Source organism: Candidatus Margulisiibacteriota bacterium, from assembly GCA_028715625.1.
In the GTDB taxonomy this organism is placed as follows: domain Bacteria; phylum Margulisbacteria; class Riflemargulisbacteria; order GWF2-35-9; family GWF2-35-9; genus JAQURL01.
The window spans coordinates 1-49,144 of the sequence record JAQURL010000010.1; the positions used below are offsets into that span (position 1 = coordinate 1).

Sequence of the window (49,144 nt, forward strand, 5' to 3'; positions counted from 1 at the left end):
AACCTTTTGATCTCTGGGGTTTCATTTTTCTTTCCATTTTTCTGATATCTTTCCTGCTCGGCGTTTCCAAAGGGGAACAGGAAGGGTGGACCTCCACGTATATTGTAACCTGTGCCATACTATCAGTAGTAAGTTTCATCCTTTTTTTATGGGTAGAAAGTCTGGTAGAAAATAAAGTTTTTGATCTGGACCTGTTTCGCTATCGCAATTTCTCCATTTGCATGGTTATTTCGGCTATTCGATCTGTAGTATTGTTCGGAGGCATTTTTTTGCTGCCGTTATTTCTGCAACAATTGATGGGCCTGGATGAAATCCAGAGCGGATTAATATTGCTTCCGGGGTCGTTGGTAGTAGCCATGATGCTACCCATAGTCGGCAGACTGAGCGACAAATCCAGTCCCAAACTAATGTCCATATTCGGGCTGATCTGTCTGGTAATCTTTATGTATATGTACCGCAATATCAACGTCAGTATGAGCGCCTGGGACATTATATTACCCACACTTGTAAGAGGGGTCGGGATGAGCTTTTTAATGGCACCGATTATGGTTCTGGCTGTGAATTCAGTACCCAAGAATAAAACCAGTATGGCCTCAGCTATGCTAAATATCATACAACAAATCGGGGGTGCAGTAGGTATAGCAGCTCTTTCTACTATATTGAATAATCGACTGGCCTTTCACTTGAATGTTATTGGTAATGATATGAATCTGAATTCTCCGGCATTGACCGGTGCTATGAAAAACATAGCTGCACATGTTCATTCGTTAGGATACAACCAGTATCAGTCCATGTTAGCCTCAAAAACAATTTTTTCAAAACATATTTATCAATCAGCGGCTGTTTCCGGATTTCAGGATACTTTTTTTATTACAACCTTTGTTATAGCTATTTGTATACTTCCTGCGTTCCTGCTGCCAAACAGAACAGTACAAATTCATAAAAAACCCGAACACACTGTAATGGAATAATTACATAACCACACGGTTTATTACACCGTGAGACTTATCAGCAGGCAATGAATAAAACTCATCAAAAGTAGGTACTATGCGTTTTACCAGCGCGAACAGTTTCCAGATAAGGTTTTGTGTTACTATATGTTCAAGACCATAAAAAATAACCTTTTCATATATACCTGCGCTTTTTAAAACTTTTTCTATATCAATAATTTCCATATAGCCGGCCTGAACCTCAAAGACTCTAAGCCCGTCAGCCATTTTGTCCTGAAATGTTCCCTTGAGCCCGTTGGGTTGGTCCATCTTGGTTATCGATACAAAAATGTTGTCCTCATATATAATATTATTTATGAACATTGTATTGATAATATAAGGCGAAATTCTTCTCTGATTCATGGAAAAGAAAAGAGCAGTACCCTTGATTTTGTGTGACTTCTTATATAATTCTTCATATTTAAGTAAAAACTGAGATATTTTCATAGGATGCATATTTTTATATAATTGTCGCTGACCCCGGGTATATAAAAGTATTAATAAAAACGGTAACGATGCTATAACCAGCGACCAGAAACCGCCATGTGGTAATTTATATAAGTTGGCAACAAGATATAAAATGTCTACGAAAAATATCAAAGCTGATAATACCGTTTTTAAATAATTATTTCGGCGCCAGAATATCCAGGTCATCATAAAACCGGTAAAGGTCATTGTTCCGGTAACTGCCAAACCGTAGGCTCCAGCAAGATATTTTGACTCCTTAAATAATAATATAGCGAATACAACCGCTATAAATAAAAACCAGTTTACAAATCCTATATAGACCTGCGAACGCAGTTCCGTTGATGTATAGTCTATTTTAAACATAGGTATAATCCTGGTCATAATGCCTTGATAAACAATGGAAAACATTCCGCTGATCATAGCCTGAGAAGCTATGATTGTAGCTATAATGCTTAAAAGTAAAAAAGGTACATACAAAACAGGAATAAAGAACAGAACCATATCAAACAAGATATTATGAGCGCCAGTATTATGCAAAAGAAACGCTCCCTGTCCCATATAACTGGTTATAAGCACAACGAAAACTATGCTCCAGGCTTTAAGAATTGGTTTTCTGCCCAGATGTCCCATATCGGCGTAGAGAGCTTCACCGCCGGTTGCACAAAGAATTACCTCTGACAAAACAATAAAACTTGTAAGACCATTATGAAACAAAAAATTAAAAGCATAATAAGGGTTAATGGCTTTTAAAACAGAATAATCTATTAAAATACCGGTAAGGCCAATCAAAAATAATGATATGAACCAGACGACCATTACCGGTCCGAAATATTTGGCTACATGACTTGTACCTCTTTTCTGAAATGTAAAAAGCCCGAAAGTGATAAAAATAGCTATAAGCATAATTATCCATTGCCCGGTATTTTCAAGCCCGGGTATGAGTAAAATTCCCTCAACCGCGCTCAAAATACTTATAGCCGGAGTTATTACACCGTCTCCTATTAGTAATGAAATTCCCAAAAAGGTGATGAAGGTTACAAAGGCAATGTTTCTGCCTGATTTTAGCAAAGGTACAAGTATTTCACGTAATACAATTGTACCGCCTTCCCCTTTGTGGCCCAGACTCATAGCCAGCCAGGAATATTCGATTGTAACCAGTGTTATCATTGTCCAAACTATCAGTGACAAAACACCGTTGATGTTATAAGCGGTTGGTTTTAGCGTTAAAAAAATTACTGTTATGGTATATATAGGGCTGGTACCGATATCACCGAAAACTATCCCAAGTGATTTAACTGCTTCTTTAGCTTCCTTAATAAACCTGTATCGCATACACCTTCTAGTTTAACGGTTTAATTAAAGATTTACCAGTCATTTCAGGTGGTTGAGGTAAATCCAGCAACTGCAGAATTGTAGGAGAAATATCCGCAAGTATTCCGTCTTCCAACCGGATCCTGCCTTTTTGTAATTCGGTTCTTTTGCTTACCAGAATAATCGGCACCGGGCCGGTTGTATGAGCAGTCATCGGTTTTCCATCCGGTCCGGTCATTTGTTCGGCATTGCCATGGTCGGCTGTAACCAGCACAATTCCGTCATGTTCCAGAATTTTGGGAATTATCAGGCTCATATTATAATCAACTGTTTCCACGGCTTTAATGGCAGCTTTCATAAAACCGGTATGACCGACCATGTCACAATTGGCGAAATTCAGAATAATCAGGTCATACTTGCCGCTCTCTATGGCTTCTAACAATTTTTCAGTAACCTCATTCGCAGACATTTCCGGTTTCAAATCATAAGTAGCCACTTCCTTGGGTGAGGGTATAAGTATTCGGTCCTCATTGGGAAATGCCGCTTCTACTCCGCCATTAAAGAAAAAAGTTACATGAGCATATTTTTCTGTTTCAGCAATCCTCAGCTGGTTTAATCCGGCCCTGGAAACAACTTCTCCCAAAATATTGTTCAAAGATTGAGGCCCAAAGGCTACATGGGCAAAATCAAATTTAAGGTCATACTGGGTCATAGTGGTATAAAATATATTATTTAAAACCTTTTTGCGTTGAAAACCGGCAAAATCCTCCACATTTATTGCTTCGGACATTTCCCGGGCACGGTCTGCGCGATAATTAAAGAATATAACTGCGTCATTATCTTTGATTATTCCGTTCTTGTTGATAATAACAGGATTAATAAATTCATCGGTTTTCTGGTCCTTATAAGAATCTTCAACTGCCTGCAAAGGATCAACTGCAACCGGCGCGTCTCCAGCCACCAGCATATTATATGATTTTTCCACTCTGTCCCAGCGTTTATCACGGTCCATAGAGTAATACCTGCCGGAAACAGTCGCAACTTCACCTATACCGATCTCTTTCATCTTTTCCATTACCTGTTTCAGATAGCTTAATCCGCTGTCAGGCGGTGTATCACGACCATCCATAAATGCGTGAACGTAAACATTTCCCAACTTTTTCTTTTTGGCCAGTTCCAGAATTGCATATAAATGGTCCAGACTACTGTGAACTTTACCGTCGGAAATCAGCCCCATCACATGTAAAGATGAATTATTTACCTGGCAGTGGTCCATTGCTGCTGTTATAGCCTCATTGGAAAAAAAACTGCCGTTTTCAACGGATTCATCTATACGAACAATATCCTGATAAACAATACGTCCGGCACCTATATTCAGATGCCCTACTTCAGAGTTGCCCATTATACCTTTGGGCAGTCCCACGCTGCGGCTGGATGCTGTAAGTTGGGCATGAGGATAATTTTGAAATAATGAGTAAAGGGTAGGGGCAAAAGCAGTAGCAATGGCATTACCTTCCTTTTCTTTGCGTAATCCCATCCCGTCATTGATCATGAGCAGTACAGGTCTTTTATCGTCTGATATTATTTTGTTTTTTATCGGCATTCTCTAACTCCTCCATCTTTTTATATCACGTCTATTTTAACCGAAAATCATTAGGGCTACTATGAATAATTTCAACCCTAAGCTCCAGTTAAAACAAACAATTTCAGCTAAGTCAAAATATTATCGAAAATAATAATAAAAAATTGCGCAAAATATTCAACCATTTTTCCTGGTACTTATCTGAAGTTTTTAAATTGCAGTACAATGCCAAGGTCTTTATTTTTCAAAAGCCCCATGGTTTCTTGCAGCGTATCGATTTTAGGTGACGATACCCTGACTTTGTCATCCATGATCTGAGTATTTACCTTAAGTTTTGATTCTTTAATAAAAGTTGTGATTTCCTTGGCTTTTTCCTTGCTCAGCCCTTGCTTGATAAGCACTTCCTGCTTAACATTGCCGCCAAGCGCGTGTTCTTCTTTTTGATAATCCAGAAATCTTAAACTGATATTACGCCTGGTAAGTTTGTTTTCCAGGATATCTTTTACATTCTTCAGCTTCATATCATCATCTGCCAGAAGTTCTATCTTTTTGTCTGCCCTGACGACCTTGCTGATACTGCCCTTAAAATCAAACCTGGTGGAAATTTCTTTCATGGCCATATTAACAGCATTATCAATTTCACTTAAATCTGCGCAAGATTCTATATCAAAGGTATGATTGTCTGCCATGTGAAAAATTATACCACAAACAAATTCTTTTAAAAATTAGTTAATTTCCCGAGTAATTTTTTTCGATATATTACTGAAGAAAAATTATGGTCAAACAAAAAATCATAGCCCAGCAGCATGGTCCCAATCCCTTTTTCAGGATGGAATATTTATCCAATTCCCTGATGTATGAGCTGCATAACTCTATTATTGTTCCGCTTGACTTACAGTCTTTAAATACCATACAAAGAATAGCGTTTGCCATCGAAAAAGAAATAAACAAGGACCCTGACAGAGAAATTGTAGAAATTTTGAAAAAGGTCAAATCCCCCTGTGTTACAGAGCTGCTTCAGGACTTATCAAAAAAACCTGTAGTTAATCTCAGACATAACCTTGCCTTCAAGGCGTTGGTCCTTGTGGTCAGAAACTGGCCGAAAAAAAATTATCACGTACATATCAGTGATCTTATTGACGGAGAGTTTGTTATGAAACAAACAGGCGCAAGGCCAGTGTTAAAATACAATTACCGTACCTCCAGGCTGCATAATAATGACGACTGGATACAAAATACAGATCAATTTATTGCTGCCTATAAGTATGTTTTAAAGCAGATGCAGGAAGACAATAACCTGTGGGCACAAAGTCGTATAAATCCATACAAAAAATTTAACGGCAAAAGTCATAAATCTCGTCTGATAAATATGCATCCTTTTTTGCATAAACTGCAGTTAACAGCTCAGGACTTTTCAGAACATCAATACAATGAAACCGGCCTGAAACCTGAATATAAATTCCTGGCCAGTTTGAATCGCCGCAAATATGCCCGCGAAAACCCGCAGCATTTTCTGGATATTATTGATCAGCTGGTAGATATAAAACAAAAACATAAAGGTTCTCAGCTTGATGATTATCTATATGGAATTGATATCTGCGGCGGAGAAATTATGGACTGGGAGTGGCAAAATAATCAAAGAACAGAATATGGCTGGAAGCTTTTTGAAGCTTTGAACCGGGCAGCAGATAGCGGCCTGCAGATTGTTACTCATCTTGGCGACATGAAAAATTATAATGAAAAATATCTGCAGGACTTTATAACAAATCCCGAACGGATCATTATCTCCATGCTGGATTACTTTAAGTCATACATTGAAAACCTTAACTGTTTGACCAGAATAGCTCATGCCACGGTTTTGCATGACCGATTTGGAGTTAAGGATTATATAAAAGAACGGCAAAAAGCTATCCTTAAAATTATCAAAGACAAAGGAATAATCCTGGAAAGATGTTACTACGATGACATCAGGACATTAAAAGATCTGCAGTTTAAAACCCCTGTATACAACTGGAAAAAACAAAGCATCAATTTTGTACTTGGAATAGATGGCTTTATCCATGATACCAAAGGGCATTACGATTTTAAGACTGCTCCGGATTATGACGCAATTTCCCTGTCGCAATGGCTGATACTGCTGATGCTTGCAGCTCCCAAAAATGAAGGCTGGACAGTAAATTATGTTAGATCGAAAACTTCGATGAAATAAAATGAATTGGAAAACGATGAATTTATGAGTATACCTATGTACAAACTAATTGCCCAAAAATTACCAGACACTTCAATTTTAGATACCGAAAGTATCATCCAGGCCATTGCTCAACGCGATAACCGGCAAAATAGTATCAGTCAGATAAGAGAAATAGTACAAAAAGCATGTAGAATGATTGCTCCCAAGGTAAAAGATATTAGGGTAAAACACCGTGGTAATCTTAAGGATTTTACAGTATTACAGACAGGTCTTGGACCTTTAAATACTTTGTACGGTGACTTCTGGTATTATACTTTTAAAATCAATGACAATTGGGGCAGGTATAATGTTCTGGTAAAAGCTAATCATTTGAATGATGATAATATGCCGGTATTAAATTATGCTAAAACTCTATTGAGGATTATTCCGGGCTCCAGGACCACTCAGCTTTACCAAAGCTTTCTGCAGGAACACCCTTTTTATTTGATGGAAGCCATGGCCCGTATTAAAAACCATGGTGAAGGGATACTAATCCATATACCGGCTCATGATGGCCTGGGATTGAAAGAAACTTTGAAGCTACCGGCTCTTACCCTGCAAGCTGACCTGGGAGTTAGTACACGCCAAGCAATGCGACTTTTATATCCCAATTTGAATGATAACAGAACATATAGCGGAGTGTCTGCCATACTGAATTTTTTCGGAATAAAATCCGGCTCCAGCCTGCAGCTGATATCAAGCAATATACATAAAGAACAGGAACTTATAGATAATGGTTATAAAGTAGAAAGGCTAAGTGACGGATTAAACGGACATACTGAAAATCTAAATGTAGACGTTATTAAACAACAAATCAAACAGCGTATTGGACTGTCGGACGAACAAATAGATGAAAGGGTGGAAGAGGCGAAAATCATGATGCGTCAGGAAGGTGAATTAATCTCAGTAATTCATCACGATAAACAAGTGGAACAACTGGTAACCAGAACTGCACTGGGTAAAATCCAAACCCCTTTTGGGGAATTCTGGCAATTTACTTTCATGGTTAATGATTTATGGCAGGATTATAGTGTTCTGGTAAAAACAAAAGATAATCAGTTATCGGGAAAATTAAAACCTGTCTTTTATAACCCCGTGGAAATTATGCTGCGTATAGATTCCGGATGTAAATCAGGCCAACTTTTTCACGACCTGCACTGCGACTGCGGTCAACAACTGCAAAAATCAATGGAAACAATCGCCACCCACGGTGAAGGTGTAATTATCCATATCCCCAATCAGGATGGCAGAGGAGTAGGCGAAAAATATAAATTAGCCTCCTTGTTTCTTGAAGATAATCTACATATTAATAATCTGGAAGCCACATCATTATTGAACCCGCCCAGCCTTGATGCCAGAACGTACGGCGGGGTTTCGGCGATTTTGAAATTCCTAGGTATAATGCCGGGAATAAAACTAAAATCCTTATCAAATAATCCTTTAAAAAAAGATAGTCTGCAAAAAAATGGTTTTATTGTGCAGACTGAACATATAGAAATAGAAGCCAATCGCTTTACCTTGGCAAATTTAACAGCGAAAAAAGAGATATTAGGCCATCAAATAAATCCAAAAGGAGATTAAAATGCATAAAAAAACCATAGCGATAAATCAGGTGCCAATACCAGAAGGAGGAAATTTCAGGCACGATACACCGACACAAATAATAGGTATGTTGAATATGCCCACGAACATCATTTTTCAAGGCCAACCGGACTGGTTAAATCATCTGGGCATTCCAGGTATGACTGCTAATGACTGGAAAACAGTTCAAAATATCCGCTCAATCTATAATGAATTATTAAATGAAAAATCTCCGTCAGATGTGGATTTCCAGACTTTTGATCAGGATTTTAACGGTATTCTGGCTTTCAAAAAGCTGGAGAGACTGGAATACAGGATACAAAAACTTAGTTTTTACAAATGGCTGGAAGACAGAATGCTGATGGAAGCCGCAGCCTACTTAAAGCATGGCGTCAACATCATGCAATTTGAAAACATCGCGGCGCCATATCAATTCAGAAATAATGTGCTGATTGAAGATAGATTGCTGATGCATACTTTAATAAACTCCTATCGAAAAGAATATCCCGCGGTACCGACCGGAATACAAATACTTTGTTTTGCGGAAAACATTGCTCTGGAATTGGCTATACGCCACAAACTGTTTTATGTTCGCGGCGAATCTTTACTATTCACCGGGCACAGACCGGAAGGTGATACGCCGAATAGCGGAAATCAGGCAAAATTTTATTACATACGCAACCTGTTCAACGGACTTCAGGAAAAACCCAATATTTATCCGAAACTGTATGTAGACTTGTTAAAAAAACATACTTCCTTCCCTCAGGAATTACAGGATTTACAGCTGTGGCTGGACCAGGTGGAATTTACCAAACTGGAAGGTATTATCATCACCGGCTCGGAAACAGGACAGCCGGTTAATGAAAAAGATCTGGAGCAGGCCAGAAAACATCTGAACAAAGTTTATGAGAAAACCAATCAGCGCGTGCCGGGCAAAGGCATCAGCGTTCCCTTAATAACAGGCTCTGGTGCTAATAATGATAACATAGCCATGTATACAAAATTCGCCAACGCCATTATTGTCGGTTCCTATCATAAACAGTTCGGTTATTGGGAATTTGCCATAGATGAAAACCGTCTGGCCAAATTTATGAATGCTTTCCGCCAGTCATTAAAATAATATGTATACTAAAACCATTGCCTTGAATAGTAACTTTCCTGAATTCAAGGTCACGGGTTCAAACTATCTGAATAGCAAAACCATGATCAAGACGGCGCTGGTCAGCTGGCCGCTGGTCAGTTCGGCACTGCAACTTGGTACAATAGGCTGTTTTCAGTCTCATTTTTTTGAAACCCCCGGCCTGAACGGCTTTATTCAGGAATTGGGAGCTCATTCAGCTATTTTAAGTGTTCTGGCAGTGCAGGGCATAGGTTCATTTTTGATTGCAGATAAGTACGCGCAGACATTAAACAATAACGATGAAAATATCAGCTTGAGCAAAGGCCGAATCGCCTATAACACCGTTAAAGGGACCCTGGCTTTCTGGAATATTCTGTTTTTACCACCGTTAATAAATATGATCCCTTATATAAAGGATGTAATAGCCTGCATACCTACCTTTATGAAATTCAATTTTTATTACTTTTTATACGCTCCGGTCTGGGGCTTAATCTGTGTAGCTTTAGAAAAAGCCTGTAAAACTACTGCTCAGCCTTTTCTGGCACGATGGGAAAAAAACACCAGGGACATTCTCTTATTTAATAACAGTTTTTTAAAACTGCCTTCGCAGTTGCTAAAGTTAATCCGGGCTAATAAACATTCTTCTGCAGAACAAATCAGTACCGGTATAACAAAAAAAATAGTAAGTGATATGGCGAAAGATGTTTTTGTTACCTTTACCTACGCCAATATTTTGCTGTCAATGCTCTGGGAATATGGCGCGATATGGCTGATACCAATTATTGTCTGTTTTTTGAATACTGCTCTCGGTGTGGCCAGTAACAGAGAAAAATCAAATGAATAAAAAAATTATAGCTTTCAGCTCTGTATGGTGGTCTGGGAAAAACTATATCGGCATTTCCGCGATCAGCATAAATGATGTTGATAGTTGTGTTCGAACAATTCAGAAGCATACACAATCAACTCAATATCTATATGACAGATATGTTGTCCTGGCAGGTCTGGCGGTTTATAAGTCAGCGGAGAACAAACCTCTGCTAACCGGTAGTAATATGCCTAAACTTTCCAGATATTCCAATTTTATAGAGGCTGAAAACGTTTTAACAACTTTAAAAAGGGGTGGGGTATTAACCGCAGTACATTTCAGTGGGAAGCAAGGATATAAGGAAGCTTTTAAATATTTAGAACCTTTTTCAGAACTTATAAATGCCATACAGATTAACGATATGCCTGAAGATTCAGATATTTTATCCTTAGCGGCAAAAAATTTCCCTCGGGCAATGTGTATTTACGCTATTAATAACGGTATGTTATCAAAAGACAATATTTTTCAGATTATCAGTCATAAAGAAATGTTGATAGACGGTTTGTTGCTTGATGCCAGTGGTGGCAAAGGTACATCTTTACACTCAAATACCGCTGAACTCATAAAAAGTATCCAAAAATTTTATCCGAACTTACATCTGGTGATTGCCGGCGGACTGGGTGGGAATAATATCTGCAATATTCTCCAACAATTTAATTCTTTGCAGAATGGTCTTCATGTCAGCACCGACGCTGAAAGCCTGCTTAGAAAAGTTAATCCCCAAACAAATCAGGAAGAAATAGATCAGGAATTACTTGGCAGTTATTTGAATGAAGCTCGCAGAGCTCTGGTTTAATAATATTTCCTAGAACCTGCTATTTGTTGAGAAAAAATCTAATTAGATTCGATAATTTATATAGGTTATAAAAGGGGAAATCTGTGATTAAAAATAAAATACTGGCAATAACTGATAATACGACCGGTAATATCAAAAAATTATTGAGCAGCCTAAAAGATATTACTGCGCAGCAAAATAGTATAAAGAAAGAATTACTCGTACTACGGCACCATCATTACAAAGCAAATCACGGATCATCGATCTTGTTTCCAATACTAATGTCACCGGTTTCCACACTGGATACCAAATACGGTCCCTTTTTCTGGAGAACTTTTCTGGATCCCATTACCAATGACGAATTCATGGCTGTGTATCTGGGAAAAAACCTGGATGCGGTAGGCAGATTTATTAAAGGAGAAAATATTCCTGTCCGCCCCCATAGCGCCTGTCTGACAGGTGACGTTTTTCACTCGCTTTGGTGTGAGTGCGGCCCTCAGAAAGATGAAGCTCTGGAAATAATTGTGCGAGAACATCAGGGAGTACTTATCTATCTACCTCAGGAAGGACGCGGAATAGGGCTGTATAAAAAAGGGATAGCCTACTGGCTTCAGCGAAACAGAGGGTTAGACACTATCGAAGCTGATAGACGACTTGGATTTTCCAAAGATTTAAGGCATTATGAAGTAGCCGCCCAAATACTATATAAACTGGGAATAAAAAACATCCGGATCATTTCCAACAGCGCTGATAAAGCCCGCAAACTGGCTAAATATGGAATTTCCGTTACCGATCATATACCGCTGGTAAGTGAATTAGGGCCCGGTAACTTCCAATATTTACTGGCCAGGGCTTTGAAATCCGATTATTTGATATTTAAAAATCTGCGCAGGTTCCAAATCGCCCATATTCAAAATGAAGTTATCAAAAATTTAAACGATTTCCAAAGGAAACTGATAATAGATTTATTAGGCGAAAATAATATAGGAGACAATATAGATCCCAAACTTATTGAAGTTTTCAAAACGGAAAAACTTATGGAATGATGGTTATGCTTAGGAAAATAATTGCCTGTGATGAAAATATATTAGCATTGCCCTATGACAAACCTCTTTCCCCATATGCATTTGACAGCGCTGGCGCCTACCGACTGCTGCAGGAACCTTCTTTTGTGAACAATTCTCTGGAACGAGTGCGACCAGGCCTGTATCCGTCGCTGGGAGATCCTTTTATGGACGATCTGTTTAGAATACGCCTCAGTTCCTCATATATCAAATTGCGTGGAAAAAGCATGTCTCTAAGCGCTCTCGCTGATATTCCCAAAGATTACATTTCTTATCGCTCCGATCATGTATCGGACGCGGCCCTTATCGGCAGGATAATCGGCACCCATCTAAAATTAAATATAGCGCTTATCGAAGCTATTATTGCCGGCCATGATATAGGGCATACACCATTTGGACATGGAGGCGAAAGGGCAATCCAAAAAATTCTTGATGAGTTTGAGGTATATGATTCAACTTTACGCGAAAAAAGAATAAAATTCTTCAATCATCCGGCCCAAAGCGTAAGAATTCTGAACGAACTTAAAAACAAAAATGAGGGAATAAATCCGACATTTCAGACCCTGGACGGCATAATGTGCCACAATAAAAAAAATTTTCAACAGATAATGACCTATAAAAAAGATAAAACTATGGGGGAATTTCTGGCTCAATACAAAAATTCGCTTTATATCAAAGGGGTATTAGACAATCCGGAACCTATGACCCTGGAAGGTGTTGTAGCCAAGGTAGCTGATTTGATTTCCTATATAGGTAAAGATATTATTGATGCTATACGTATAAACAGGATAACCAGACAAGATATCAAAGAAGAAACCATACGTTATCTTATAAAATTAAGGAAAAACGAAAAAATTGAAGAGATCCCGCTGGACCTGATCAATTCCAGGATTATTCAGAATGTCCTGACTGATGTTATCAAGAACAGTAAGGGTAAGGACCATCTGGAGTTCAGTCCTGAAATTTATAACGCGTTGAAAGTAACCAGAGAGTTTATTTTGAGCTTTGATCCGGACATGGAATCGGGACTGCAACGTAAAATTGATAATATAATACGAACATTGTTTATTAAGTATACTGATGATCTGAAAAACAATAATACCGAATCAACGATATTTACCAAATTTTTAAAGTACAAGTCCATCCCATATCAAAAATTCACTGATCCGGGGAGGATGGCTATAGACCACATTGCCGGAATGACTAATGATTACCTGTTAAAGGAATTTGAAGAGTACACATTACCTTAATTTAACATAATGTATATTATGCGACGTTTCATAAATATCAATAACCAAGCCTAATAAACGATAAATAGGGCTACAGCGCCTATTCTGACTGAAACGTCCTCCTATATTACGATTTGTTCTATTAATACATGATTTAGTATTATTGGTTTGCCTTGAATTGAAATTTAAGCCATACAAGTTAGCCCCTGTTCAGTTTGTGGATATCTTTCTTTTTTGTGTATATGTGGATTAATTAGTCTGAATCCGATAATTCCGCCTCTTCTCAGGCCTTCGGCCAGCTCTTCTCCGCCAGCGGAGAAAAGCCTCAAGTAGACTATTACGTAGTCTAATACGAAACTTAATGTAATATATAAAGAAAGAATTAATGGAATTTTCTTTCAGGCTGTGTGAAGTGCTTCTGTTGTTTTCGGACAGCCTGAGAGATGCCACGCTTGCCCTGAGCCTAGTCGAAAGGAAGTGACAGAGGGAGGCGGCGAATAAAAGGATTATTTGGTCGAATTCAGATTAATTAGTCATAACAAGGCAAATATACTGTAAATGTCGTGCCTTTGCCTTCGATGCTTGTAACTTGAATACCACCGCCTGCTTCATCAATAATCTTCTTTACGATGGCCAGACCCAGTCCTGTTCCCTGCAGATTCTTGCGGTTGGTATAAAACGGCTTAAATATCTTTTGCAGACCATCTGATGAGATTCCTATCCCTGAATCAATAATTTCCAACCTTAGCATCTGATTTTTACTGGGTTCATCATATTCTTCAGACAGATTAACCCTGATTTCACGTAATCCATCGCCGGCAGCTTCCTTTTCCAGAATTGCTTTAATAGCATTATCAAATAAATTGCCGAATATCTTCAGAATTTGATGCTCAAACATTACAACTTTTTTAGAAGAATCCAAATGACTTATAATTATAATTTGCTGTTCAGCGCATTCGCCGGTATATGCATCGATCTTTTTTTGTAGTATACCTTTAACCTCAATTTTCTCTGTAGGCACTTCTTTGGAAACCTTGGAATATTCCAGGAAATCATTGGCGATGTCTCTTAAACGACTATTAATATTATGTATCTCCCCCAGAGTGTCCTTAATTTCCAGGTTGTTGGACAATAAAAATTTAAGATAATCAAGCAATTTATTTCTTTCATCACCGTCAGGAAGCGTATTTTTTAATCTTTGGAACACTTCCACCAGCACTTTCTCATTATTATCTATATGACCCTGTTCCAACAAATAAACAATCAGACGGTTCATAGAGCTTAAAGGATTACGCATATCATGCGCAACCTCTCCTGCTAGCTGCCCCATAGCCGACATTTGCTCTTCCTCAATAAGTTTTTCTTGAATGCTTTTTAATTCATGTAAAGCTCTTTCCAGAAGAATATTTTTATCCTCAAGCTCTTTACGATGATGCTCATTTACCTCTTTTTCAGCTTTTATCAGCATCTTATCTTCGATTTCGAATATTTTGGACATAACCAGCGCGCCCTGATGAACGATGTTGGATAATAGATTTATGTCCTTTTCGTTGAACTTGTCCCCACTCTTTTTTTCTCCTACAGAAATTATTCCTGAAACATTATTGTCATATACGCTGGCAACCAGTAATTTTGAATGAATATTTTCCATTAACTCGATCGATTCTCTTGTTTCCTCAGTTTTCTTTTCCGCACTTTCTTCCTTTAAATCATCATAAGAAAGAGTATTTTTGTAACCTTTAATAAGGCTTTGAATAATATAATGATCCGGTTTGATATGGACAATGTTTTTTACATATATTCTGTCAATTTTTTTATGCAAAACAATATCCATATTATTGGCGGTCAGATAAATAAAACTCGTTTTGGGTTTATTCAACATGAATATTCCGAAAGATTCTGTTTTTAATATACGCTCAATATCTTCATGAAATCTTTTTATCAAGACCTTGATATCTGTAATCTCCTGCATTTTCTTATTCATTTCGGCTAATACTTCACTATAGTTATAATCCGCTTTATAAAATATTTTATCAGTGGTTTTTATAAGTATTTTTTTTATAAAATCGGAAAAAAGAATAAAAATTGTCCATAAAAATGCACCAATAATAAATTTATATGTGCCAAAAAAATGCTGAAATTTATCCGTTAAAAAATTTATCAATATGAAATATGGTGAAATGATTAATAAAAAAAGCATAAGAAAATATGTGCCTCGTTTTATAATAAGTTCAGTGTCCATGAATTTATGACGGATTATGGCGTATGTAAGGAACGCAACCCAGATAGTGGAAACAAGTGGAGGATATTTGGTTAAAGTAGAGTCTTTCAGGATAACAGGGAAAATAACTGTAGCGATCATGGAAAATATAGCAAATATTAGTGAACCGATAATGATATAAACAACTTTTTTCCTGTCTTCCTTAGATCTTCTTATAATTTCAAAATTGATTATAATCCCGGCCCAGATCAATACGCCCCAGTATAACCTGTAAAGCGGCACTAAAACTGAGCCGGGATTAAATATAACGGGGTTATAACTGATTATATCCTTGACCAGTAGATTCCACGGTAAAACTATTAATATTAACTGCGGTAATGCCAGTAAAAAAAGCGTCCATAAAGCCTGCTTTTTGTTCTTATTCAAAAGCAATAAAGACATGGCAACATAAATAGGAGGTATAAAACCCGCTACATAAGTCAGCTGTAACCATAAAATATCTCTCAGGGTAAAAAAGAAAAACCAGGTCATGCACCAAATAGCGGAAAATATCGCAATAAAAGCTACGAGGATATTCAGAGGGAAATCCTTTGACTTATTTAATATTGTCAGGGAAAAAAATATATTCAAAACAGCTGCGACAATGTATGACATTATTATTTATACAAATTTAGCATATCTACTTTTTTGAAAGAACCATTATATGATACCCGTCGTGTTTTATATTATCAAATTTAATTATGAAATCGTTTTTAATATTATCAGGTATCCAGCTAAGCATCTCTTCCCTGGAACGATGGTAAAAAACCCATTCACCAAGCATTTCATAATAGGTCTTATGGAAAACATTTTCATTATCATTTGCATTGATTAAAATAACTGAACCTCTTTTATTTAAAAGTTGAATAAAATTCTTTATCATGTTCTTACTGAAATTGTCCTTCAAATAATCAAAAAAACCAAAAGAATATATTAAATCAAAATCCCGCAATTCAGGGTCAATCTTATTTAGTATAATATGTTTCAGGTCATAATTTAACAAGGTTACTTTAATGTTTTTTTTCTTGGAATTTTCTATTTTGGCAATCTCTTTTTTAATATAATCCAGTGCTTTATTTTCAAAATCTATCAAATAGAACTGACATGAGATTTTTAATCCTTCTTTTACCAATTCTGTAATTTCATTGGCAGGACCACAAACAAAACTTGCGACCTTGAGCGTACCCTTTTTTTTCAAAGCCATGCTCTTTATCTTTTCTTTAAGATATTGTTTTCTCTCCAGATTGGATTGAATTATCGGCAAATGATATACATATTTATGTATGATGTTGGCAAAACTGCTATTACTTATTTCCTGATCGCACAGATCGTAAATCATATTTGTTAAAAGGTAATCACCAGGATATCCTAATGGTTTTTCCAACATATGTTTATTTATCGGAGAACAAATAAAATACTTAACAATCTTGTCCTGTAGATATTTCTTGTTGTGTTCATAGATGTCGTTGTCAGTATTTTTTTTTGATAAAATATACAATTTTTTACTATATGAATCTATATTTTCAAATACTTTATGAGCCTTTAGTGCTGTAAGTTTTTTATTAATTTTCAGTTGTGGATTTTGTTTATCAAACGCATCACAGGATTTTTTTGTTTGCTTTAAATATTTATCCAGACTGTCAACCGTATCCTTAAATTCTTTGATATATTTTATTCCATCAGTTGGTATATTAGATTTCTTCACAGGTTGCATATTATTCCTTCGCGGGTAGTTTTTATATATTCTACCCCCCTTTTCGGTATCATTATAGTATCATATAAGCTTCTTTAATTCAAAGAGACCAGTGTTTCCGACTGCGGCAACCAGATGTGATAGGACACACCCTCTCCTACTTTGTTAACAAGAACGACCTCTCCTTTGAGCAGGTCAACAATCCCGTTCCTAATCATCCAGGTACCCAGCCCTGTGCCTTCTTTTTTCCCATAAGAAATATAAGCCTCAAACATCTTATCCTCTACTTCTTTAGGTATACCCGGTCCATTATCGCTTAGCACCAGAACTATGTCCTCATTATTTCTATTATCAAATTTGGCCCGATCTCCGTATTGGGTTATGTACTGATCATATCTAAAAACTTCGATATTAACCTTCCCTTTGCCCGAACCGTACCCATAAAACGCTTCTTTGGCATTTTTAATTATGTTTAATAAAACCTGACAACACAAAATATTTTTATCGGTTTTAATATCACCGTCATATTTATAATCTGTAAGAATTTCCAATTTATCTTCAAATTGTACGCGTACCATATTTAAAAATTCTTCGAAAAGTTTTTTAATATTATATACGGACAAGTTCAGACGGATATTCTCACCTTTTGCGTAATTAAACAAAATCTGCTGATTGGCGGCATAAAAATCCACGGAATTTTTGAGATTCATTATTAATTCGTTGACCTTGTCGGTCTGCTGCATTTCACCCAGTGTAATAATCAGGTCGGGAATCATAAGAATTGGAGTAAACATATTTTTCAAATCATGCATAAGACCGGCCATCATTTTATTACGCACAGTAACAGTCCGCGATTTTTCCAGTTCGATTATGCGCTTATATGTGTCAACCGCGTTTGCGAGTGTATCGCGGATCATATTCATTTCATTTTCATGATTTTTTACAATATAGCCGTGTGGCCGGTATTTTTTATAGATCTCAAAACCATCACCATAAGTGCTCTGATAGCCGGTAATAAATATAATAGGTATATTGGGGTTTTTTTCCTTCAACTGTTTAAATACTTCAAATCCATCCATGTCCGGCAGACGTATATCCAGCAGAATAGTAAAAATATGTTCCTGCTCCTGCTCATATGTTTCAATTGCCTTACGTCCACGGTCACAAAGAACAAGCTTATAGTCAGAACTAAGTATCTTCTGTATTGAAAGAAGCTGGGAATTGTCGTCATCAACCACCATAATAGTATCTCTGGGGATATTGTGAATTTGTTCCACTGCAGAAGAAGGCACAGTTTCCTGTTGCAGCAACTCATCAATCTTGTCTGCATACTGCGAACTTTTTTGTTTTACTATATCATCTAAAGAAGTATTTTCCATGAAGAACTTTTTCCTCGAGAACTATTCATGTTATACTATATCCAAATAATCTTTTTTATTCAATAATATTAAAAAATTATGGCTAAAAAATCATCACAATTCTGGGAAAAAGAAATTGAAACAATGAGTCGTTCCGACTTAAAGAAACATCAACTTTCCAGATTAAACACAACAGTCAGACAGGCAAAAAAATCTCATTTCTATAAAGATATTTTAAAAAAAAGTAAAATATCTTCTCTGAAATCCCTGAAAGATATTGAGCGGTTCCCTTTTACCGGCAAAGAAGATATGCGCAAACATTTCCCTTATGGATTTCTTGCTGTTCCCCTGCAAAAGTGCGTCAGGCTGCATTCTTCTTCAGGCACCACAGGTAATCCGACTGTAGTTTTTCATAGTAAAAAAGATATAGATAAATGGGCCAACCTGGTAGCCAGGTGCATGTATATGTCCGGTGTAAGACCGGGTGATGTTTTTCAGAATACAATGGGACATGGTTTGTTTACCGGAGGATTGGGATTTCATTATGGCGCGGAAAAGCTGGGCGCTCTAACTATTCCTGTAGGGCCGGGCAATAGCAAAAGACAAATATGGTTTATGAAAACCTTTAATACTGTTTGCATACACATTTTACCAAGTTATGCGCTGCGTCTTTCTTCATCTTTTGCGGAGGAAAAAATTAATCCTAAAAAAGATTTAGCCGTAAAAATTGCCTTCGTTGGCGCTGAACCGCATTCCGAGGCGCTACGCCAGCAAATTCAGGATTTATGGGGTATTAAAGCCTATAATTCTTACGGCCTTTCAGAAATGTGCGGGCCCGGTGTAGCTTTTGAATGTAAAGAACAACAACATATGCACATCTGGGAAGACAGTTTCTATCCGGAAATAATCGATCCGGAAACCGGCAAAGTTCTGAAGGATGGAGAAGAAGGAGAACTTGTGCTGACAACGTTAGACAGAGAAGCTATGCCGCTTATTCGCTACAGGACCAGAGATTTAACCAGAATCATTGCCGAACCATGTGCCTGCGGACGTACGCACCGCAGGATTGAAAGGATCAAAGGCCGTTCCGATGATATGATGATCATTAACGGCGTAAATCTTTTCCCCATTCAGATCGAACGTACAATCATGAAATTTCCCGGCATCGGTAATAATTACAAAATTGAAATTCATAAAGAAAAATTCATGGACAGGATCCATGTTTTTATTGAGGTGCACGAATCAATTTTTAAGGGTTCTTTATACGAACTGGAAGATCTTAGGAACAATATCCATGACGCCTTGCATACCGAATGCGGTGTCACACCCAAGGTAAAACTGGTTGAACCCGGCAGTATCCCTGCTTCAGAAGGTAAAGCTCAAAGAGTATTTGATCTCAGAAGCTCAGGAAAGGATGAATCATGAAACATCATTTAATGGTTTTTGTAGAAAATAAACCGGGCAAACTGGAAAAGGTTACTCAGATTTTAGCTGACAACAATATTAACATAAAATTTATTTCCGTATCCAGTCTGGGCGAATTCGGTATTATAAAAATTATTGTGGATGATACGGACAAAGGTCTAAAAGTCTTAAAAAAAGAAAACTTTACCGTATCCAAACGTAATATTCTGGTAAGTGTTTTGCAAGACAAGCCTGGGGAACTGCATAAATTACTGAAATTCTTGTCTGCCCGCAACATTAATCTGGATGATTGCTATGGCTACCCTCTGCAGCAAAAAGACAAAATAGCCATGGTCATTGAGTCTGACAAATATCCTGAAATCAAGAACATACTAGCCGATCACGGTTACGAAATTTTATAAACATTATATGACTACTAAACAATTACTTTCAGGCAATGAAGCAATAGCTCGTGGCGCTTATGAAGCCGGAGCGACCGTGGGAACCGGCTATCCTGGTACACCTTCCACAGAAATTCTGGAAAACTTTGTCCGTTATCCGGATGTTTATTGTGAATGGTCTGTGAATGAAAAAGTAGCACTGGAAGTGGCCATCGGCGCCTCACTTGCTGGAGCAAGAACACTGGTTACCATGAAACATGTTGGGGTAAATGTGGCGGCCGATCCGCTTTTTACTCTTTCCTATATCGGAATTAAAGGCGGACTGGTAATAGTATCCGCCGATGATCCGGACATGCATTCATCGCAAAATGAACAGGATAACAGACATTATGCTCTTGCCGCTAAAATTCCCATGCTTGAACCGGCAGATTCCCAGGAAGCCAAGGAATTTACTAAACTGGCATTCAAGCTCAGTGAAAAATATGATACCCCTGTTTTCATCAGATCAGTAACACGCCTGGCACATACAAACAGCATAGTAAGCCATAGTAAGCCCACAAACAGGCCACTACCGCAGGGATTCGAAAGAAATATAAAAAAATATGTAATGATCCCGGCGTTTGCCAGATTGCGGCATCTGGAAGTGGAAAAAAGACTAGCTTTGATCGCAAAAGAAAGTAACGAACTAAGTATTAATCAAACAGAAATAAATGATAAGAAAACCGGATTCATCACCTCTGGCGTGAATTACCATTATTTAAAGGAAATCTATCCTGAAGCTACCATTCTGAAACTGGGTATGATTTACCCCCTGCCCGTTGAAAAAATTAAAAAATTCTGCAAGATTATGAAGAGAGTTATAATCGTTGAAGACCTTGATCCGTTTCTGGAAACGCTCATTAAAGCTATGGGAATAACTAATGTGCAAGGGAAGAAATTATTTCCGCTTACCGGTGAATTAAATCCGGACATTATAAGAGGATCTTTATCAACAAATAAATCGTCACCTGTCTCCATTAATATTGATATCCCTAACCGTCCACCCGCTCTTTGCCCCGGATGCCCGCATCGTCAGGTATTTAATGTTCTGAAAAAATTAAAACTTACCGTATCAGGTGATATCGGCTGCTACACACTAGGAGTATTGCCACCGTTTAGTGCCATGGATACATGTATAGATATGGGAGCCAGTATCGGAGTGGCCCAGGGCATAGAAATAGCCAGCAACCGCAAGAAAAAAAATACCGTGGTTGCAGTACTCGGCGATTCTACCTTTGCTCATTCCGGTATAACCGGTCTGCTAAACGCCGCTTATAATGGAAGGCACTCGCTGATAATAGTTCTGGATAACGGCACTACTGCCATGACAGGCATGCAACCCAACCCTTCCTCGGGGGAAACAATCAGCGGCAACCCCACTATTCAGATTGACTATCATAAACTTGGGGAATCAATGGGACTGGACCAGGACAACATCCGCGAGGTAAATGCTTATAAAGAAGATGAAATTGAGAAAAATATAACCAAATTGCTGACTTCTGAAAAATTGTCACTACTGGTGATAAAAGGTTTATGCGTAATTTTTAAAACAAGGAGGATAAAACAACTGAAAAAAGGTAAATGAATAAACCCGTAAATTTATTAATGGTCGGAGTTGGCGGTCAGGGAATAATCCTGGCCAGTGACATTATCGCGCTGGCGGCAATTAAGGCCGGATATGACGCCAAAAAAAATGAAATACATGGAATGAGCCAGAGAGGCGGCTCGGTTTTCAGCCATATCCGCTATGGTGAGAAGATATATTCACCTGTTATACCGGAAGGCCAAACTGATATTCTTGTTTCGCTGGAAGAAATGGAAACTCTGCGCTGGCTTAAATATACCAATAAAAAAACCAAAATTATTTACTTCAAGAATGAAATTTTACCCGCTAATGTTCAGGAATATCCAAAAGGAATTGAACAAGCAATTAATAAAAGTTTTCCGAATGTCTATATTATAAAACCTGAAGAACTAAAAGAAAAAATTAGCAGCCCTAAATACCTTAATACTGTTCTTTGCGGTTTTCTTTCCAATTTTCTAAACCTATCTAAAGGCCAGTGGATAGCAGCTATTAAAGACAAAGTCCCCAAAGAAACCTATGAACTAAACCTTCAGGCTTTTGAAACAGGAACAAAACTGAAAACATAACCTGGTTGACGAATTGTTGACAGATTTTTTTATTCATGGCATCATTTATCTATCAATTTTCCATGTAGAGTTTATCTATGATCTGGAATAAAAAAGACGAAACACTTCCCAGCGACGAATTAAAAAAACTTCAATCCAAACGTCTGCAAACTTTAGTAAAAAGAGTTTATGAGAACGTTCCTTTTTACAAAAAAAAGATGGATGAGTTAAAAGTTAAACCGTCAGACATAAAATCCATTAAGGACATTTCCAAGCTCCCTTTTACCACAAAAGATGATATGCGTGACACATATCCGCTCGGACTTCTGGCAATGGATAAAAAAAATATAGTAGAAATCCATACCTCATCAGGAACAACCGGGAAACCTGTTGTGGACGCTTATACCCAAAATGATATAGACCTCTGGTCGGAAGTCATGGCCAGAACGCTAAGTATGGGTGGAGTGACAAAGAATGACATTGTACAAAATGCTTATGGTTACGGCTTATTTACCGGCGGGCTGGGCGTGCATTATGGGGCCAGACGGATCGGAGCCATGGTTATTCCTATTTCCGGAGGCAATTCAGTCCGTCAGCTTACTGTAATGAAAGATTTCAAGTCCACAACTCTGGCCTGCACCCCGTCATATTGTCTGTACCTTGCTGAAGTAGCCAAAGATGAAGGTTTTGACTTAAAAAAAATGAATTTGAAGGTAGGTTATTTCGGCGCTGAACCATGGAGCGAAAGTATGCGTAAAGAAATTGAAGCCAAATTATATCTTAAGGCAATTGATATTTATGGTCTTACAGAAATTATCGGGCCGGGAGTGGCTTCCGAATGTGACAAACAAGATGGCCTGCACATTTATGAAGACCATTTTTACCCGGAAATTATTAATCCGACAACGGGCGAAGTCTTAAAAGACGGCGAAAAAGGAGAGTTAGTTATAACTACACTGACCAAAGAAGGTACTCCTATTCTGCGTTATCGCACCAGGGACATTACTTATTTAATGCCCAAACTCTGCTCTTGCGGCAGAACAGCCAGAAAAATGCACAGACTGCTGGGCAGAACCGACGATATGCTTATTATCAGGGGTGTAAACGTCTTCCCTTCCCAAATAGAACAGGTTTTATTGAAAGTAGAAGGTATAGAACCACATTATTTATTGATTGTAGACAGAAAAAGCCAACTGGATTATCTGGAAGTAAATGTAGAAATGAATGATAAAATTTTTTCTGATGAAATTAAAAAGCTGGAAAAAATTGAGAAAAAGATAGAACATGAGCTGCATTCAGCCCTGGGAGTACATACCAGGGTAAAACTTGTCGAACCGAAAAGTATTCAGCGAAGCGAAGGTAAGGCGAAGCGTATCATAGATAAAAGACAAATTTAAGTCCGGGAGGAGACAAGTATGAAGATTAAACAAATTTCCGTATTTATTGAGAACAAGACCGGCCGCCTGCATGACGTAGCAAAAGTATTAAGCGATAATAAAATCAATATCCGTGCTTTGTCATTAGCCGAAACATCTGACTTCGGCGTTCTCAGGATGATAGTGGACAAGCCCGATGAAGCAGTAAAAGTTATTAAAACCAATAATTTCACAGTCAAGATAACTGAAGTCGTTGCAGTGGAGGTTCCTGACAAGATCGGTGGCCTGGCAGGAGTTTTGAAAATTGTGGACAGCGCCAGTATAAATATTGAATATATGTATGCGTTTGTAGAAAAAAAACATGAAAACGCCATACTAATTTTCCGCTTTGACAAACTCGGGGACGTATTAGAGACATTGAAGAAGAAGGGGTTAAAAATTTTGACAGAAAAGGAAGTTTTGTCTCTATAAATTTTTGAAGAAAAGGAGGGAAAAATGTTAGGATTAAAAGATCCGGTTATTTTTTGGGCTTACTTATTAACGATACTGAGTGCTCTTCTCTGCGTCATTTACGGAATATTAAACTGGAATAAAGGAGCAGAAAACGAAGGTAAAGAAATGGATGAAGAGAAAAAATGGGAGAAAAAAGATAAAGAAATTTCTGACAAGTTATAATATAACTGATTAAAGGAGGGAGGACCGTAATGAACATAAGTGTATTAGCAATTATTATTGTTTTATATTTGCTGGTTATGGCCTATTTAGGATTCCTGGGCTATACCCAGACAAAAAACGCTAAGGACTATCTGGTAGCCGGTCGTTCTGTACACCCCATGATAATGGCTATTTCCTACGGAGCAACATTCATCAGCACATCGGCTATCGTAGGGTTCGGCGGTGTAGCAGGAATGTTCGGTATGGGGCTTTTATGGCTGACATTTCTGAATATACTGGTCGGTATTTTTATCGCCTTTGTATTTTTTGGAAAACGCGTTAGAAAAATGGGACACAATCTGGAAGCCCATACATTTCCTGAATTTTTAGGTAAAAGGTTCCAGTCTTCATTTATTCAAAAAGCTTCAGGGTTAATTATTTTTTGTTCTATGCCCCTTTATACTTCTGTAGTATTAATCGGAGGCGCAAGATTTATGCAGCAGACACTGAATATTAATTACGAAATCTCTTTATTGATATTTGCTCTGGTAGTGGCTGCCTATGTTATAGCCGGAGGTATCAAAGGTGTAATGTATACCGATGCAATGCAGGGAGTAATCATGTTCGTCGGTATGAGCGTACTACTTGTATTTACCTATATGAAACTGGGCGGTATCACAGCTGCTCACCAGGCACTTACCAATCTGGCTCCGCTGGTACCTGAAAAACTGGCAAAAATAGGACATTTAGGGTGGACATCAATGCCCGCTTTCGGTTCACCATGGTGGTGGACGCTGGTATCTACAATCGTAGCAGGTGTGGGTATAGGTGTTCTCGCCCAGCCACAACTTGTGGTCCGGTTCATGACTGTAAAAAGCAACAGAGAATTAAATAGAGCTGTAGCAATAGGCGGGGTTTTCATTCTGGCCATGACCGGTGTAGCGTTTGTAGTGGGAGCTCTTTCCAATGTTTTCTTTTACAACACAACCGGCAAAATATCGATTGCTGTAGCCAAAGGAAACGTGGACCTGATCATACCTAATTTTATCAATGCCGCACTGCCCAGTTGGTTCGTTTACCTGTTTATGTTGACCCTGCTGGCAGCCGCTATGTCCACACTAAGTTCACAATTCCATGCCATGGGCACATCAATAGGGCGTGATTTTCTGGAAAAAATCTTTAAGTTTAAAGAAAATTCCATACTGGTAAATCGTATCGGGATCATCGTAGCTATTCTGGTAAGTTTAATACTGGGATATAAACTTCCTGAAAGCATTATTGCTCCGGGAACAGCGATATTTTTCGGAATATGTGCTGCTACATTTCTTCCGGCTTACTGCGCTGCAATTTTTTCCAAAAGAGTTACTAAACAGGCTGCAGTGTCCAGTATTATTATCGGTTTTTTAAGCAGTGTTTTTTGCCTTCTTTTTCTCCATAAAAAAGAAGCGGCAGCTCTGGGGGTTTGTAAAATGATCTTCGGTAAAGAAGTTCTGATTGCGAAAATGCCCTGGCCTGTAGTAGATCCAATAGCTTTAGCATTACCTGTAGCAATTGTTGTTTTGATTCTGGTAACCATGGTTACCAAGGTTAAAGACAAAAAACATATAGAAGCAAGCTTTGAAGGTATTAAGTAATTCTATATAGAATTGACTGATCGTAATAAAAAAGCCCACGTGTAGTGGGCTTTTTTATTTATTAGCATGTTAAATATAAATAATAATGAAAAGATTTCTCGACTACGCTCGGTATAACGTTTTCAAAAAATTTAGATTACTTTTATGGATTTAGCCGGTATCCAGCCATTAAGTTGCCTGGTATATTCAATATTTATCCAGCTATCATTTTTTTGAATAACCCTGACTTTCGCCCCCTGATGTATAATAAACAACGTGGCCAGATCATCGGACGGACCGCTTTTAACCTCTACCCTGTCGATGTAAACCAAAGCCTGATCAGGACTAAAAAAATATGATACGCGCGAGTATGTTAATAAAAAAAACAATAACAACAGACCAAACAGCATATAAGATAATCTACGGACATTTATAATTTTTTTTCGGGAATGTCTATAGAATAATAAACTCAACAAGAACAAGGTTAACAATATAAGATAACACCATATTATACTATCCAGGGATAAACTGTTTTTTAACAGAGAATAGGAATTTTGAATAAAATCTGCCTTCTTATCTTCCCTGTCTTGGAAATTAACTTTAACAAGTGCCAGATTATGAGCGATTGACTTGTCATTAGGGCTATATAAATAGGCTTTCTCATAATAATAACGACTGTTAATGAAATCTTTTAATTTAAAGTACGCATTACCCATATTAAAATATAGTCCGACTGAATAAACTCCCTCATTAACAAGTTTCTTATAAAGCATAAGAGCTTCGATATACTGCTCATTTTTATAGAAATCATTCGCTTTTTGAAACGTATTCGTACTTTCTGTGTTCATTGCCAGAGAATAACTAAATAAAAATACAATTGCTGAAAATAATGTTTTTTTAATCATAAAATATCCCTCATTTGTTTAAACAACTTAAGTGCAGTCTGATAATCATTTTTTATTAGTTCCCTATCTACTTCGGTCTGCGGCCTAAATTTTTTGTCTTCAAAATAATGCAGGGAATTAATAATTTCCGGTCCGGTTTTTTTACCGCTAAAATAGCTTTCCAGTAGCTTATGATTAACCTCACCGATTTTAATTTTTTTCTTTTCTGCAATATACGCTGTAAGAGCTGAATATAAAAGATTATAAAATTGTTCTCCATCTATTATATTTCTAATGCTTTTATTGAAATGATTTTCAGGGCTCTGAGTAAACCAGAGATTCTTTATAACTAATAAGCTATTATAAAAAAAACCTGTAACAAATAAAATTATTATAATAAGAAGGACATAAATTTTTAGCTTCTGTCCGTTGATATTATATATAGGCCCAAGCCCCATTTTAATATAATATATATCTTCGTTTTCTTTTTGAACCGACTGCTGCATTACCATATTTAAGGAGGTTTTATCTTTATACTTACCATGTTTTATATTAACGATCCTGGCAGGAGCCTGCAAAGTAATAAATTTCTCAAAATTCGGATCAAAATATGTCCATTCCAATTGAGGAATTGTTATTTTTCCAGCACTTCTGGGAATAAATAAAAATTCAAAGGTTTTTTGCGCCTTAACACCATCTGTAGTAAACTTTTCTTCCAGAGTAACCTTGGGATCAAATCTCTCCACATCACTTGGCAGTCTAATATCAGGCAAAGTAGCCAATCGCAGGTTCCCGTAACCGCTGATAACAATCCTGTAGTAGAACCCCTCATTCATGAGTACATTGTCTTTGTCCAAAACTACTGAAATTGTAAAATGTCCCACTCCCTGACCAAAATTGTTGTGAGACGGTATACTGACAACATTCAGGTTGACCTGATTGGAGCGAACCTCATAATTTGGTTCAAATGGAGAAACCGAATAAGCTATAATGGCTGAATCAAATGATGCTTTTCCGGTATCTAACGGATAATAGACTGAAGACAACTCATTAACCATATAATTACGTCCCTGGATTATTTTTTTATAACTGTTATTATTAGTTTCCAGCTTTGAGGCGCGGGTTAAATTTATTAACTGAGCTTCTTTTAAATTCGGTTGTCCGAATAAAGGTAAACGGTTGTAAAATTTAAGGACATAAATAATCGGTTCACCCTGATAATATTTCTTTTTGGCTGTCTCGGCTTCTAAAAAAATATTTGAGGCTGATTGCTGGACATTTTGTTGTCCTGACTGAATATCTTTTTGCTGGTTTGTTTGTGCAACTGCCTTGGAAACATTTACAATTATCCGTTCAGTTAAAATTTTTTTCCCATCAATATTTATCGTCATACTCGGAATACTAAGATCACCTTCACGTTTGGGCGATAATGTATAATTGGACTCAAGCACTTTGCTAACTTGGCCGTTTATTATCGACACCCTGGAAACTCTGGATGTTCCTATTACAATAAAATCGTCAAGAGGAGGCAAGGTCAGATTAGGCAAATCCTTATCGCCGCTTGCTTCCAGTGTAAAAGTTAAAGTCTCGTTAACAGCTATTTGCTTTCTGTCAACTCTGGCTTGAACGGACATTTCTGCAAATGTCCAATTAAATATCAGCAATAATATTAGGCTACCAATCCTGATCTTCATCTTTTCTATCCCTTTTATTCTGGGGTGTAAACACCTTGTTGTTATTAAAATTATCCAATATTTGTTCGGCATCTTTTTTAGAGTATTTACTGTCCTGTTTTTGCGTCTGTCCTTTATCTTTGTTTTCCTGTTGTTTATTCTGCTGGTTATTTTCGGAGCTGCGTTGTTTCTGCTGATTTCTATTTAATTTTAACATTTGCAGCACTAATTCCAAATTCTTTTTTGCATCCTGGTCATGAGGGTTGCTTTTAAGAGTATTGATAAGATTATTTTTGGCTTCGCTATAATTTTGTTGTTTGATATTAACAACACTCTGATTAAAATACACTTCACTTCTTAATTTTTTATTCTTGCTTTGTTCTAAAGTTTTTTGCCATTCTTTGGATGCTTCCTCGGGCTTACCAATCCCGGCTAGTGTATTCGCCAGATTGTAATGGGAAACAGGATTTATATTTTTCTTGGCTGTATTTCGTAAATAATTCTGTATAGCTTTGTTATAAGCCCTGGTCTTTATATGGTAATTTCCTTGCTGATTATTTTTCCATTCAGAATAATTAAAGGCGTCAGAAGCATAAGTGGTATTATGATAAAACATAATCAAAGCAAAAATCATGGCAATCATGCTTACCCGTGAAGAAATAATAATGGCCAGAACCATAAAGAAAAGGGCAACTGCCAGAAAATACTGAAACAGTTCCTGGTAGCCCGCAACTTTTACTTCGACCAGGGATTTTTCCTTTTCAATGTTTTCTATATTGCTGACAATCGTACTTAAATTAAAAGAAGTCTGGTCTACAAAATATACCTGTCCTCCTGTTTGCCTGGCTATGTCCGTTAACACATCCCCATGTAATCTGGAAATTATTGGGTTGCCCTGTTTATCTTTTTTGTAATCAACAATATTACCTTTTTCATCAAAAACCGGAATAGGCGCTCCGGCTTCGGACCCTATCCCTATGCAATATACAATTATTCCTCTTTTTTTCATTTCATTTATGACCGATTCCAGGGCAGAGCTATGATCCTCGCCGTCCGTCAGCAAAATTACAAGCTTTTTAAAATCTGGCGGCGATGGTTTTAAAGCTGTTTCAGCTGTTCGTAAAGCATCAAAAAAATTTGTGCCTTTGCTGGAAATATAGTCAGGTTGAATATCGTTCAGCAACAATTTAATAGCGCCGTAATCTACTGTCATCGGTACCTGTAATAAAGCCTGTCCGCTAAAAAGTACCAAAGCTGTCCTGTATGCCGGCAAATGATTAAGCAGGCTGGAAATCTCCTGCTTGGCCCTGGTTAAACGGTCCGGATAAATATCTCTGGACAGCATACTTGGCGAAATATCCATAGCCAGCACAATGTCCATTTTAAAAGTTTCCGTTTTATCTTTCTGGATGGGTAGGACAGGTCTTAAAAGAACTAACATTATCAAGAAAACCGCCAACAAATGGAAGATTAATTTTATCTTTATTTTTCGTAAAGAAACGGGATAAATTCCGGCCAGGAGTCGGGTATCTATTGTTTTTATAACCTTTTTTTGTCGGGAATAGAAATAAAGGAATATTCCTATCAGCAGTATAACAACCGGCAAATAAATATATATTGATTTAAAATATAAAAATTCCATTATCTGTTTACCTTTAAAAAATAAAAATCATACACTAAATAAATGATATAGAAAATAAATCCTAAAAAAGCAAAAATAAAATATTCAGAACGGAATTTAACTGTTGTTTTGGTTTCTATTTTAGTTCTTTCCAGCCGGTCGATATATTGATAAACCTGGGATAAAGATTCGGCATCTATTGCCCTGAAGTAAATTCCACCAGTAATGTCAGCAATTTTCTTGAGGGTTTCTTCATCAAGTTTGGTCAGATAAATAGAACCGTCAGGATTTCTGTAGTATTGTTTACCAAAAACCGGATGGATATAGGGAACAGGTGCTCCTCCCGGTTTGCCAATACCTATGGTATATACTTTTATGCCTACAGCGGCTGCAAGATGAGCTGCAGTTATGGGGTCAACATCGCCGGTATTGCTCTCGCCGTCTGTCGATAAAATAATAATTTTCGATTTTGTAGCGGAATTCCTTAAATGATTTACGGCTTTAACAATAGCGTCGCCAATTGCTGTTTGTCCTTCGATCTGTCCGATTTCCAGAGAATTTATCTGGTTTTGCAGCAAAGCGTAGTCCACAGTCAATGGAGACATAAGAAAGGCATAGGTGCCAAAAACAACAGCGCCTATAAGATCGTTGTCCCGATGACGGATAAAGTCTGAAATTACTTTTTTGGAAACCGTGATCCGGTTTTTCGGCACAAAATCCTCAGCTTCCATGCTTCCGGATAGATCTATAGCCAGCATTATACTAATACCCTCTACATTGGTTTTTTGATTGGTAAGCATTTTTTGAGGATTGGCCAGGGCAATCATTAATAAAATAAGTGCCAGGCAAAAAATAATAACAGGCAGATAATACCTGATTTTATTTTTTTTAATCTCCTTGTCATTTAACGGCAGTAAAATATCGGATGGTATTCGCAACTGCAGCTTGTTCCTGTTAATAAAGAATACTACAAGCACCAAAAGAAAAGGAATAATAAAAAGCAGTCTAAAATGACTGAAGTTCATTGTCCGGCTCCTTTTGTTGTTTTAAATATTCTTCTATAAGCTCGAGAAGTGATTCTGTCAATTTTATTTTTCCTTTGGCCTCACTTGGCGATAAACTGTTATTTGCGTACTTTACAGGGTCAAGGCTGATAAAGTAAGAATAAAGAGCATCGGTGTTTTCTTTTGACAGGTAATCAGGCAGCTTGCTTTTAATCTCATAGGTAGTGCTTTCCAAAAAAGGAAAATCAAAAACCGAGCTAAGATATTCTTTCATAATAAATGACAGGCGGAAGCAGTATTCTTTTAAATCCTTTTGCCATACGTTCTCACTTTGTAACGCCTGCAGTTTTTGCAGGGCCAACTGATAGGCGTTTAATTTCAGCTGTTCCTGTTCTTCCTTAGCAGTGGGCTTTTTATTTAACTTCTCACGAAATTTGAAAATTGCAGTAACAATAGCGCCAATTATTATAAGTACTGCCAGATAATTCCACCATTTGAGCCTAATATTTTCCTGTGGTTTGAAGTTCAGGATAAAATCTCTGGTTCCCTGCCTGTCAAAGGCAGAAACTACATTGATTGTAAGTGGAGTAAAAACAATATTTTCAGTCCCAGCTATTATTGTGAGGGTGGGAATCTTCTGTATACCCAGTTCAAAGAAGGAAAGCTGGTAACTTTTTTTAATCTGCTTCTCAGTTTGGAAATAATTCTGTGATAAAACAACCAAAGCAGTATTATCCGAAAAATTCTCCACAAAGTTCAGGGAACGGCCTTTAAGAAAATTTATGTCAAAATTAACTGTATAATTCAAATCCTCACCCAGGGTGACGTTTCTTTTATTAATTTCAACTTCAGCTCCAGGTATGGCAAAAACCAAAGAACATATCAAAAGAAAAAAGACAAAAAAATTAGCAGCCCCTCTCATACCTGCCCCTTAAAATAATTCAACAAAACCGGCAAATAGGGCTTATCGGTATAAATAGCCATGGGTTCAATACGAGCCTGTCTGAACATTTTTTTTAATTGAGATTTCCTGTTTTCTATATGCTGCGAATAATCCTTTACCCATTTCCCGGAAGATGAATTGATAATAAATTCCCTGCCCGACTCCATATCCAGAAACCGCAAATATGGAAAACCCTTAATGTTCTCTTCAAACAGGTCCTGCAGCCAGATTGGAACAAGCTGGTGCTTTCTGGATGTAAATTTCAGGGCATCCGAATATCCCTTAGCCAGAAAATCCGATATTAATATAACCACTGCCTGTCTCTTCTGGATTTGATTAAAATAACCCAAAGCAGCGGCGATATCGGTACTACCGCCTTGTTCATCAGGCTTAAAATCAATAATATCATAAATGATCTTCAGGACCTGTTTTTTCCCCTTTGCCGGTTTAACATATTTATAAACTTTGTCCGCAAAGATGAGTAGTCCGACTTTATCGTTGTTAGTTATTGCTGAAAAGGCAAAAATTGCTGCTAACTCGGTCAAAAGATCACGCTTTATCTGGTTTCTTGTACCGAATAAAAGGCTTTTGGATAAATCGATCAGCAGGAACACGGTAAGCTCCCGTTCTTCGTGATTCACCTTCACAAATGGCTTATCCATCCTGGAAGTAACATTCCAGTCAATCAGACGGATATCGTCACCATACTGATACTCTCTTACTTCACTGAATTCTATACCTTTACCTTTGAAAGCACTGTGATATTCTCCAAGAAATAAGGTGTTTACTATCTTGCGGCTTTTAATTTCTATCTTCCGTACTTTTTTAAGCAGCTCTTTTACTTCCATAGCTTAAACCACTAATCCACACATTAACTCATTTACACTAAACCCACTCACTTCTCACCATTCACTTTTCACTTTTTACGGTACTTCTATCTCCCTGATTACATCATCAATTAAATTTTCCACAACAACCTGTTCAGCTTCAGCTTCATAAGAAAGAATTACCCTGTGACGCAAAACATCTTTAGCTATAATCTTGATATCGTCAGGAATCACATACCCTCTTTGTTGCATAAGAGCCATTGCCTTGGCTGCCTGCATCAGATAAATAGATGCTCTGGGTGAAGCGCCGAAATCAATAAGATTTTTAACTTTGGCCAATCCGTAATTTTCAGGTTCCCTGGTAGCAAAAACTATATCTACTATGTAACTTTTTAGCTTGGGATCAATATATACTTCCCTGGTTATCTGCTGTAAACGCAAAATGTCCTGCAGAGTTAATATAGAATTAACCTGACTTTCAAAATTTGTTTCCATAAGATCAAGGATGTCTTTTTCTTCCTTTTTGGAGGGATAAGTTACCTTGATTTTAAGCATAAACCTGTCTACCTGAGCTTCAGGTAAAGGATAGGTTCCTTCCTGTTCAATAGGATTTTGTGTTGCGAGTACCATAAAGGGATTGGGCAATGTATAGGAATCATCACTTATCGTCACCTGCTTTTCCTGCATGGCCTCTAATAATGCGGATTGCACCTTGGCAGGAGAACGGTTTATTTCATCAGCCAGAATAATATTCGCGAAAACCGGACCTTTCTTGGTAAAAAACTCTGTGGTCTTCTGATTGTAAATCATAGTACCTATAATATCTGCAGGCAACAGGTCCGGGGTAAACTGAATTCTTTTATAAGTACCGCTTATAACTCTGGCTATTGTTTTAATAGTTAATGTTTTAGCCAGACCGGGTACTCCTTCCAAAAGCACGTGTCCCCCGCTGATCAAAGCAATTATTATCCGCTCGATCATATCCTCCTGACCAATAATAACTTTTTTAATTTCTTCTTTAATTTTAGTTAATAAGATCGTTTCCTGTTCGATTTTTTTATTCAGTTCTTCGATGTTAACCATATATTCCCCCTTTCATAAGCTGTAATCAGGATGTTTTTGCTCCGGTAGTACCTGAATCCTTAGACGGCTTTGCCAAAGGAGCAACATCTGATTTTTTGGATTTATAATCATTAATATGAAAACCTGTACCTTTAAAGGCAATGCCGACATTGGAAGATATAATCCTTGAGGTTTGGCCCTGGCAGACAGGACATATTTTTACGGGTTCTTCAGTCATGCTTTGACGTTTTTCAAATTCATGAGCACATTTTTCGCATCTATAGTGATATCTGGGCATCAGCGTCCTCCAAAATCAACCGTGTTCAACGGGATTTAATTATAGCAACTCAATTCTTTATTTTCAACAGCTCTATCCGCTAAACTTTATATCTTTTTACCTTCAATTTAAATCCTTAATCCTTAATCCTTAAACTTTAAACCTCTTCACACTTCGTCTGGACTCAGTATGACATTACAGCCCCGGGCACCCTTTAAACCCTAAGCCTTCAACCTCCAACTAATTAAAGCCTTCTTTACCTCTGAGCAGCACAAAGCGAACACCAACAGACTGCCCTACTTTCTTGAGATTTCCATTTATTTTCTGATAGGTATTCAAGTACTGATTAAAGGAATTTCCTTCCGGTATCACGATTATTCCACGCTCCTTTAACAGATCAATCCATATGGCGGGTATTTCCGGTGCCGCTGCAGTTACAATAATTTTGTCGAATTTTTTATTCTTGAATATTAAAGCTGAACCATCATCATGAATTACTTTAACATTAATGATGCCCAGATTATCAAGATTTTCCTGAGCTGATTTGGCTAATGAAGCAATAATCTCTACACTTGTCACATTTTTTACCATTCGGGACAATATCGCGGACTGATATCCCGAACCGGCCCCTATTTCCAATACCTGGTCAGTACGTTTAGGGTCGAGAAGCTGGGTCATGAGGGCGACAATATAGGGCTGAGAAATTGTCTGACCATGACCTATAGGGACAGGCCCATCTTCATAAGCATTGGCCCGTTCCATTTCGGGAATAAAATTTTCACGCGGAATTTCGAGAAAGGCATTTATAATTCTTGTATCATAAATCCCCCGACGCTTCAGCTGATGCTCCACCATCAGTTCTCTTTGTTTTTTGGAATCAAAGAACATAGAGCATTATAACACAATGATAAAAGCAGTGCTCAAGAGATTATAGTTGTCAATTTTATGATTTCTTTGCATAATAAAGATTATGGCTAAAAAAATTAAACAGCCAATCAATATTTCCGAATTAAGCCGCCATAAAATTGCTGTATTCGGTGACGTTATGCTGGATAAATATTTCCGTGGTTCTGTATCCCGTATTTCCCCTGAAGCACCTGTTCCCGTTGTAAAAGTAAATAAAGAAACATCCACACTTGGCGGGGCCGGAAATGTCGCGCATAATATTGCCACTTTAAATATGGCTGCTGTTCTTCTAGGTTTTACAGGAAAAGACCAGCATGCCAGAGATCTGAGTGCTCTGGCAAAAAAAGCTAATGTGAACCTGCAAACTGTAACGACTGATAACCCTACAGTCACCAAAATAAGAGTGCTTGGTGAACATCAGCAGATTACAAGGCTGGATTTTGAGGAACCACTAAATATTACGAAAAACCTTATTGAACAAACAAAAAAACAACTGGGTATGTCCGGACAAATACAAGCCATTATCATCTCCGATTATAATAAAGGAGCCTGTAGTCCGGCTCTATGCAAAATGATAATCGGCTATGCCAAGGCGAAAAATATCCCGGTGCTGATCGATCCCAAAGGACAGGACTGGGACAAATACGACGGTGCGTTTCTGGTAACTCCAAATGTTAAGGAAGTGGAACAAATTCTGAAGACTCCGGTAAGCAATGAAGACAAGTCTATAGAAAAAGCCGGAAAAGAAATATTAAAAAAATATAATTTTGAATATTTGTTAATTACCCGCTCGGAAAAAGGAATGTCGCTGATTTCCAAAAAATCTGTGCGTCATTTTCCCACTGAGGCTAAAGAAGTTTATGATGTATCAGGCGCAGGGGACACCGTTATAGCTACTCTTGCCTGGGGAATAGTACAGGGCAAAGATATACTTGACGCCACTTACCTGGCAAATCTGGCCGCTGGTATCGTAGTCAGCAAACTTGGAACAACTCCAATTTATATTGAAGAGCTGATGATTGCCCTGAACCCCACTATGTCCAAAATACTGGACATGAAGACTCTGGATATTACTTTAAAAAAGTTGAAAAACAATAATAAAAAAATTGTATTCACAAATGGCTGTTTTGACATTATACATCGCGGACATCTGGAGTATTTAAAAAAAGCCAAATCACTTGGAGACATTCTGATTATTGGTGTAAACAGCGATTCATCCGTAAGAAAACTTAAAGGCAAAACCAGGCCGATAAATAAATCTGAGGATCGGATGAACCTGCTTTCGCATCTGGATTTTGTTGACTACATAGTAGAATTTTCAGAGGATACTCCTTATGAACTGCTCAAAACTGTCAAACCAGATATTTTGGTAAAAGGCGGCGATTATAAACCATCAGAAGTTATCGGCAGACAATTTGCCAGAGAATTAAAGATATTGCCGTTTGTACAGGGATATTCCACAACAAATATAATTAAAAAAATATCAAATAAAAAAGGAGATTAATAATGGAAGAGGCAAAAATAGGAATTTTTGGTGGAAGCGGTTTTTACAAGGTGGGAGAAAATATAAAAGAAGTTAAAATGCACACTCCTTACGGGCCGTGCAGCAGTCATATATTTCTTGCAACCATAGAAGGTAAGCGTGTTGCCTTTATTCCCAGACACGGAGTAAAACATGAATATCCACCCCATAAAATTAATTACAGAGCCAACCTCTGGGCTTTTAAGGAATTAGGAGTAAAACAGATTTTCGGACCTGGAGCAGCCGGCTCCCTGCAAAAGCATGTAAAACCAGGAAGTTTTGTGATCTGCGATCAGTTCGTGGACAGAACCTGGGGCCGCACTGACACATACTATGAAGGGCCGGTAGTTGCCCATATAACTTCAGATCAGCCATATTGTCCTTTTTTACGCAAAACTGTGTACGAGGCGGCCAAAAAAATCGGGATAGATGTTCACCCCAAAGGAACTGTTGTGGTTATTAACGGACCTCGTTTTTCATCTAAAGCCGAATCCAAATGGTTCATTAATCAGGGTTGGGAAGTTATTAACATGACTCAATACCCGGAAGCGATTCTGGCCAGAGAACTGGAAATGTGCTATGTAAATATATCGCTGATAACAGATTATGACTGCGGACTGGAGCAGGATGAAAATAATACGGTAGTTAAAGATATATTGAAAACTTTCAACGACAACCTGAGTAATCTACAGAAACTTCTATTCTCGGTAATCAAGAACATAGATCCTGACCGCGGATGCAGTTGTCATAATGTAATTGAAGCAGCGAAGATCTAGATAAGTGAAAAGTGAAAAGTGAAAAGTGAAGGGTGAAGGGTGAAGGGTGAAGGGTGAGAAAAAGTGGTCATGCTGATCCTGACGAAGTATGACTGAAATACCCTTCGTCAAGCTAAGAGTGCCAGAGAAATAAATGATAAAAAAATACGTAATATTCAAACAAATACAAAGAGTAGGTAAAAAATTATTTAACCTGGGACTGAACAATTCACATAGCGGGAATATCAGCGTACGCTCAGGGAATTTCGTTTACATCACTCATACAGGCTCAATGCTCGATGATTTGAAACTAAAAAGTATAGTTAAAGTCCATATTACTGATAAAACCGAAAAAGACAAAAATGCTTCCATGGAACTTATTGTGCATAGAGCTATATATCAATCAAATCCTCAAGTAAACGCTATTGTCCATGCTCACGCGCCCTATTCTGTGATTATGGGCATAAAAAATAGAGAAATTATTCCCGTAGACATGGAAGGACAATATTACCTGAAATGTATTCCGGTAATGAAAGTTAAAAACACCATAGCTTCAGCTGATGTTGCCAAGGGTATAAAAAAGTATACACAAAACAATAATACAGTAATCGTAGACAAACACGGAGTATTTGCCTGGGGAAAAACATTGGAAGAAGCTTATCATTATATATCGGTCACGGAATCAGCCTGCAGAATAAATTATCTAGCAGGACAGAACTGAAACATGAATCTATAAAGTCATTGCGAGCGAAGCGCAGCCCTCCTTCGGCTGTCCACGTTGCGGACGCTCTTCGCAATGACAAAAAGGAAAAGTGGATATAATGCTGCCTAAAACAATAGAGCTTAAAAATAAACGTGTTTTTTTGATCGATCAAACGTTGATTCCTAAAGAATTGAAAATCATTGAAATAAAAAATATCGAGGCAATGTACAATGCCATCAAAACCATGATTGTTAGAGGAGCACCGGCTATAGGCGTTGCCGCGGCCGCGGGCATGGCTCTTTACATTAATGGACTTAAGGATAAAACAACTCCTATACAAAAAATAAATAAAGCCGGTGAATATTTGATATCAGCCAGGCCAACAGCTGTAAATCTGTCCTGGGCAGTTAACAGCATCTTACAATGGGTAAAAAAACAGAAAGACCTGCCTGACATGCAGAAAAACATCTGGGCCTATGTCCAGCAAATGGCCGATGACGATGAAGCAACTAACCGCAGTATAGGAAACCTGGGAGCTGATCTGGTTCAAAAGAACAAAAAAGTAGCGGTGCTTACTCATTGTAATGCCGGTTCTCTGGCTACCGTATACTGGGGCACAGCTTTGGGAGTAATTCGCGAACTGCACAATCGCGGTCAGCTAAAAATGGTCTACGCGGATGAAACCAGGCCACGTATGCAGGGTGGGAAAATTACCTCCTGGGAACTCATACAGGAAAAAATCCCGGTAACGGTTATAACCGATAATATGGCTGCTCACTTTATGAAACAAGGATTAATAGATATGGTGGTTGTTGGTGCGGACAGAATAGCTTTGAACGGCGACACTGCCAATAAAATAGGCACCTACAATGTAGCTATAATAGCCAAATTTCATAAAATCCCATTTTATGTGGCAGCTCCTGTGTCCACTATTGATTTTAATATCAAAACCGGTAAAGAAATAATAATTGAGGAAAGAGGAGCAGAAGAGGTAACGACTATTAATGGTGTAAGGGTTATGCCTCAGGGCGTGAAAGTTAAAAATCCGGCGTTTGATGTAACTCCAGCAGAGTTAATAAGCGGAATTATTACTGAAAAAGTGGTAATATCAGGTGATTTTTTAACTAAAATAGCTTCAATTCGTTAAAAAATGAAAAAATATTCTAGTGACAAAAACGTGAATCCATAATTATTTGATCTTCAGGACCCACACCGGTCAGATTATAAATAGCTCCCGGACAAGATTCAACTACATCCTGATTGTGATCTCCATAATACAAATTTCCTCCAAGATGAAGGTTCAAAATAGCTCCGCCGGTTCTCACATATCCCGATCCTGGCCCTATATTGGCCCTGGAAATTGATCCTTCGTTATTAATCGCCTGATAGCCCTTGCCGGAAAAAATGATTTCATCTATATGTCCACCTGAATAATTATATGTAGAACTGGTACCCGGATTACCTGTAATCAATCCGATATTACTGTAATTTCCTATAACCAGGGCACCCTGCGCTATAATACTGTTTATCCGGTTACCCAAACCCTTGAATCCGTTGAGAATGCTGCCTGAACAGTTGAGTATATTTATAGTTCCATAGTTGCCTATACTGTTTCCATTGTTTGGGGCAATGACCTGGTCAACATTACCGGCATTATGCATCTTCAAAATACCACTCGTCTGAATAACACTAATATTTGTTCCGGGATATTGCATAACCCAGCCGTTGCGTAAATCCAGCGTTCCAGACCCGCCGATAATTTGAGCTATATTGATGTTTGAACCGTTGATCTTCAATAAATCGTTTCCACCGCCCGTATTAATAACAAATTGCCGCGCAATAGAATAATTTGATATTTTACCGTTCAGGGAAACTTTGACCTTATTATCTTTTTGCTCAACAAGAATTACATCATTATTAGCTGTACCTTGTATATATAGCAATAAATTTCTTAAAGCGAGGCCTTCGGTACTTTCCTGTAAACCGTCATTCATATCCACATTTGCTGCCGGCAAATGAGCAGGAGACTTCTCCTGAAAAGAATTTTGATTGGTGATTCTTTGTATACCATCCGGTCCAGGCGCAGTTTCTATTCTTCCCAAAGGAAAACACCCCTTTTATCAACATTCTTATAATAAATATATCGTAAGAACAGTCGATAAAATGCAGGTTCTTTACTCCTAAAAACCGGTTTGTATGACTTTCTGCAGGGCTTTGTCCTCTACGCCGGTGTCAAACAGCCCAAAAAGGTCTCCCCTGCCCGCATAGGCTTTATAGCAATGATAAGCCCAGTGCCTGGTTGTATCATTCAGAATATTAATCATATCCGATACCCAGAGGACCTGTGCTTTGTTATCGAATTTCTTGTTAAATTTCAGCTGAACAGGATCGGTTGTGCCGAATTCTCCGCAATATAACGGTACCTTATGAGCATCAGCCCATTTTTTATAATAATCGGTGATCCTGGTCTTCATGTATTCCTTATCTACCTTGTATTGCTTGACTCTGTGAACGTTCAGCGCTAAAGAAACATTAAAACCGGGGTTATCTTTAACCATTATCCAGGCTGAAGCCCTGTAAGCATAACCTTTTTCAATAGGATAATAAGTGGACAAAGCACCGCCGCTCTGGCCCCAGTTAGCCCATTGGTTACTACCCTGCCAATTGGCGCTGACACCATCTATCATTAAAGAACCAGATTTGTCACCGGTATGATCATTAGTCATGTCCCAGGCAAATTTTATACCGGTGCTTTCCGGATCATTCAAGGCATACCAGCCTGCCGGCAGTTTGGATTGATTAGGGGTAGTCGTCCAGCCTTCGTAATCTTTAAATTGAGAAAAATTAGGTTTTTTCACAATTAGTTTTTCAACCTTGCCTGTGGCCAGATTCTTCTTCTCAATCACTACATCGTCAAACCAGGCTTTACCTTTGAGTTTGCCTGCGGATAAGGAAACATTAAACTGATCCTCTTTGGTATCCACAGTACAATTAGCCTGAGCTACAAGATCAACCCAATGCCCTTTATATAGCTTCCATCTGCCGTCCGGAGTATTGTTCCAATATGGATTGCTGTAGTACCCGCCTTTATAATCCGCGTCTTTCTTTTCGAACGGATAAGTGGCGCCCAGTTCAAAATATGGAGATTCGAACATGCCCTGATGTGTGAACTCTATAGGCATGTACCAGTGATATTCATAAATAACCAGACTGTCCTGAAGCTTTTTAAAAGCATCCTGAGTAATATAATAAGGCTTCCCCACCTCATAAAACTTTCTTACAGGGTCACTCACAAAAACAACGTGATCATCACCATTGCCGCGAATTGTCTTGATTAAAGCGGCATAAAGGTCATAGAGCTTGGTTTCAGTAAAGGTTTCATCGCAAGCCGGCTCATTGAGTAAATCATAACCTGCGATACACGCTTCATATTTATAGCGGTCAGATATTTTCTGCCAGAAACTGATAATATCATAATTATTTTTGTAAAGGTCGCCCTTGTAAAAACCATCGGCTTTATTGGCTTGCACATCCTGGGCCATTCCAAAAAAGTGAAGATTGAGTATCAGATAAAGATTGTTTTTCCTGGCCAATTTTATCTGATCATCCACATAATTAAAGAAACTTTGTTCATTAGCCTGAGTTAACCAATCGTACTGAAGATAAAAACGTATAGTATTGGCCCCGCTTTGTTTAATTTTCTGATAATCATCACCTGTAAGACAAAATTTTGATTTCTGCACATCAGCCGCGCTGTCTATCATATACACCGCGTTCTGCGCCCCGTAACCGCGCAGATTGATATTCTGACCACCCTGATTGGTTACTTCCTGGTCAAAAACCGTAACCAGGTCCTGATAAGACTGCCCGTAAAAAAACAAGTTTACAGTATTGTTGCGGGAATTAACATTGGAAAATAAAATATTGGTGCTTTGCAGGGGTTTCTTATTGGCTGTGAAACTCGTTACGGTCATCAGCCACTTACCCACCGGCAGGATTAATGTTCCGCTAGCTTTGTCCTGACTGATATTCAGGCTGATATTTGTATATTTTTCATCCTGCCTGGCCTCCAGAATAACACTGGCCGCATTGGCAGTGACGCCATCCACTACAACCTTAATACTGATCGGCGGAACCACGGGCTGAGCCTTTTTATAAGCTATACGCCAGAGAATAAACATGCCCAGCACAACAATAATGACTAACAAAAATAACAGTTTATTTAGATTCATTTCTATCATTCCTTCCTCTGAATTGATATATAATTCTTATCTGATAAGTCTACACAATATTGTGGCTGTTGAACAGCGAAAAATTTAAGCATTTTTAAACCTTCCTGAGATTATTCTCTTCCGGTTTCGATGTATTATCAAAAACGATTGAAACAGTAGAAATATGTTAACCAAAATTATTGCTACAACCCGGGAATTCTCTGGAATCAGGCACTACTATTCTTTGATGCGTTCATGGCTGGGCAATGGGTTTGGCATTGAAAATTTTCAGCACTGGCTTATGGAATATGGAATGGGCTATCTGGAAACCAAACAATGGTGGATGCCTTTGTCTGCCAATCAGCGCCCTTATCCACACGAAGGCGTAGACCTATACAGTTATATGGCCGCTGATGTAAGTCAGGTTAAAGCAGGACAGCCTATCCCCATGATTTGTGATGGGGTATTGGCAGCAATCCACAAAGATTTCATCGGTTTTACCTTTCTGGTGCGCACTAATATTACCGATCCCAACAAACGAACTTTATACCTGGCCTACGCCCATGTTGCGCCTGCCCCAGACAGGGAACTGACTGTCAATACAAAAGTTTATCAAGGTGATCAACCACTGGTTATTGCTTCGTCACAGAATAAATGCCCGGCGCATTTACATTTATCTACTTTCTGGGCCAAACCTGATTTTGATCCTCTGGAATTCGACTGGGCTACTGTTAATGAAAATAATAAAATTGAGTTAGTAAAACCTGTGCAGGGATAATTACGCAAACCAGCCAGGTACTGTACTTTCCTGTGAAGGACCATATTTAATCGGTTGTGTTTTTACCGGTTCCACGTCCTCAGCAGCTTTAATAGCGGGTTTTAGACTATCGGGTTTAATCAGACTGTAATTTGTATTAGATGTGTTTAAACTAGTGAAGCTATCCATTTTATCTCCTTTGTGTTCAGGTTGTTATATACTAATTATCGTCGGCAATTGTTCATTGATTCATTTATTTCTAACCTCCATCATTATGACAGGACCGATTGGAAATGGATGTCAGCCACTTTTACCAAAGACAAAAAAAACTAAAAATTTACGGCAGAACTTAATTGACCGTTAAGGTCTAAATTGTTAAAATAGCAAAGCTTTTTCAGAAAAGTAGTGTTTGTCTGATATGATCCGGTCCCGAGAAACCAAAAATCTTTGATTTTATTGTTTCTCGAGGATCCTCGAAATTCTAGAGAAGCGCAGCTTCTAAGAATTTCGGGATAGCTCAGCTTGCGTTCACAATATTTTTTTACGATGCTGATTGAGCAATAATTTGATATTATGTAGCAAGAAACCTAGATGATCTGGTAGCTCAGCTGGTAGAGCACTTGACTTTTAATCAAGTGGCCGCGGGTTCGATTCCCGCCCAGATCACCATCCTTCGCTTCGCGACGAGTTCGCGAGGAGCATAGTAACGGCTTATAAACCGATGTAAATTTGAAATTGAACAACCAGAGATCGGATCACAGAATCTGATCAAATTAAACAATACGCGGGGGCGTAGCTCAGCTGGTTAGAGCGCCTGCCTGTCACGCAGGAGGTCGACGGTTCGAGCCCGTTCGTCCCCGCCATTTTTTTACGAGCGTAAAAAAATGGCGGTATCGTGATCAATCTAAAAACATTTTCCATCTAATTTAAAATTTCTAAATAAACGTTCAGTAGAACGGGCGAGAAGGGAATTTTCCGCCGAGCAAGTGCGAGGAATAGCGGCCAGGGAAGGCCGCGGAAGAAAAATTCCCGGCCTGAAATTTCAAAAACGAAGCGAGAACCAAATTTTTTGTGTCTGTGAAAACCGCAAGATAATTCCCATCTAAAGCTAAACAAAAAATTTTATGATGCTTGGTTTACAACTGTTTCTAACACTTACAATAATATTATGCGTTTTATTGGAATCTATATACTTTGGTTAATTATTATATATAATAGATAATATTACGTAGAAAAAAAGGAGGTATTTTATGAAAAAAATTTGTTTGTTGCTGGTTCTGGGAGTTCTGATGCTTGGTCAAAGCTTTGGAATAGATTTTAGCGTTCTTACCGGGGGTTGGAATAATGAAGGTAGAATTGGTATCAATCTGTTTAAACTGATCAATGTTAATGTCGGGGTAAACTATAGCGCCTATGACTACTCCTATACATATAGTGGATCTAGCTACGCCTATAGTGTTGAATATGCCTATGTATTTTACGGCGCGAAGGTGCTGCTCCCGTTGTCTCTGGCAAAACGGATAAATCTATACGCAGGGGTTGATATGTATACCTATAATCCCCGTGTTTTAAATCATGGAACATATTATGATCCTTATTATGATAGCCTCAAAATAGAAGGGATGAGATACTACATAAACTGTGAATATTATCCCGATGAAGATAAATCATTTGCCTTCACTGGCAGCTATGGAATAGACATTATGACTTATAATTATACAGGTTCAAGTGCATACGGATATACCAGCACTTCGACGAATAAGAATACTTTTGCTCAAATAGGTTTTATTTATTACCTGTAGTCAAATAAAAACAGATGACCAACTAATCCTTAGTTAGTTGGTCATCTGTTAATTTACTATAATTTATCTAGCCTTTTTCTCTGTGATTTAAATCAATTACAATTTAATCATATTTTCAGTGTTAATGGTCGCAGGATTAAAAAGGATCATTCAAATGTTAATTCGTCTGTTGTTTATTACAGCCCTGTTCATGGTTAACCTTGCCGGAGCGATACCTCCCGGGCAAACGACCAGTAACGCCACCCAAAAAACAGGAAAAGTATGTATACTTGTTTATCCGTCTATAGCCAAAACCGATTTAATGAACCAACTGTCGGACAGCTTAAGGGATATGAATACTCAAGTGGTTACTGACAACCTGAGCAATGCTTCAGCGCACCCTGCTGTTTGCTATGACGCGGTCATCCTGTTGTCCGAAGTACATGCTTTCGGCCCTATGCCGGAAGCCAGGGATTATATAATTAAGCAAAAATACGCTTCGAATATTATATATTTTTCTTCCTATGAAAAATTTAATGTACCTTATGGTGTGATCTTCGAAAGTCCGGACCGCAATCGCATTGATGCCATAACCGCTGCTACCAAATCTGCCGGGCAGGACAAGATAAAACAAATTAAGGAACAGATATTGAGCAATCTGAAGGGTTTGGGGTTATAAAACATAATTGAAATATAGCTAGGATACAATCGTTATATTAATATGTTTTATAAGCTTATAGCCTTTGCTCCTTGTGCAGCTACAAAGAAATCTGACATCGATCTGCCGCCAAATACCAATAAGCACGGGACCTATGATCACATACATCTATTGCAAAATTGCGATACCGGTATAAGCTGTAATCATTTTACCGATAAGGAGATAGATACATTAAAATTTTTTTTAAAGACCAATCAGCGGATAAACATACCCGGATACCCGGATTATATTGAAACAATAGATAAGCCAGGGTATAAAATCCCTTTACATACCACCGGCATGGCTTCTATTATTATACTCTCAAAAATTAATAGCCAGCTCTATATGTTAATCACTCAACGGTCACGTTTTGACAAACACGCCTGGCGGAACGGGTTTATAAATACGTATGGAGCTCAACTCCAAAACTACAGATCCACAGGCGACTTCAGGCAGGCAAATATTTTTCTGGCTACTGAAAAAATTAAAAAAATACTCGATCTGAAAAAAACAGATATCAATAACCTGCACCATATAGGTTTGCTGAACCTGCAGAACACAGCTCCCAGAGTTGATGAGTCTATGAGCAAGGCTCAAATGCATTACTTGTGTCCCGAATTGTTTGTTTGGAATTGTGACATTAATAAGCTGAATATCAAATATGAAAAAATTAAATCCGAAGGCGTTTACTGGGTCCCGTTAGATGAATTATATAATAACGGTTATATCAATGAAGCTTTGGATTATAATCAGGGCTTTTGGGGCAAACATACAATTAACTTTTTTAAAACCGATAAAAGCTATGTTTTGACCAGGTTTGAAAATAACCATAAACCTTCTATTAAATATCAGGACACTTTTTTTCAGATATGGGGTGTCAGCGGCAGAATTACTGAAGATCTGTTATTTACATTATCACCCTACACCCGCAAACAGATTGCTATCAAAAGACCGGTGATGGTAGAAAGATTAAAAAGCTCTACTGAGCCTGATCAGACAGACAGGCCCTCCCCGACTTTGCTGGTCTTTTACGATATCTCCGAAGCTCTACACTATAGTTCCTATATTAAATGGAATAAAAATGTACTGCTAAACTATTTAGAGGAAATTGAGAATTTACAAAAGGTTGATAAAGTAGATATCATTTATTAACCTCTTATATGAATCCAGTATTTATTATCGTTTTTGTTCATCCGGAATCTCCGGCTCGCCTCGGCGTAGCCTATGGCGAAGCGGGATCAAGCCTGAGAATGACATAACGCATTAAAAAATTATTAGTGTTATAATAATAATATGCATAAAATAACAGTCAAATCGACAAATCGTACTCATATTATTGATATCACCAGACAAGTCCAGACTGTTATTCAAAAAGAAAATATAAGTTCGGGCATAGTCGTGGTCTATTGTCCGCATACCACTGCCGGAATCACAGTTAATGAAAATGCCGACCCTGATGTTAAGCATGATATGAATTATTTTTTGAACAGGTTGATCCCGCAAGATCCTGTTTTTGAGCATTCCGAAGGCAACTCGGACGCGCATATCAAAAGCAGTATTATTAACTCATCGCAAACCTTTATTATTGAAGAAGGAAAACTTCAGCTGGGTACCTGGCAGGGAATCTTTTTTATGGAATTTGACGGCCCGCGTAACAGAGAATTCTGGGTAAAACTTGTGGCTGATACCGTACACAAATAGGACATTTCTCCATTAATTTTTAAAATTCCTGATGCAAAACCTCATTTGCAGTGCTAAAATTTGTGATTATCATCCATAAGGAGAAAATATTTATGTTTAGAATTTTAGCATTAATGTTTTGTTTCTTTGTTTTTTCGTTCGGCGGTGTACTGGATCCTGTCATAGTGAATCCGGCCACCCAGGAAGGATTAAACGAAATAGCCAATCAGTTGGACGGCGACCTGTCTGTATTCAAAAGGATAAAAAAAGCAGCTGTCGTTGAATTTACAGTTTGCTACCAGAATTCTTATCAGGATGACCGCACAGATGAAATGACTTACAGTTACGAGGACCCTGCTTTGTATCAGGCCGCCTCCAATGTTCTCTATAATACTTTTATTGAAAAACTCAAAACTGCAGGGATTGAAATAATTGCGCCGGACAAACTTGTTGCTGACGAAAACTTTAACAAACTGGCAGGAAATGAATCTGAAACTCTTGTCTGGTATTCTCGTCAAAATAAAATGGACGTAAAATTTCTTATGATGCCGGCCGGCGGATTTAAGGCAACAGGCGGCGGAGTGGGAGCATTCGGTATGGGGGAAGTCGGTAATGCGATGGCTCAAAGAGGAAATCAGGATATTTATAATGAAATTAACAAATCTCTTGGCACTGACGCCGTCATCACCGTGCATCTGATGTTAGGGTTTGATCGTTACTTTAAGCTGGGTATTTCTGCAAACCGCAATAACACCCCTAACGATGCCATAAAAGTAGACTTATTTGATATCTACACCAAAGACAATAATACTTACAAAATAAATTTAAAAAGATCTTTCAGCACTGCCGAGACCAGCAATGTTAAAAACGAAGAGGTTAACATGGAGCAGTATGCAAATCAGATGAACCAGTTATTCGGCAACCTGATGGATGCGATTATCATACGAATTAAATAAGCCTGGTTACCGGGGATTAACAAGAAATTTATCCGAGCCTGAATAGCACGCAAAACCAGGTAATCAGGAAAAAATCTTTAAATTTGACATAGTAAATTTTTTTATCATATAACCCGATATCGAACTTTACAGTATGTTTGTCGATCCTGCTGCCGTTTGTTTCAATTATCTTGCCAAATACTCTGATAGTATACCCTGCCCTCAGACCGCCGGTGACAAGATCACCACCGTTATTGCCATTAACATTGTTCATATTTATGGAATAAGTTAAAACATAATAAGGAAACTTAAATTCTTTTTTAAATTGATAGCTTTCTATATTCATAAGTGGTGACTGAATGCCCGGAGTTAAATTAGCTTTATCATCAAATAATTCATCCTTATACGGGTCAAAGTTTCTAAACTTGTAGGTCACGCTGGCAGACGTTTCCTGCTGAGAAAATTTTGCCTTAATTTTGGGGCTTATTTGAATATTTTGTTTAACAACATTCAAAATCTCCGGAGATTTTGCTTTAAACATGATTGAGAGATCGATCATACTGGTACGTTTTATCTTTTGATTAACCTCTATCTGCACGCAGCCGCTCAGAAAAAAAATTGTTAATACGGATACTATTAAAAAAATAATCTTTTTCATTACCGCTACATTATAGTAACATAGATTTGAGAATGCAAATTACTATTGCGCGCTTAGCTATTTTTCAAAATAGATGAGATAGTGAGTCGAATAATTTGCAATAATA

The 49,144-nt window shown here is 37.9% G+C and carries 45 protein-coding genes and 2 tRNA genes; 28 read left to right on the forward strand and 19 right to left on the reverse strand.

Annotated features, from left to right (window positions below):
- On the forward strand, positions 1-971 hold a 971-nt coding region (locus PHV30_02615), incomplete at its 5' end, for an MFS transporter (protein ID MDD5455909.1).
- Here the strand turns inward: PHV30_02615 and PHV30_02620 are convergent.
- The 3 genes from PHV30_02620 to PHV30_02630 all read right to left on the reverse strand — a co-directional run bounded on the left by PHV30_02620 (position 972) and on the right by PHV30_02630 (position 5,039).
- Entirely contained in the window at positions 972-2,789 is a 1,818-nt protein-coding gene (locus PHV30_02620) for a KUP/HAK/KT family potassium transporter (protein MDD5455910.1), read from the reverse strand.
- Between the two features lie 7 nt (positions 2,790-2,796).
- Positions 2,797-4,371 (reverse strand): 2,3-bisphosphoglycerate-independent phosphoglycerate mutase, encoded by a 1,575-nt coding sequence (gene gpmI / locus PHV30_02625; protein MDD5455911.1) that lies wholly within the window; start codon positions 4,369-4,371, stop codon positions 2,797-2,799.
- A 176-nt stretch (positions 4,372-4,547) separates the two neighbouring features.
- Entirely contained in the window at positions 4,548-5,039 is a 492-nt protein-coding gene (locus PHV30_02630; protein MDD5455912.1) for a YajQ family cyclic di-GMP-binding protein, read from the reverse strand.
- A gap of 86 nt (positions 5,040-5,125) precedes the next feature.
- Between PHV30_02630 and PHV30_02635 the strand changes: the two genes are divergently transcribed.
- The 7 genes from PHV30_02635 to PHV30_02665 all read left to right on the forward strand — a co-directional run bounded on the left by PHV30_02635 (position 5,126) and on the right by PHV30_02665 (position 13,235).
- The gene (locus tag PHV30_02635; protein MDD5455913.1) at positions 5,126-6,559 is read left to right on the forward strand and encodes a hypothetical protein; all 1,434 of its coding nucleotides are present in this window, start codon (positions 5,126-5,128) and stop codon (positions 6,557-6,559) included.
- Positions 6,560-6,583: 24 nt separating this feature from the next.
- Positions 6,584-8,161, forward strand: coding sequence for a hypothetical protein (locus tag PHV30_02640; GenBank protein ID MDD5455914.1), 1,578 nt, complete (start codon positions 6,584-6,586; stop codon positions 8,159-8,161).
- A 1-nt stretch (position 8,162) separates the two neighbouring features.
- Positions 8,163-9,281 (forward strand): BtpA/SgcQ family protein, encoded by a 1,119-nt coding sequence (locus tag PHV30_02645; protein ID MDD5455915.1) that lies wholly within the window; start codon positions 8,163-8,165, stop codon positions 9,279-9,281.
- Between the two features lies 1 nt (position 9,282).
- Positions 9,283-10,125, forward strand: a complete 843-nt coding sequence (locus PHV30_02650) for a hypothetical protein (protein ID MDD5455916.1) — start codon at positions 9,283-9,285, stop codon at positions 10,123-10,125.
- Complete coding sequence (locus PHV30_02655) at positions 10,118-10,942, forward strand: hypothetical protein (GenBank protein ID MDD5455917.1); 825 nt, start codon at positions 10,118-10,120, stop codon at positions 10,940-10,942. The genes PHV30_02650 and PHV30_02655 overlap by 8 nt, the downstream gene beginning before the upstream one ends.
- 83 nt (positions 10,943-11,025) lie before the next feature.
- Positions 11,026-11,967: a GTP cyclohydrolase II gene (locus PHV30_02660; GenBank protein MDD5455918.1), complete on the forward strand. Its 942-nt coding sequence runs from the start codon at positions 11,026-11,028 to the stop codon at positions 11,965-11,967.
- Positions 11,968-11,972: 5 nt separating this feature from the next.
- The gene (locus tag PHV30_02665) at positions 11,973-13,235 is read left to right on the forward strand and encodes an HD domain-containing protein (GenBank protein MDD5455919.1); all 1,263 of its coding nucleotides are present in this window, start codon (positions 11,973-11,975) and stop codon (positions 13,233-13,235) included.
- A gap of 508 nt (positions 13,236-13,743) precedes the next feature.
- On the opposite strand, the gene PHV30_02670 is transcribed toward PHV30_02665, so the two are convergent.
- From PHV30_02670 to PHV30_02680, 3 genes are all read right to left on the reverse strand, one after another.
- A complete protein-coding gene (locus PHV30_02670; protein MDD5455920.1) occupies positions 13,744-16,089 on the reverse strand; it encodes an ATP-binding protein in 2,346 nt (781 codons plus the stop codon).
- 25 nt (positions 16,090-16,114) lie between these two features.
- Positions 16,115-17,188: a class I SAM-dependent methyltransferase gene (locus PHV30_02675; protein ID MDD5455921.1), complete on the reverse strand. Its 1,074-nt coding sequence runs from the start codon at positions 17,186-17,188 to the stop codon at positions 16,115-16,117.
- Positions 17,189-17,262: 74 nt separating this feature from the next.
- Positions 17,263-18,546 (reverse strand): response regulator, encoded by a 1,284-nt coding sequence (locus tag PHV30_02680; GenBank protein ID MDD5455922.1) that lies wholly within the window; start codon positions 18,544-18,546, stop codon positions 17,263-17,265.
- 78 nt (positions 18,547-18,624) lie between these two features.
- Between PHV30_02680 and PHV30_02685 the strand changes: the two genes are divergently transcribed.
- The 8 genes from PHV30_02685 (at position 18,625) to PHV30_02720 (ending at position 26,163) form a co-directional block, all read left to right on the forward strand.
- Positions 18,625-19,950 carry a phenylacetate--CoA ligase gene (locus PHV30_02685; GenBank protein ID MDD5455923.1) on the forward strand — a complete coding sequence of 442 codons (1,326 nt, stop codon included), beginning with the start codon at positions 18,625-18,627 and terminating at the stop codon, positions 19,948-19,950.
- Entirely contained in the window at positions 19,947-20,351 is a 405-nt protein-coding gene (locus PHV30_02690; protein MDD5455924.1) for an ACT domain-containing protein, read from the forward strand. Before PHV30_02685 ends, PHV30_02690 begins: the two co-directional genes overlap by 4 nt.
- 7 nt (positions 20,352-20,358) lie before the next feature.
- Positions 20,359-21,954 carry a thiamine pyrophosphate-dependent enzyme gene (locus PHV30_02695; GenBank protein MDD5455925.1) on the forward strand — a complete coding sequence of 532 codons (1,596 nt, stop codon included), beginning with the start codon at positions 20,359-20,361 and terminating at the stop codon, positions 21,952-21,954.
- On the forward strand, positions 21,951-22,520 hold the full coding sequence (locus tag PHV30_02700) for an indolepyruvate oxidoreductase subunit beta (protein MDD5455926.1): 570 nt from the start codon (positions 21,951-21,953) through the stop codon (positions 22,518-22,520). Before PHV30_02695 ends, PHV30_02700 begins: the two co-directional genes overlap by 4 nt.
- Before the next feature lie 77 nt (positions 22,521-22,597).
- The gene (locus PHV30_02705; GenBank protein ID MDD5455927.1) at positions 22,598-23,896 is read left to right on the forward strand and encodes a phenylacetate--CoA ligase; all 1,299 of its coding nucleotides are present in this window, start codon (positions 22,598-22,600) and stop codon (positions 23,894-23,896) included.
- An 18-nt stretch (positions 23,897-23,914) separates the two neighbouring features.
- A complete protein-coding gene (locus PHV30_02710) occupies positions 23,915-24,346 on the forward strand; it encodes an ACT domain-containing protein (protein ID MDD5455928.1) in 432 nt (143 codons plus the stop codon).
- A gap of 24 nt (positions 24,347-24,370) precedes the next feature.
- On the forward strand, positions 24,371-24,550 hold the full coding sequence (locus tag PHV30_02715) for a hypothetical protein (GenBank protein ID MDD5455929.1): 180 nt from the start codon (positions 24,371-24,373) through the stop codon (positions 24,548-24,550).
- A 29-nt stretch (positions 24,551-24,579) separates the two neighbouring features.
- Positions 24,580-26,163, forward strand: coding sequence for a sodium:solute symporter family protein (locus PHV30_02720; protein ID MDD5455930.1), 1,584 nt, complete (start codon positions 24,580-24,582; stop codon positions 26,161-26,163).
- Between the two features lie 131 nt (positions 26,164-26,294).
- Here the strand turns inward: PHV30_02720 and PHV30_02725 are convergent, their stop codons facing one another.
- From PHV30_02725 to PHV30_02765, 9 genes are all read right to left on the reverse strand, one after another.
- A complete protein-coding gene (locus tag PHV30_02725) occupies positions 26,295-27,047 on the reverse strand; it encodes a tetratricopeptide repeat protein (protein MDD5455931.1) in 753 nt (250 codons plus the stop codon).
- A complete protein-coding gene (locus PHV30_02730; protein ID MDD5455932.1) occupies positions 27,044-28,720 on the reverse strand; it encodes a BatD family protein in 1,677 nt (558 codons plus the stop codon). The genes PHV30_02725 and PHV30_02730 overlap by 4 nt, the downstream gene beginning before the upstream one ends.
- A complete protein-coding gene (locus PHV30_02735; GenBank protein ID MDD5455933.1) occupies positions 28,701-30,140 on the reverse strand; it encodes a VWA domain-containing protein in 1,440 nt (479 codons plus the stop codon). Before PHV30_02735 ends, PHV30_02730 begins: the two co-directional genes overlap by 20 nt.
- 200 nt (positions 30,141-30,340) lie before the next feature.
- The gene (locus PHV30_02740; GenBank protein MDD5455934.1) at positions 30,341-31,345 is read right to left on the reverse strand and encodes a VWA domain-containing protein; all 1,005 of its coding nucleotides are present in this window, start codon (positions 31,343-31,345) and stop codon (positions 30,341-30,343) included.
- Positions 31,326-32,246: a hypothetical protein gene (locus PHV30_02745; protein ID MDD5455935.1), complete on the reverse strand. Its 921-nt coding sequence runs from the start codon at positions 32,244-32,246 to the stop codon at positions 31,326-31,328. Before PHV30_02745 ends, PHV30_02740 begins: the two co-directional genes overlap by 20 nt.
- Positions 32,243-33,115, reverse strand: coding sequence for a DUF58 domain-containing protein (locus PHV30_02750; GenBank protein ID MDD5455936.1), 873 nt, complete (start codon positions 33,113-33,115; stop codon positions 32,243-32,245). Before PHV30_02750 ends, PHV30_02745 begins: the two co-directional genes overlap by 4 nt.
- 75 nt (positions 33,116-33,190) lie before the next feature.
- Positions 33,191-34,177, reverse strand: a complete 987-nt coding sequence (locus tag PHV30_02755; GenBank protein ID MDD5455937.1) for a MoxR family ATPase — start codon at positions 34,175-34,177, stop codon at positions 33,191-33,193.
- Positions 34,178-34,202: 25 nt separating this feature from the next.
- Positions 34,203-34,454 (reverse strand): zinc ribbon domain-containing protein, encoded by a 252-nt coding sequence (locus PHV30_02760; protein ID MDD5455938.1) that lies wholly within the window; start codon positions 34,452-34,454, stop codon positions 34,203-34,205.
- A gap of 219 nt (positions 34,455-34,673) precedes the next feature.
- On the reverse strand, positions 34,674-35,321 hold the full coding sequence (locus PHV30_02765) for a protein-L-isoaspartate(D-aspartate) O-methyltransferase (GenBank protein ID MDD5455939.1): 648 nt from the start codon (positions 35,319-35,321) through the stop codon (positions 34,674-34,676).
- An 82-nt stretch (positions 35,322-35,403) separates the two neighbouring features.
- Between PHV30_02765 and hldE the strand changes: the two genes are divergently transcribed.
- From hldE to mtnA, 4 genes are all read left to right on the forward strand, one after another.
- Positions 35,404-36,843: a bifunctional D-glycero-beta-D-manno-heptose-7-phosphate kinase/D-glycero-beta-D-manno-heptose 1-phosphate adenylyltransferase HldE gene (gene hldE, locus PHV30_02770; GenBank protein ID MDD5455940.1), complete on the forward strand. Its 1,440-nt coding sequence runs from the start codon at positions 35,404-35,406 to the stop codon at positions 36,841-36,843.
- A gap of 2 nt (positions 36,844-36,845) precedes the next feature.
- A complete protein-coding gene (locus tag PHV30_02775) occupies positions 36,846-37,637 on the forward strand; it encodes an S-methyl-5'-thioadenosine phosphorylase (protein MDD5455941.1) in 792 nt (263 codons plus the stop codon).
- 133 nt (positions 37,638-37,770) lie between these two features.
- Positions 37,771-38,337 (forward strand): class II aldolase/adducin family protein, encoded by a 567-nt coding sequence (locus tag PHV30_02780; protein ID MDD5455942.1) that lies wholly within the window; start codon positions 37,771-37,773, stop codon positions 38,335-38,337.
- Between the two features lie 100 nt (positions 38,338-38,437).
- A complete protein-coding gene (mtnA, locus tag PHV30_02785; protein ID MDD5455943.1) occupies positions 38,438-39,466 on the forward strand; it encodes an S-methyl-5-thioribose-1-phosphate isomerase in 1,029 nt (342 codons plus the stop codon).
- Positions 39,467-39,482: 16 nt separating this feature from the next.
- Here mtnA and PHV30_02790 read toward each other — a convergent pair whose 3' ends face one another.
- Both PHV30_02790 and PHV30_02795 read right to left on the reverse strand, forming a co-directional pair.
- Complete coding sequence (locus tag PHV30_02790; GenBank protein ID MDD5455944.1) at positions 39,483-40,421, reverse strand: hypothetical protein; 939 nt, start codon at positions 40,419-40,421, stop codon at positions 39,483-39,485.
- Positions 40,422-40,499: 78 nt separating this feature from the next.
- Positions 40,500-42,551: a cellulase family glycosylhydrolase gene (locus PHV30_02795; GenBank protein ID MDD5455945.1), complete on the reverse strand. Its 2,052-nt coding sequence runs from the start codon at positions 42,549-42,551 to the stop codon at positions 40,500-40,502.
- 163 nt (positions 42,552-42,714) lie between these two features.
- On the opposite strand from PHV30_02795, the gene PHV30_02800 reads away from it, so the two are divergent.
- Positions 42,715-43,308, forward strand: coding sequence for a hypothetical protein (locus tag PHV30_02800; protein MDD5455946.1), 594 nt, complete (start codon positions 42,715-42,717; stop codon positions 43,306-43,308).
- On the opposite strand, the gene PHV30_02805 is transcribed toward PHV30_02800, so the two are convergent.
- Positions 43,309-43,476: a hypothetical protein gene (locus PHV30_02805; protein MDD5455947.1), complete on the reverse strand. Its 168-nt coding sequence runs from the start codon at positions 43,474-43,476 to the stop codon at positions 43,309-43,311.
- A 404-nt stretch (positions 43,477-43,880) separates the two neighbouring features.
- Here PHV30_02805 and PHV30_02810 point away from each other — a divergent pair.
- The 7 genes from PHV30_02810 to PHV30_02840 all read left to right on the forward strand — a co-directional run bounded on the left by PHV30_02810 (position 43,881) and on the right by PHV30_02840 (position 48,401).
- Positions 43,881-43,956: transfer RNA gene (locus PHV30_02810), tRNA-Lys, on the forward strand.
- A 117-nt stretch (positions 43,957-44,073) separates the two neighbouring features.
- A tRNA-Asp gene (locus PHV30_02815) sits at positions 44,074-44,150 on the forward strand.
- 387 nt (positions 44,151-44,537) lie between these two features.
- Positions 44,538-45,089: a hypothetical protein gene (locus tag PHV30_02820; GenBank protein MDD5455948.1), complete on the forward strand. Its 552-nt coding sequence runs from the start codon at positions 44,538-44,540 to the stop codon at positions 45,087-45,089.
- 154 nt (positions 45,090-45,243) lie between these two features.
- Positions 45,244-45,747, forward strand: coding sequence for a hypothetical protein (locus tag PHV30_02825; GenBank protein MDD5455949.1), 504 nt, complete (start codon positions 45,244-45,246; stop codon positions 45,745-45,747).
- A 42-nt stretch (positions 45,748-45,789) separates the two neighbouring features.
- A complete protein-coding gene (locus PHV30_02830; GenBank protein MDD5455950.1) occupies positions 45,790-46,917 on the forward strand; it encodes a hypothetical protein in 1,128 nt (375 codons plus the stop codon).
- 141 nt (positions 46,918-47,058) lie between these two features.
- On the forward strand, positions 47,059-47,466 hold the full coding sequence (locus PHV30_02835; protein MDD5455951.1) for a secondary thiamine-phosphate synthase enzyme YjbQ: 408 nt from the start codon (positions 47,059-47,061) through the stop codon (positions 47,464-47,466).
- A gap of 92 nt (positions 47,467-47,558) precedes the next feature.
- Positions 47,559-48,401, forward strand: a complete 843-nt coding sequence (locus PHV30_02840; GenBank protein MDD5455952.1) for a hypothetical protein — start codon at positions 47,559-47,561, stop codon at positions 48,399-48,401.
- Positions 48,402-48,429: 28 nt separating this feature from the next.
- Here the strand turns inward: PHV30_02840 and PHV30_02845 are convergent, their stop codons facing one another.
- Complete coding sequence (locus PHV30_02845; protein MDD5455953.1) at positions 48,430-49,038, reverse strand: hypothetical protein; 609 nt, start codon at positions 49,036-49,038, stop codon at positions 48,430-48,432.
- Positions 49,039-49,144 lie beyond the last annotated feature (106 nt).

Coding starts and splice junctions, on each gene's coding strand:
- PHV30_02620 (MDD5455910.1), bottom strand. CDS start 2,789: ATGCGATACAGGTTTATTAAGGAAGCTAAAGAAGCAGTTAAATCACTT.
- gpmI (MDD5455911.1), bottom strand. CDS start 4,371: ATGCCGATAAAAAACAAAATAATATCAGACGATAAAAGACCTGTACTG.
- PHV30_02630 (MDD5455912.1), bottom strand. CDS start 5,039: ATGGCAGACAATCATACCTTTGATATAGAATCTTGCGCAGATTTAAGT.
- PHV30_02635 (MDD5455913.1), top strand. CDS start 5,126: ATGGTCAAACAAAAAATCATAGCCCAGCAGCATGGTCCCAATCCCTTT.
- PHV30_02640 (MDD5455914.1), top strand. CDS start 6,584: ATGAGTATACCTATGTACAAACTAATTGCCCAAAAATTACCAGACACT.
- PHV30_02645 (MDD5455915.1), top strand. CDS start 8,163: ATGCATAAAAAAACCATAGCGATAAATCAGGTGCCAATACCAGAAGGA.
- PHV30_02650 (MDD5455916.1), top strand. CDS start 9,283: ATGTATACTAAAACCATTGCCTTGAATAGTAACTTTCCTGAATTCAAG.
- PHV30_02655 (MDD5455917.1), top strand. CDS start 10,118: ATGAATAAAAAAATTATAGCTTTCAGCTCTGTATGGTGGTCTGGGAAA.
- PHV30_02665 (MDD5455919.1), top strand. CDS start 11,973: ATGCTTAGGAAAATAATTGCCTGTGATGAAAATATATTAGCATTGCCC.
- PHV30_02670 (MDD5455920.1), bottom strand. CDS start 16,089: ATGTCATACATTGTCGCAGCTGTTTTGAATATATTTTTTTCCCTGACA.
- PHV30_02675 (MDD5455921.1), bottom strand. CDS start 17,188: ATGCAACCTGTGAAGAAATCTAATATACCAACTGATGGAATAAAATAT.
- PHV30_02680 (MDD5455922.1), bottom strand. CDS start 18,546: ATGGAAAATACTTCTTTAGATGATATAGTAAAACAAAAAAGTTCGCAG.
- PHV30_02685 (MDD5455923.1), top strand. CDS start 18,625: ATGGCTAAAAAATCATCACAATTCTGGGAAAAAGAAATTGAAACAATG.
- PHV30_02690 (MDD5455924.1), top strand. CDS start 19,947: ATGAAACATCATTTAATGGTTTTTGTAGAAAATAAACCGGGCAAACTG.
- PHV30_02695 (MDD5455925.1), top strand. CDS start 20,359: ATGACTACTAAACAATTACTTTCAGGCAATGAAGCAATAGCTCGTGGC.
- PHV30_02700 (MDD5455926.1), top strand. CDS start 21,951: ATGAATAAACCCGTAAATTTATTAATGGTCGGAGTTGGCGGTCAGGGA.
- PHV30_02705 (MDD5455927.1), top strand. CDS start 22,598: ATGATCTGGAATAAAAAAGACGAAACACTTCCCAGCGACGAATTAAAA.
- PHV30_02710 (MDD5455928.1), top strand. CDS start 23,915: ATGAAGATTAAACAAATTTCCGTATTTATTGAGAACAAGACCGGCCGC.
- PHV30_02715 (MDD5455929.1), top strand. CDS start 24,371: ATGTTAGGATTAAAAGATCCGGTTATTTTTTGGGCTTACTTATTAACG.
- PHV30_02720 (MDD5455930.1), top strand. CDS start 24,580: ATGAACATAAGTGTATTAGCAATTATTATTGTTTTATATTTGCTGGTT.
- PHV30_02725 (MDD5455931.1), bottom strand. CDS start 27,047: ATGATTAAAAAAACATTATTTTCAGCAATTGTATTTTTATTTAGTTAT.
- PHV30_02730 (MDD5455932.1), bottom strand. CDS start 28,720: ATGAAGATCAGGATTGGTAGCCTAATATTATTGCTGATATTTAATTGG.
- PHV30_02735 (MDD5455933.1), bottom strand. CDS start 30,140: ATGTTAGTTCTTTTAAGACCTGTCCTACCCATCCAGAAAGATAAAACG.
- PHV30_02740 (MDD5455934.1), bottom strand. CDS start 31,345: ATGAACTTCAGTCATTTTAGACTGCTTTTTATTATTCCTTTTCTTTTG.
- PHV30_02745 (MDD5455935.1), bottom strand. CDS start 32,246: ATGAGAGGGGCTGCTAATTTTTTTGTCTTTTTTCTTTTGATATGTTCT.
- PHV30_02750 (MDD5455936.1), bottom strand. CDS start 33,115: ATGGAAGTAAAAGAGCTGCTTAAAAAAGTACGGAAGATAGAAATTAAA.
- PHV30_02755 (MDD5455937.1), bottom strand. CDS start 34,177: ATGGTTAACATCGAAGAACTGAATAAAAAAATCGAACAGGAAACGATC.
- PHV30_02760 (MDD5455938.1), bottom strand. CDS start 34,454: ATGCCCAGATATCACTATAGATGCGAAAAATGTGCTCATGAATTTGAA.
- PHV30_02765 (MDD5455939.1), bottom strand. CDS start 35,321: ATGTTCTTTGATTCCAAAAAACAAAGAGAACTGATGGTGGAGCATCAG.
- hldE (MDD5455940.1), top strand. CDS start 35,404: ATGGCTAAAAAAATTAAACAGCCAATCAATATTTCCGAATTAAGCCGC.
- PHV30_02775 (MDD5455941.1), top strand. CDS start 36,846: ATGGAAGAGGCAAAAATAGGAATTTTTGGTGGAAGCGGTTTTTACAAG.
- PHV30_02780 (MDD5455942.1), top strand. CDS start 37,771: ATGATAAAAAAATACGTAATATTCAAACAAATACAAAGAGTAGGTAAA.
- mtnA (MDD5455943.1), top strand. CDS start 38,438: ATGCTGCCTAAAACAATAGAGCTTAAAAATAAACGTGTTTTTTTGATC.
- PHV30_02795 (MDD5455945.1), bottom strand. CDS start 42,551: ATGAATCTAAATAAACTGTTATTTTTGTTAGTCATTATTGTTGTGCTG.
- PHV30_02800 (MDD5455946.1), top strand. CDS start 42,715: ATGTTAACCAAAATTATTGCTACAACCCGGGAATTCTCTGGAATCAGG.
- PHV30_02805 (MDD5455947.1), bottom strand. CDS start 43,476: ATGGATAGCTTCACTAGTTTAAACACATCTAATACAAATTACAGTCTG.
- PHV30_02820 (MDD5455948.1), top strand. CDS start 44,538: ATGAAAAAAATTTGTTTGTTGCTGGTTCTGGGAGTTCTGATGCTTGGT.
- PHV30_02825 (MDD5455949.1), top strand. CDS start 45,244: ATGTTAATTCGTCTGTTGTTTATTACAGCCCTGTTCATGGTTAACCTT.
- PHV30_02830 (MDD5455950.1), top strand. CDS start 45,790: ATGTTTTATAAGCTTATAGCCTTTGCTCCTTGTGCAGCTACAAAGAAA.
- PHV30_02835 (MDD5455951.1), top strand. CDS start 47,059: ATGCATAAAATAACAGTCAAATCGACAAATCGTACTCATATTATTGAT.
- PHV30_02840 (MDD5455952.1), top strand. CDS start 47,559: ATGTTTAGAATTTTAGCATTAATGTTTTGTTTCTTTGTTTTTTCGTTC.
- PHV30_02845 (MDD5455953.1), bottom strand. CDS start 49,038: ATGAAAAAGATTATTTTTTTAATAGTATCCGTATTAACAATTTTTTTT.